This window comes from Thalassotalea sp. ND16A (assembly GCF_000764205.1).
GTDB lineage: Bacteria > Pseudomonadota > Gammaproteobacteria > Enterobacterales > Alteromonadaceae > Thalassotalea_A.
Genome location: NZ_JQDZ01000124.1, coordinates 1 through 57,671, shown reverse-complemented (window position 1 = coordinate 57,671; position 57,671 = coordinate 1). Strand labels below are relative to the sequence as shown.

The 57,671-nt window shown below is 41.0% G+C and carries 60 protein-coding genes (1 of these 60 running past the window's edge); 27 read left to right on the top strand and 33 right to left on the bottom strand.

All coding sequences use genetic code 11. The features are described 5' to 3' along the window. The 6 genes from nosR to ND16A_RS00665 all read left to right on the top strand — a co-directional run. A protein-coding gene (gene nosR / locus ND16A_RS00640; protein WP_033079404.1) for a transcriptional regulator NosR crosses the window boundary here: on the top strand, positions 1-969 show its 3' portion. The gene continues 1,164 nt to the left of window position 1, outside the view; 969 of the gene's 2,133 nt are visible here — the last part of the coding sequence; its start codon lies beyond the left edge, outside the window; it ends in the stop codon at positions 967-969. A 93-nt stretch (positions 970-1,062) separates the two neighbouring features. Continuing rightward, the gene (gene nosZ / locus ND16A_RS00645) at positions 1,063-2,952 is read left to right on the top strand and encodes a TAT-dependent nitrous-oxide reductase (protein ID WP_033079403.1); all 1,890 of its coding nucleotides are present in this window, start codon (positions 1,063-1,065) and stop codon (positions 2,950-2,952) included. Between the two features lie 74 nt (positions 2,953-3,026). Then, positions 3,027-4,388, top strand: a complete 1,362-nt coding sequence (locus tag ND16A_RS00650) for a nitrous oxide reductase family maturation protein NosD (RefSeq protein ID WP_443080405.1) — start codon at positions 3,027-3,029, stop codon at positions 4,386-4,388. 13 nt (positions 4,389-4,401) lie between these two features. Further along, complete coding sequence (locus tag ND16A_RS00655) at positions 4,402-5,328, top strand: ABC transporter ATP-binding protein (protein WP_033079402.1); 927 nt, start codon at positions 4,402-4,404, stop codon at positions 5,326-5,328. Continuing rightward, positions 5,325-6,143, top strand: coding sequence for an ABC transporter permease (locus tag ND16A_RS00660; RefSeq protein WP_033079401.1), 819 nt, complete (start codon positions 5,325-5,327; stop codon positions 6,141-6,143). Before ND16A_RS00655 ends, ND16A_RS00660 begins: the two co-directional genes overlap by 4 nt. Then, the gene (locus ND16A_RS00665) at positions 6,143-6,637 is read left to right on the top strand and encodes a nitrous oxide reductase accessory protein NosL (protein WP_033079400.1); all 495 of its coding nucleotides are present in this window, start codon (positions 6,143-6,145) and stop codon (positions 6,635-6,637) included. The genes ND16A_RS00660 and ND16A_RS00665 overlap by 1 nt, the downstream gene beginning before the upstream one ends. A 77-nt stretch (positions 6,638-6,714) precedes the next feature. Here ND16A_RS00665 and ND16A_RS00670 read toward each other — a convergent pair whose 3' ends face one another. The 3 genes from ND16A_RS00670 to cysK all read right to left on the bottom strand — a co-directional run bounded on the left by ND16A_RS00670 (position 6,715) and on the right by cysK (position 8,916). Next, positions 6,715-7,299 (bottom strand): DUF4202 domain-containing protein, encoded by a 585-nt coding sequence (locus ND16A_RS00670; protein ID WP_033079399.1) that lies wholly within the window; start codon positions 7,297-7,299, stop codon positions 6,715-6,717. Positions 7,300-7,462: 163 nt separating this feature from the next. Beyond that, positions 7,463-7,756 carry a hypothetical protein gene (locus ND16A_RS00675; protein WP_033079398.1) on the bottom strand — a complete coding sequence of 98 codons (294 nt, stop codon included), beginning with the start codon at positions 7,754-7,756 and terminating at the stop codon, positions 7,463-7,465. Between the two features lie 179 nt (positions 7,757-7,935). Further along, positions 7,936-8,916 carry a cysteine synthase A gene (cysK, locus tag ND16A_RS00680; protein ID WP_052073350.1) on the bottom strand — a complete coding sequence of 327 codons (981 nt, stop codon included), beginning with the start codon at positions 8,914-8,916 and terminating at the stop codon, positions 7,936-7,938. 158 nt (positions 8,917-9,074) lie between these two features. Here cysK and ND16A_RS00685 point away from each other — a divergent pair, with 158 nt between their 5' ends. After that, positions 9,075-9,533, top strand: a complete 459-nt coding sequence (locus ND16A_RS00685; protein WP_033079397.1) for an Lrp/AsnC family transcriptional regulator — start codon at positions 9,075-9,077, stop codon at positions 9,531-9,533. Between the two features lie 159 nt (positions 9,534-9,692). Here ND16A_RS00685 and ND16A_RS00690 read toward each other — a convergent pair whose 3' ends face one another. Further along, the gene (locus ND16A_RS00690) at positions 9,693-11,132 is read right to left on the bottom strand and encodes a Na+/H+ antiporter NhaC family protein (protein WP_033079396.1); all 1,440 of its coding nucleotides are present in this window, start codon (positions 11,130-11,132) and stop codon (positions 9,693-9,695) included. A gap of 261 nt (positions 11,133-11,393) precedes the next feature. On the opposite strand from ND16A_RS00690, the gene ND16A_RS00695 reads away from it, so the two are divergent. From ND16A_RS00695 to ND16A_RS20470, 5 genes are all read left to right on the top strand, one after another. Next, positions 11,394-12,263, top strand: coding sequence for a helix-turn-helix domain-containing protein (locus ND16A_RS00695; protein WP_033079395.1), 870 nt, complete (start codon positions 11,394-11,396; stop codon positions 12,261-12,263). Positions 12,264-12,685: 422 nt separating this feature from the next. Beyond that, a complete protein-coding gene (locus tag ND16A_RS00700; RefSeq protein WP_033079394.1) occupies positions 12,686-13,465 on the top strand; it encodes an enoyl-CoA hydratase/isomerase family protein in 780 nt (259 codons plus the stop codon). Between the two features lie 34 nt (positions 13,466-13,499). Beyond that, complete coding sequence (locus ND16A_RS00705; RefSeq protein WP_152593944.1) at positions 13,500-14,909, top strand: phenylacetate--CoA ligase family protein; 1,410 nt, start codon at positions 13,500-13,502, stop codon at positions 14,907-14,909. Positions 14,910-15,064: 155 nt separating this feature from the next. Then, positions 15,065-17,329 (top strand): TonB-dependent receptor, encoded by a 2,265-nt coding sequence (locus tag ND16A_RS00710; protein ID WP_033079392.1) that lies wholly within the window; start codon positions 15,065-15,067, stop codon positions 17,327-17,329. A gap of 87 nt (positions 17,330-17,416) precedes the next feature. Then, a complete protein-coding gene (locus tag ND16A_RS20470; RefSeq protein ID WP_052073349.1) occupies positions 17,417-19,171 on the top strand; it encodes a carboxylesterase family protein in 1,755 nt (584 codons plus the stop codon). 224 nt (positions 19,172-19,395) lie between these two features. Here the strand turns inward: ND16A_RS20470 and ND16A_RS21950 are convergent, their stop codons facing one another. From ND16A_RS21950 to ND16A_RS00755, 9 genes are all read right to left on the bottom strand, one after another. Continuing rightward, complete coding sequence (locus tag ND16A_RS21950) at positions 19,396-24,315, bottom strand: S8 family serine peptidase (RefSeq protein WP_033079391.1); 4,920 nt, start codon at positions 24,313-24,315, stop codon at positions 19,396-19,398. Positions 24,316-24,560: 245 nt separating this feature from the next. After that, a complete protein-coding gene (locus tag ND16A_RS00720; RefSeq protein WP_033079390.1) occupies positions 24,561-25,775 on the bottom strand; it encodes an ATP-binding protein in 1,215 nt (404 codons plus the stop codon). An 8-nt stretch (positions 25,776-25,783) separates the two neighbouring features. Further along, complete coding sequence (locus tag ND16A_RS00725) at positions 25,784-26,515, bottom strand: response regulator transcription factor (protein ID WP_081945740.1); 732 nt, start codon at positions 26,513-26,515, stop codon at positions 25,784-25,786. Next, positions 26,500-26,913, bottom strand: coding sequence for a DUF3019 domain-containing protein (locus tag ND16A_RS00730; RefSeq protein ID WP_033079388.1), 414 nt, complete (start codon positions 26,911-26,913; stop codon positions 26,500-26,502). Before ND16A_RS00730 ends, ND16A_RS00725 begins: the two co-directional genes overlap by 16 nt. A gap of 1 nt (position 26,914) precedes the next feature. Beyond that, on the bottom strand, positions 26,915-27,784 hold the full coding sequence (locus ND16A_RS00735) for a MipA/OmpV family protein (RefSeq protein WP_033079387.1): 870 nt from the start codon (positions 27,782-27,784) through the stop codon (positions 26,915-26,917). A gap of 172 nt (positions 27,785-27,956) precedes the next feature. Continuing rightward, complete coding sequence (locus tag ND16A_RS00740) at positions 27,957-28,211, bottom strand: hypothetical protein (protein WP_152593942.1); 255 nt, start codon at positions 28,209-28,211, stop codon at positions 27,957-27,959. Between the two features lie 431 nt (positions 28,212-28,642). Further along, entirely contained in the window at positions 28,643-30,298 is a 1,656-nt protein-coding gene (gene groL / locus ND16A_RS00745) for a chaperonin GroEL (RefSeq protein ID WP_033079385.1), read from the bottom strand. 100 nt (positions 30,299-30,398) lie between these two features. Next, positions 30,399-30,689, bottom strand: a complete 291-nt coding sequence (locus ND16A_RS00750) for a co-chaperone GroES (protein WP_033079384.1) — start codon at positions 30,687-30,689, stop codon at positions 30,399-30,401. 177 nt (positions 30,690-30,866) lie between these two features. Further along, positions 30,867-31,391, bottom strand: a complete 525-nt coding sequence (locus ND16A_RS00755) for an FxsA family protein (RefSeq protein WP_033079383.1) — start codon at positions 31,389-31,391, stop codon at positions 30,867-30,869. Positions 31,392-31,565: 174 nt separating this feature from the next. Between ND16A_RS00755 and cutA the strand changes: the two genes are divergently transcribed. The 7 genes from cutA to ND16A_RS20865 all read left to right on the top strand — a co-directional run bounded on the left by cutA (position 31,566) and on the right by ND16A_RS20865 (position 37,020). Beyond that, on the top strand, positions 31,566-31,883 hold the full coding sequence (cutA, locus tag ND16A_RS00760; RefSeq protein WP_033079382.1) for a divalent-cation tolerance protein CutA: 318 nt from the start codon (positions 31,566-31,568) through the stop codon (positions 31,881-31,883). Continuing rightward, complete coding sequence (locus ND16A_RS00765; protein ID WP_033079381.1) at positions 31,883-33,745, top strand: protein-disulfide reductase DsbD; 1,863 nt, start codon at positions 31,883-31,885, stop codon at positions 33,743-33,745. The genes cutA and ND16A_RS00765 overlap by 1 nt, the downstream gene beginning before the upstream one ends. A 247-nt stretch (positions 33,746-33,992) precedes the next feature. After that, positions 33,993-34,445, top strand: a complete 453-nt coding sequence (aroQ, locus tag ND16A_RS00770; protein WP_033079380.1) for a type II 3-dehydroquinate dehydratase — start codon at positions 33,993-33,995, stop codon at positions 34,443-34,445. Positions 34,446-34,483: 38 nt separating this feature from the next. Continuing rightward, complete coding sequence (gene accB / locus ND16A_RS00775; protein WP_033079379.1) at positions 34,484-34,933, top strand: acetyl-CoA carboxylase biotin carboxyl carrier protein; 450 nt, start codon at positions 34,484-34,486, stop codon at positions 34,931-34,933. A gap of 22 nt (positions 34,934-34,955) precedes the next feature. After that, a complete protein-coding gene (accC, locus tag ND16A_RS00780; RefSeq protein WP_033079378.1) occupies positions 34,956-36,302 on the top strand; it encodes an acetyl-CoA carboxylase biotin carboxylase subunit in 1,347 nt (448 codons plus the stop codon). A gap of 323 nt (positions 36,303-36,625) precedes the next feature. Beyond that, entirely contained in the window at positions 36,626-36,775 is a 150-nt protein-coding gene (locus ND16A_RS20870; RefSeq protein WP_081945737.1) for an oxidoreductase-like domain-containing protein, read from the top strand. Positions 36,776-36,849: 74 nt separating this feature from the next. Further along, entirely contained in the window at positions 36,850-37,020 is a 171-nt protein-coding gene (locus ND16A_RS20865) for an oxidoreductase-like domain-containing protein (RefSeq protein WP_081945735.1), read from the top strand. Between the two features lie 19 nt (positions 37,021-37,039). Here ND16A_RS20865 and ND16A_RS00785 read toward each other — a convergent pair whose 3' ends face one another. Next, entirely contained in the window at positions 37,040-38,239 is a 1,200-nt protein-coding gene (locus tag ND16A_RS00785) for a multidrug effflux MFS transporter (protein ID WP_033079377.1), read from the bottom strand. A 406-nt stretch (positions 38,240-38,645) separates the two neighbouring features. Between ND16A_RS00785 and ND16A_RS00790 the strand changes: the two genes are divergently transcribed. The 8 genes from ND16A_RS00790 to ND16A_RS00825 all read left to right on the top strand — a co-directional run bounded on the left by ND16A_RS00790 (position 38,646) and on the right by ND16A_RS00825 (position 46,557). Beyond that, positions 38,646-39,479: an MOSC domain-containing protein gene (locus ND16A_RS00790; RefSeq protein WP_052073348.1), complete on the top strand. Its 834-nt coding sequence runs from the start codon at positions 38,646-38,648 to the stop codon at positions 39,477-39,479. Positions 39,480-39,553: 74 nt separating this feature from the next. Then, entirely contained in the window at positions 39,554-40,147 is a 594-nt protein-coding gene (locus tag ND16A_RS00795) for an anthranilate synthase component II (protein ID WP_033079376.1), read from the top strand. A 115-nt stretch (positions 40,148-40,262) separates the two neighbouring features. Further along, positions 40,263-40,610 (top strand): PilZ domain-containing protein, encoded by a 348-nt coding sequence (locus ND16A_RS00800; RefSeq protein WP_033079375.1) that lies wholly within the window; start codon positions 40,263-40,265, stop codon positions 40,608-40,610. Positions 40,611-40,889: 279 nt separating this feature from the next. Continuing rightward, complete coding sequence (locus ND16A_RS00805) at positions 40,890-42,095, top strand: aspartate aminotransferase family protein (RefSeq protein ID WP_152593946.1); 1,206 nt, start codon at positions 40,890-40,892, stop codon at positions 42,093-42,095. Positions 42,096-42,134: 39 nt separating this feature from the next. Continuing rightward, the gene (gene astA, locus ND16A_RS00810; RefSeq protein ID WP_033079373.1) at positions 42,135-43,151 is read left to right on the top strand and encodes an arginine N-succinyltransferase; all 1,017 of its coding nucleotides are present in this window, start codon (positions 42,135-42,137) and stop codon (positions 43,149-43,151) included. A 26-nt stretch (positions 43,152-43,177) separates the two neighbouring features. Next, positions 43,178-44,647, top strand: a complete 1,470-nt coding sequence (gene astD / locus ND16A_RS00815) for a succinylglutamate-semialdehyde dehydrogenase (RefSeq protein WP_033079372.1) — start codon at positions 43,178-43,180, stop codon at positions 44,645-44,647. Between the two features lie 243 nt (positions 44,648-44,890). After that, entirely contained in the window at positions 44,891-45,688 is a 798-nt protein-coding gene (locus ND16A_RS00820; protein ID WP_033079371.1) for a DUF1338 domain-containing protein, read from the top strand. Positions 45,689-46,152: 464 nt separating this feature from the next. Then, positions 46,153-46,557 (top strand): OsmC family protein, encoded by a 405-nt coding sequence (locus ND16A_RS00825; RefSeq protein ID WP_033079370.1) that lies wholly within the window; start codon positions 46,153-46,155, stop codon positions 46,555-46,557. A gap of 348 nt (positions 46,558-46,905) precedes the next feature. Here the strand turns inward: ND16A_RS00825 and ND16A_RS00830 are convergent, their stop codons facing one another. The 19 genes from ND16A_RS00830 to ND16A_RS00910 form a co-directional block, all read right to left on the bottom strand. After that, positions 46,906-47,808: a phosphoribulokinase gene (locus tag ND16A_RS00830; protein WP_033079369.1), complete on the bottom strand. Its 903-nt coding sequence runs from the start codon at positions 47,806-47,808 to the stop codon at positions 46,906-46,908. A 369-nt stretch (positions 47,809-48,177) separates the two neighbouring features. After that, on the bottom strand, positions 48,178-48,585 hold the full coding sequence (gene rplQ / locus ND16A_RS00835) for a 50S ribosomal protein L17 (protein WP_033079368.1): 408 nt from the start codon (positions 48,583-48,585) through the stop codon (positions 48,178-48,180). Positions 48,586-48,625: 40 nt separating this feature from the next. Then, positions 48,626-49,615, bottom strand: coding sequence for a DNA-directed RNA polymerase subunit alpha (locus tag ND16A_RS00840; RefSeq protein WP_033079367.1), 990 nt, complete (start codon positions 49,613-49,615; stop codon positions 48,626-48,628). Between the two features lie 25 nt (positions 49,616-49,640). Next, positions 49,641-50,261 carry a 30S ribosomal protein S4 gene (gene rpsD / locus ND16A_RS00845; RefSeq protein WP_033079366.1) on the bottom strand — a complete coding sequence of 207 codons (621 nt, stop codon included), beginning with the start codon at positions 50,259-50,261 and terminating at the stop codon, positions 49,641-49,643. 21 nt (positions 50,262-50,282) lie between these two features. Beyond that, complete coding sequence (gene rpsK / locus ND16A_RS00850; RefSeq protein ID WP_033079365.1) at positions 50,283-50,672, bottom strand: 30S ribosomal protein S11; 390 nt, start codon at positions 50,670-50,672, stop codon at positions 50,283-50,285. A 16-nt stretch (positions 50,673-50,688) separates the two neighbouring features. Further along, complete coding sequence (rpsM, locus tag ND16A_RS00855; RefSeq protein WP_033079364.1) at positions 50,689-51,045, bottom strand: 30S ribosomal protein S13; 357 nt, start codon at positions 51,043-51,045, stop codon at positions 50,689-50,691. Between the two features lie 136 nt (positions 51,046-51,181). Next, a complete protein-coding gene (gene rpmJ / locus ND16A_RS20860; protein WP_081933521.1) occupies positions 51,182-51,295 on the bottom strand; it encodes a 50S ribosomal protein L36 in 114 nt (37 codons plus the stop codon). Between the two features lie 16 nt (positions 51,296-51,311). Next, a complete protein-coding gene (gene secY, locus ND16A_RS00860; RefSeq protein WP_033079363.1) occupies positions 51,312-52,637 on the bottom strand; it encodes a preprotein translocase subunit SecY in 1,326 nt (441 codons plus the stop codon). Positions 52,638-52,643: 6 nt separating this feature from the next. Beyond that, positions 52,644-53,078, bottom strand: a complete 435-nt coding sequence (gene rplO / locus ND16A_RS00865) for a 50S ribosomal protein L15 (RefSeq protein WP_033079362.1) — start codon at positions 53,076-53,078, stop codon at positions 52,644-52,646. Between the two features lie 3 nt (positions 53,079-53,081). Continuing rightward, positions 53,082-53,261 carry a 50S ribosomal protein L30 gene (rpmD, locus tag ND16A_RS20855; RefSeq protein ID WP_081945733.1) on the bottom strand — a complete coding sequence of 60 codons (180 nt, stop codon included), beginning with the start codon at positions 53,259-53,261 and terminating at the stop codon, positions 53,082-53,084. A 6-nt stretch (positions 53,262-53,267) separates the two neighbouring features. Continuing rightward, positions 53,268-53,771 carry a 30S ribosomal protein S5 gene (gene rpsE, locus ND16A_RS00870; protein ID WP_033079361.1) on the bottom strand — a complete coding sequence of 168 codons (504 nt, stop codon included), beginning with the start codon at positions 53,769-53,771 and terminating at the stop codon, positions 53,268-53,270. A gap of 9 nt (positions 53,772-53,780) precedes the next feature. Next, positions 53,781-54,134, bottom strand: coding sequence for a 50S ribosomal protein L18 (gene rplR / locus ND16A_RS00875; RefSeq protein ID WP_033079360.1), 354 nt, complete (start codon positions 54,132-54,134; stop codon positions 53,781-53,783). Positions 54,135-54,143: 9 nt separating this feature from the next. Further along, positions 54,144-54,677 (bottom strand): 50S ribosomal protein L6, encoded by a 534-nt coding sequence (gene rplF / locus ND16A_RS00880; protein WP_033079359.1) that lies wholly within the window; start codon positions 54,675-54,677, stop codon positions 54,144-54,146. Positions 54,678-54,688: 11 nt separating this feature from the next. Continuing rightward, the gene (rpsH, locus tag ND16A_RS00885; protein WP_033079358.1) at positions 54,689-55,081 is read right to left on the bottom strand and encodes a 30S ribosomal protein S8; all 393 of its coding nucleotides are present in this window, start codon (positions 55,079-55,081) and stop codon (positions 54,689-54,691) included. An 11-nt stretch (positions 55,082-55,092) separates the two neighbouring features. Then, positions 55,093-55,398 (bottom strand): 30S ribosomal protein S14, encoded by a 306-nt coding sequence (rpsN, locus tag ND16A_RS00890; RefSeq protein WP_033079357.1) that lies wholly within the window; start codon positions 55,396-55,398, stop codon positions 55,093-55,095. Positions 55,399-55,408: 10 nt separating this feature from the next. Next, positions 55,409-55,948, bottom strand: coding sequence for a 50S ribosomal protein L5 (gene rplE, locus ND16A_RS00895; protein WP_033079356.1), 540 nt, complete (start codon positions 55,946-55,948; stop codon positions 55,409-55,411). 14 nt (positions 55,949-55,962) lie between these two features. Beyond that, positions 55,963-56,277: a 50S ribosomal protein L24 gene (rplX, locus tag ND16A_RS00900; protein WP_033079355.1), complete on the bottom strand. Its 315-nt coding sequence runs from the start codon at positions 56,275-56,277 to the stop codon at positions 55,963-55,965. Between the two features lie 12 nt (positions 56,278-56,289). Further along, positions 56,290-56,658, bottom strand: a complete 369-nt coding sequence (gene rplN, locus ND16A_RS00905) for a 50S ribosomal protein L14 (RefSeq protein ID WP_033079354.1) — start codon at positions 56,656-56,658, stop codon at positions 56,290-56,292. Between the two features lie 279 nt (positions 56,659-56,937). Continuing rightward, entirely contained in the window at positions 56,938-57,621 is a 684-nt protein-coding gene (locus tag ND16A_RS00910; RefSeq protein ID WP_033079353.1) for an EAL domain-containing protein, read from the bottom strand. Between the last annotated feature and the right edge of the window lie 50 nt (positions 57,622-57,671).

Here is a 57,671-nt window from a genome sequence, read left to right as displayed (position 1 = left end):
CTGGATGGTTACGTTTATCGGCCGCCGGTTGTATTGCCAGAGCCAGAACTCACCCTTACCCAACAAGTGTGGCAAGAAAAAAACATTGAAGTCATTGCCCTGTTCATATTAATGGCCGTATTGCTGGCAACGTTATTCTTTCAGGATTTATTAGTAAGACACCCAACGTTTTTACATAATTTCCGCCATGGCTTTTTAGTGGTAACGGTTGTGTTTATTGGTTGGTCGTGGGGCGGACAGTTATCGATTGTCAATGTATTTACCTTCTTGCAAGCGTTTATGTCTGACTTTTCCTGGGACTTATTTTTACTCGACCCGGTGATTTTCATTCTTTGGGGCGCCGCGGCAGTAACAATTTTACTGTGGGGTCGTGCGGTGTATTGTGGTTGGTTATGTCCATTTGGGGCGTTGCAAGAATTAATTAATGTGGTAGCCCGCTACATCAAGATCCCGCAATACGATTTTCCTTTTGCTGTCCATGAGCGCTTATGGGCGATTAAATATCTTATTTTATTGGGCTTATTCGGTTTATCTCTCGATTCACTGGCTCTGGCCGAGCAATTTGCCGAAATTGAACCGTTTAAAACCACGTTCCTATTAAAGTTTGACCGAGAATGGCCATTCATTATTTGGGCATTATTGCTATTGCTGATCAACGTCTTTACCCGCAAGTTTTTCTGCCGTTACTTGTGTCCGCTAGGCGCGGCACTATCCACCGGCAACAGCCTAAGATTGTTTGACTGGCTAAAACGTCGTCCAGAATGCGGTCAGCCGTGTAAAACCTGTGCCAAAGAGTGTGAAATTCAGGCCATTCATCCCGATGGCACCATTAATATGCGCGAATGTCATTATTGCCTCGATTGTCAGGTGACTTACTTTAATGAACAAAAATGCCCGCCATTAAAAAAACTGGCGCGCAAAAAAAATAAATTTAAAGAGCAACAAATTCCAGCAATGGAAGTTGCTTAAGCAACACCCGTAAACACGAACATGTAACAACACTATGTGTAATAAATATAATTTTAACAAAGCTAAAAATTAACACCAAGATGGAGAATCAGAATGAGTAACGAAGACAAGCGCTCTAATGAGTTGGAGCTGGAAAACAAAGAAAGACGTAAATTTTTCGGAAAAACAGCCCTTCTCGGCGCCGGTGCTATTGCCGCTCCGATGACGGCAACAATGTTCGCAACAATGGCAAAAGCCAATGCCGCAGAAGCAGGTAACAGTGCCTTTGTTCATCCTGGTGACTTAGATGAATACTATGGTTTCTGGAGTGGTGGTCACTCTGGTGAAGTTCGTATTATGGGCTTGCCATCGATGCGCGAATTAATGCGTATCCCAGTATTTAATACCGACAGTGCTACTGGTTGGGGTTTAACCGATGAAAGTAAGCGTATTAAGGGCGATAGTGCTCATCTACATGCAGGTGACTCCCATCACCCGCACATGAGTATGCAAGACGGTCGTTACGATGGTAAATACGTCTTTATCAATGATAAAGCCAACTCACGTGTTGCTCGTATTCGTTGTGACGTCATGAAAACCGACAAAATGATCACCGTACCTAACGTGCAGGCGATCCACGGTTTACGTGTACAAAAAGCACCATACACAAAGTACGTTATTTGTAACGGTGAATTTGAAATCCCAATGAACAACGATGGCAAATCTTCTATGGAAGATGTTAGCACTTACCGTTCATTGTTCAACGTAATTAATGCCGAAACCATGGAAGTGACTTTCCAGGTTATGGTTGACGGTAACTTAGATAATACCGATGCCGATTACGATGGTAAGTACTTTGCCTCAACCTGTTACAACTCAGAAATGGGGATGAACTTAGGCGATATGATCTCAGCCGAACGTGATCACGTGGTTGTATTTAACCTTGCCCGTTGTGAAGCGGCACTTAAAGCGGGTAAGTTCAAGACTTACAATGGTAACAATGTACCAGTACTAGATGGCCGTAAAGGTTCAGATTTAACCCGTTACATTCCGGTGCCTAAATCACCACATGGTATGAACACCTCACCAAATGGTAAATACTTTGTCGCCAACGGTAAGTTATCACCAACCGTATCAATCATTGCTATTGATAAACTTGATGCGTTATTTAGCGATAAAATTAAACCACGTGATACCATTGTTGCTGAGCCAGAATTGGGTTTAGGTCCATTGCATACTGCCTTTGATAACAAAGGTAATGCTTACACTACGTTATTCCTTGATAGCCAAATTGCGAAATGGAATGTAGAAGATGCGATTAAAGCGCACAACGGTGAAAAAGTTAATTATCTTCGTCAAAAACTGGATGTCCATTATCAACCTGGCCATAACCATACTTCACAAGGTGAGACTCGTGATGCCGATGGTAAATGGTTAATCTCTCTATGTAAGTTCTCTAAAGACAGATTCTTACCGGTAGGTCCATTGCGCCCTGAAAACGATCAATTAATTGATATTTCTGGTGATGAAATGAAACTGGTACATGATGGTCCAACGTATGCTGAACCACATGACTGTATGATAGTTCACCGCAGTAAATTAAAACCGAAAAAACTTTGGACTCGTGACGATCCAATTTTCGCCGACACCATCGCCATAGCGAAAAAAGACGGCGTTAACGTGATGACCGACAACAAAGTCATTCGCGACGGTAAGAAAGTTCGGGTTTACATGACCTCGGTTGCGCCAACATTTGGTATGACTGAGTTTAAAGTGAAGCTTGGCGATGAGGTAACGGTTGTTGTGACTAACCTTGACCAGGTAGAGGATGTAACGCATGGTTTCTGTATGACAAACCATGGTGTGCAAATGGAAGTTGGTCCTCAAGCAACATCATCTATTACTTTTACTGCCAACAAGCCTGGCGTACAATGGTATTACTGTAACTGGTTCTGTCATGCACTGCACATGGAAATGCGCGGTCGTATGTTTGTAGAAGCATAGTAGATAGCAAAGGCATAATACGGCAACGTATTATGCCTTTCTCTGTTGTTTAATTAAGAAGGTATTACCATTTAATGATGAGAAATATACTGCTTTATTTAATGCTGACAATGGCTGTTATCAACACAGCTATGGCACAAGTATGGCAAGTTTCACCGCAAGACAACTTACAAAGCATTCTCGATAACACCAATGATGGCGACACGGTTATCCTAAGCAACGGCAATTATTTTGGCAACTTCACAGTCAATCAGGCAATAACATTACGCGGTTGTGATTGTGATAATAGTAGCGGCGCTATTATTGATGCCCAGGGTAAAGGCCATGCCATTCAGCTTTTCAGCTCCAACATTAGCGTTGAAAATCTCACCATCATTAACTGGGGCGATGATTTAACCGAGCAAAATTCGGCGATTTACTCCGATAAAAAAGCCGACCATATCTTAATTCAAAATAACCAACTGCACGGCAGTGGTTTTGGTATTTGGCTACAGCGCGCCGAACATATTAAAGTGTTAAACAATACCATAGTAGGTAACCCCAAATTACGCTCAGCGGATAGAGGTAATGGTATTCAATTATCGGGGGTAAAGCATGTAGAGGTGCGCGGTAATAATGTATCAAAGACCCGAGACGGCCTTTACATTATATCCAGCCAGCAAAATGTCCTCGATGGCAATACCATGCACGATTTACGTTATGGCATTCATTACATGTACTCGCACAGCAATAAAGTGCTCAATAACCTTGCCTATAATACCCGTGCTGGTTACGCCTTGATGAGCTCTAAGCATTTAACCGTAACGGCAAACACCAGTAATAATAGTGAAGATTATGGCTTTTTGATGAACTTTATTACCTCATCGACGATAAGCGATAACGTCATTGAAAACGTCTGGACCAAGCCGGAAAATAAAGTCTTAGGCCGAGATGGCAAGGGCTTGTTCGTCTACAACTCCGCTTATAACACCATTACCGGTAATGTCATTAATACTGCTGAGATCGGCATCCACTTAACTGCCGGTTCGGAAAACACCCAAGTATACGGCAACAGCTTTATCAACAACCCAACGCAAGTAAAATACGTATCCAATAAAAAACAAGAGTGGAGCAAAGACGGCAAAGGTAATTACTGGAGCAACTACCTTGGTTGGGATATGGATAATGACTTTGTCGGTGATGTAATTTTTGAACCTAACGATGGTATTGATAAACTGGTCTGGCAATACCCGGAAATGAAAATGTTAATGGACAGCCCTGCGGTGCTTATTTTGCGCTGGGTACAAAGACAATTCCCGGTACTAAAACCTCCCGGGGTTAAAGATAGCTACCCATTAATGCAATCACCACACCATAATCTTGAAGAAATGACTGTGGCAACCATCAGTTCGTCTGCCGGCATTTCTTCCAGTACTAAACCTGATGCTCAGCATTAAGGATGAATAACAGATGAATACTTCCCTTATCTCGTTGCAAAATGTTTGCAAACAATACCAAAAACTTTCTGCCCTGGATTCGGTCAGTATGACCTTAAATCAAGGCGAAGTGCTTGGTTTATTCGGTCATAATGGCGCCGGTAAAACTACCATGATGAAACTTATCCTCGGGGTAATTTCTCCAAGCAGCGGCAGCGTCGAAGTCATGGGCATGGCTCCCGATTCAAAAGCGGCGTGGCATACTCGGGCAAAAGTTGGTTACCTTCCGGAAAATGTCAGTTTTTATGACCAGCTCACTGGTTTGGAAGTGCTTACTTACTTCGCAAAGTTGAAAGGCTTCAATAAGAAAACGGCGGTTGATCTATTAGAGCAAGTTGGCATTAGCCACGCGATGAAACGGCAAGTAAAAACGTACTCAAAAGGCATGCGCCAACGTTTAGGGCTGGCGCAAGCGTTTATCGGCAAACCAAAACTCTTGTTGTTAGATGAGCCCACGGTTGGCTTAGACCCGATTGCGACCAGAGATTTTTACCAAACGGTCGACCAGTTAAAGACCCAGGGCTCCAGTGTTATTTTATGTTCGCACGTGCTTCCTGGCGTAGAGCAACATATCGATAGGGCGATGATCTTATCTGCCGGTAAATTATTGGCAAGCGGCACCCTGGCGCAACTTCGCCAACAGGCAGATTTACCGGTACGAATTAAACCGACAGGATTAAATGGCTCGGTGAGTACAGATCCTAAATTGAGTCAATTCTTAAGCAGCGGCAGTGATAGACAAACATTACTGGTGCCAGAACAAGAAAAACTGGCGACCTTAAAACAATTATTATCTTATGAAATGGTACAAGATATTCAGGTTGAGCCGGCAAATCTGGAGCAACTATATCAACATTACCTTTCTCAACCAGTCTCCTTGCCAGGAGGAAACAAATCATGATGCAAGTATTAACCGTTGCCAATAAAGAATTTCAGGACGGCTTGAGAAACCGTTGGCTAGTGTCTATCACCCTAATCTTTACCGTACTGTCACTAGGATTAACTTATTTTGGCGCAGCTGCTTCTGGCAGCATAGGGATCACGTCTCTGTCAACGACAATAGCAAGCCTGGCAAGCCTGGCGGTATTTCTGATCCCATTGATCGCCCTGCTGTTAAGTTATGACAGCTTTGTCGGTGAGCAAGAAAGCGGCACCCTATTATTACTGCTAACTTACCCATTAAGTAAGTCACAACTGCTACTGGGCAAATTTATTGGACAAGGTGCCATTATCGCCCTGGCAATATTTTTAGGCTTTGGCAGTTCGGCCTTATTGTTGTATTTTCAAATGGACAATAGTCAGGTTATCGCCAGCTTTTCTTTGTTTATTTTCAGTGCGGTACTGTTGGGCTTAAGCTTTACTGCCATTGCCTATTTGATCAGTTTATCGGTAAGCGAGAAATCAAAAGCCGCAGGCTTTGCCTTGATCACCTGGTTTGTCTTTGCCCTTGCCTTTGATTTGGCCCTATTAGCGCTATTAGTCGGCGTTGATAGTGAGCTTGGCCAACAAGGTTTAACTCAGCTGATGATGTTAAACCCTGCCGATATTTTCCGCTTAGTCAACCTTGCAGGTTTGGACAGCAGTGATGTCAACGGCGCCGTCGCGATTGCGATTAACGCCAGTATGTCACAATCACAGTTGATTTTGTCCTTACTGGCTTGGGTAGCAATCCCGCTAAGCCTTGCCATTTTCATTCTAAAAAAGAAGACCTTGTAATGACCAAACTCGTTAAACTGCTATTACCATTAATTTCGCTGACATTTTTGATTTCATGTTCAGAGCAACAGCAACAACAAGTCGTGCTGCAAGCACAAGCCATAGAAAGCTCAGACGAATGCCATTTATGTGGCATGTTGATCAGTAACTTTTCCGGACCTAAAGGTGAATTATACCGAAAAGACCGAGCTGAAAAAATACATAAGTTTTGCTCCACCAGAGACATGTTCAGCTTTTATCTTGACCCGGAGAATAAGCGTAACGTCACCTCAATCTACGTGCATGACATGAGTAAAATGCCCTGGGATGAGCCCAATGATGGTTACTTTATAGATGCCAGAGTTGCCTGGTTTGTAACCGGTTCAAGCAAAACCGGAGCGATGGGCAAAACCTTGGCCAGTTTTAGTAAAGAAAGTGATGCAAACGCCTTTGCCGAAGAATTTGGTGGTGATGTGCTAGCGTTTGATAACGTTGATATGTCGAAACTAATGTAAACCGAAAATTAAATAAGGCTTGCGCAAATGCTTAAGCCTTATGTCGTCGGATTACATTTATTTATCCCGAACTAAGGTTAACTTAACGCTTTTGCCACTAGCGCATTCGCCGCCGCAGATAACGATAAGCCTAAAGCTGCCTGATGTCCTTGCTCAGACATTTTTGCCCAGGTTTTTTGCAATACTGAAATCAGCTTTTCTTCACTGTGCTTGGCAATAAAATCATCAAAATAATATTGTAAAAATACCAAACAGATAACGTCTTCTAAAATTTGGGTTTGTGGATTTCGCTTTAATTGTTTTTTCAACACTAAAAACTCCACTTGCTCAATGATCTCAGCCTTACAACCAACAGAGACAAGAATTTCCGCCGCCTTCTTAGCATGAAATTTTTTCAACTCCTGACGCCATAATAAATACCCCTGCCGATTCATTTCATAATTGCTGCGCGGGTATTGCCAGCGGCAAATATGCTGACAGCGAGCAGCAATCTGCAATGCTTGTTCAGCTTCAGGAGCAAAGCTGGCCAAGGCTTCGCTCATGCGCATCGAATATAATACTTCTTTCGAGTATTCATCGCCCTGCCACGTTTCTTTATTGGGATCGGCAGCATTGGCTTGGTCGATTAATTGGATGGCTTGATTAAATGTTTCGGTATCCATGGGAGAATATTTTACCTTATGATGAGAATTAGAGAACAGTAGCGAATTGGCTGCTCACATTCAAGGTCGAATGTAATTAGAAATAAGCAAGTCATATACCTTTAAGTAATAATAGGCCGAGTATAGAAATATTCCAATTATTCAGGGCGCACTTACCAAGCATTCAAAAATACCATTGCAGTGTTAACCCCAAATGATCGTCATTGGTCAAATAATACAATAGGTCCTGTGGGTCACTGCTTTGGAATACCCTGACATCGAGACTGGCCTTGAAATTTTCACCCACTCGTCGGCTGGCTTCGACAATAAAGGTGGTAGCACTGTGTTCCAGATCTGTGCCTATGCCCACTATTACCTCTGTGCTTTGCACATCATTGAGGGCAAGGCGGCTGCCGAAAAACAAGTTCGCATAGGCTAAATGAATCAGTAGGAAACGAAATGCTTCTATTTCTCTCACTCTACTATAAAAACAAAAGATGCATCTATTCTAAAGGCGCACCTTAAAAGTTTGTATTCTTTGATTATACAAGCAAGTACCATTTTTGGATTACTTCAGGAATCATATATTACCTCTTTGATTAATAATCAATATCTACAAACAACAGCCAATAGCCTGATGCTTTTTCAAGAATAATATTATTGAGTAAATAATTCAGTACTAAAATAACGCTCAGCATTATCGGCTAGAATAGTCACAACATTTTTCCCTAAAAACTGTTCTCTTTCACCAATAATACTTGCAGCTTTTAACGCAGCACCGGAAGATATTCCAACAGGCAAACTTTCACTTATAGCAATTTGTTGGGCAAATAAAATCGCGTCATCATTGCTTACAGTGACTATTTCATCAATCAAATCTGTACGTAAAATATCTGGGATGTGCCCAGAGCTTAACCCCTGTATTTTATGAACACCTGCACGGCCTTCTGATAAAACTGGGCATGACGCAGGCTCAACCGCAATAACAATAAGTTTTGGGTTCTTTTCTTTTAAGATTTGAGCAATTCCAGATAAAGTGCCTCCCGTACCAATACCGGCAACTAAAACATCAACCTTTCCTTGGGTATCAGTCCAAATTTCTTCTGCTGTTGTGTTAGCGTGCGTAGCCAAATTGGCAGGATTACCAAATTGATCAAGCATAATTGCATGCTCTTTCTCATCCAAAAGAGCTTTGGCTTTATCAATTGCTCCTTTGGTACCTAATTCTTTTGGCGTTAACACTAAATTAGCTCCATAGTGCTTAATTAATTTTCTTCGTTCTATCGACATATGTTCAGGCATAACAATAGTAAGGGGAATTTTTTTCATTGCACAAACCCATGCACAAGCAACACCGTTATTACCGGATGTCGCTTCAACAATTTCTGTTTGGCTATTAATAAGTCCTTTAGCTATAGCGTCTTCAATCATTGCAAAAGCTGGTCGGTCTTTGATCGAACCTGCAGGGTTAAAAAATTCAATTTTTGCCAATATGTTTGCAGAGATGTTATTGATTTTTCCAAAGTTATGTAATTTAACTAGCGGCGTGTTACCTATAGTTTCCATGATATTATTGTAAATAACACCACGCCCTTGGCTTGATATAGATGGTATCTCTATTCGAGTAATATCGTTCATTATAAATCCTATGAATAAGTTTTTAATGCGAAAATTATCCTCCATTCCTTGTAGTTAAACTTTGCTATTTACAATAAAGATACGCGATATTTTAGAATGGTATGCTACAATAGAGTAGAAATAGGAAATACTTTTCCTTTATTTGACAGGGCACTAAAATGGACAAGTTTGATAAGCATATTCTTCAATTATTACAATCAGATTGTACCTTGTCTGTTAGTTCTATCGCTGAGCGAGTAGGTTTATCCTCAACCCCTTGCTGGCGAAGAATTCAGCGCCTTGAAGAAAAAGGTATCATCACAGACAGAGTGGTACTGACAGATCCAACTAAACTCAATGTTGGCTTAACAGTATTCGTCATGATTAAAACTAGTTTTCATGAACAAGAATGGTTAGATCAATTTTCGACATTTGCTGACGATATTGATGAGATAGTTGAATTTTATCGTTTAAGTGGAGAACATGATTATCTTTTGAGAGTTGTAATACCCGATATGCAGGCCTACGATAGATTTTACAAAAAAATGATCCAAAAGGTCAAATTGTCAGATGTAAGTTCTAGTTTCTCTATGGAAAAAATAAAATACACCACAGCCTTACCAGTTGATTATGTTTAATTCGTCTCAGCAGCAAAGCTAATAACCGCGTGACAAGGCATCATTAAGGTTTATTCTAAAATAAAATAGCGTAGCTTTAGTGCAATTTCCTTAAGACTAAAGAATTATTCTCCAATACCTGCTCTTATTGATTTTACTTCCTTAACGATAAGGTACGGTTTAGTTTGCTTCCTTTTCAAATTTACGACCAAAGCCAGATATGATTGAGATTAGCATCACAAGCCAGATCACCAGCGGATAGAATGTGGCAGTAAAAAAATCTATTGGTGCAGGCACGCTCAAATATGGGTAAATTTCCACCAAAGGATTTATTGTCATAATCATAATTAAGGGCCAAATATGCCAAGGAACAACAAAACTAAAACTATTGGCGACACCATCAAGAATATTGGCGCGTCTCGTAGGATGAATATTATGAGATTGACCTAGTTCATTAAAGATAGGGCCCGCTACTACAGTGATTCGTGCTACAAGGCCAATAAGTAAAAAATTGAGCAACCAACCAATCCCAAACATAGTCAATTCAGTATTTCTAGGGGTATTCCCCCAGGAACCTTTTAAACTTGATATCAAACTGTCCAAAAGCCCATACTCTCTCAACACCCCATAGGCCCCCATCATCAACACTATCATGACAATAGTATCCAAGTTGCTAGTCGCTCCTTCAACTATGATTCCTTTGACATTTGTGTTTTCAATATAAACGAGTTGTTCAAGAGTGATTAGCCCAGATACAATACCTATAAGCAATCCCGCCAGAATTCCGTAAGTTAGCGCTTCAAAAACTGTGCGACCATAAATAGCCGTTATCACAACGATAAACATTGGGATAATCATAATAAGTCCAAGAGGATTGGCGTCGCCCATAATGCCTGCAACATCTTGTATAGGAGCCTGTGCAGTCAAGCCACCAGCAAACAGGTAAAGTAAGCAAGCTACAGCGAAAGCTGGAATGGTGTAGATCATTCTGGCTCGTACAACTTCGCCAATTCCAGCACTGCCAGTTTTAAATTTGTAGCGCTGGGTCGAGCTGGAAATAATGGTAGTATCAGACACAGGAGCGAAGTGATCACCGGTGGCTGCGCCACTTAAAATAGCTCCAGCAGCAAGAACAGGATGTACACCAACCGCCACTGCGGCTGGAAATAAAACAGGGGTCATAATAACAACAATACCCAAAGAAGTTCCCATGGCAGTTCCAAGTACAGAACAGACCACATAGATGAACAGGGCAAAAAGTGCAGGGCCAACATCAATAAGACTTGATAGCCAGATTATACCTTCCGCTAAGTGGGCTGCGGTTAAAAGTTTTCCATAAATGCCAACTATCAAAAACAAACCAAAAACCAATAGCCCGGTAGGATCGCAAAGAGATCGTATTACTACATCCCAATACTCCTTCTTTTGTCTTGCAAAAAGGGAGCCTATCAAAAGGCCAATAACACCTCCCGCAATCATGATATCTTGAGATAAGACGCCTTTAAAACTCATCACTATGACTGGAACAATCATAAACAATAAAGGTAAAACAGCCATCCACCGAGAAAAATAAAAATATTTTAGAAGTCTTTCCTGTTTTTCAATTTGTACCTGTTTCATATTTCCTCTTTCTCTCATTGCTTACAAACGATTAGGGGGGAAGCTTGAACCGGTCGTAATACCAGTAAAACAAAGGTATTAAGTGAAAGCTGACTTCCCCCTAATTGAAAAGGACATGGGTATATGCAGTCAACCATTTTAACGATAAGTTCAGGCTAAGCTTTATGCATTGTTTATAACAAATGGAGAAGTTACAATGACTTTCTAAGTCCGGTTTACTTTATCAGGCTCAGCGCCCAAACAAACCATTGAGAACTTGATATGAACGAAAACACTAAGCTTAAAGATGCTTTCAAAGACCATGAAGGAGTGCACTTTGGTCGGATGCTAAAGTATTGGCGTAGCGTTTACAAAGTTAGCCAAGAAGAACTAGCCTTTCGCATCGACTCAGCTAGTCGTCATATTGGCCGCCTAGAAAATGGCGGCGCCCAACCGAGCAAAGAAATGGTCATCCGTATTGCGAAAGCCATACCTTTGAGTCAACGTGATACTATAAATTTACTATTCTCTGCAGGGTACACCGATCTCTCAGGCCACTTAGACATATCACATTCTAATTTTAAACACCGTAAAGAGGAGGTAATACTCGGCTTAAAGGTTTTGGATCCCAACCCTGCTGTAGTGATTGATATGACTGGCCATTTACTTATGGTAAACCGAGCTTGGGCCGGTTTTCAAAAGCAACTTGATCCTAAAGGTGAATTAAGTGGTGTATCAAATATTTTTGATTTTTTTCTCGGTTATGCGGAACTACATTCGCCTACTCAGGACTGGGAAGGAACATTCTCTGTTGCTATGTTATGGTTACAACAGTCCTTATCTTTATATGGTAATAACAACAGTAAGATTGCCGCCTTGCTCAAGCGATTTGAAGCATCCCCTTATTTGCCAGATAATTGGCAGCGACGAGCGGCTGCCCGAAAAGGAGGACAAGTATTTAGAATGAATGTAATGTTTAATGAAAAAATGCAGAGTTTTCTATTACACACCTATATTGAGAACCTGTTTGGTCCATTAGCGTTTTCTGCTGTGCCTGATATGTTTGTAATGACCTTTTGCGCCGAAGATGAAAGCTTGGATCTTTCATCACTTTTAAAACCCAGAATAGAACACCCTCTTTTATTTTATTGATGTTTTGCTGAGCATATTCAAATCAATTTTTAAACACTTTCTTTTAGGGGGGGTGATCTTCTAAATTAAATTTATTGTATTTAAAAACACATGTCTTAAAAAAGTAAATTAAAAATATTCCCAAAGCCCTATTACCTCATTACAAACCATACTTCTCATTAGTACCATTGGTACAAAGAGTTCAACCGTAAGCCCACAAATTTTCGTTTCACTTTGTTAAATATAGAATAATTTCCTGAGATTTTTTGTTAATAACTGAATTACAAAATAACAGCAGCCTCATAAAATTCACATTCAAATTTTCCTTAAGCCTTAAAACAGGACTTGTTGAGTCGTGGTGCTCATTAATAAGCAATGCATAATAAATTTACAATTGATGAAACAATGCAACGAATAAGCGTTGTCTGTTAGAGGAAATATAAATGACCGTTGTTAACTACGAGCTTAAAGGTAATGTTGCAGTTATTACACTTAATCGCCCCGATGCTATGAACACCTTTAATCCAGATATGTATCGAGAATTTAATGCTGCTACAACACGCTTTCGCGATGAAGACTCGGCTTGGGTAGCAGTCATTTGCGCAGCTGGAGACAAAGCATTTTCTGCGGGTGTAGATATTAAAGCAATCAGTAAAGCGACAAGCCAATCTGAAAATATCGAAGAATTAGCAGCTGCCTTTGACATCGAACTAGAATGTGAATATTTCTGTGACAAACCAATTATTGCTGCTATTCATGGCTTTTGTATTGGCGAAGGCCTGAGCATGGCTCTGGGCTGTGACCTCCGCATCGCTAGCAGGAGTGCTAGCTTTGCGTTACCGGAAAGCAAAATTGGTATTCCTACCATCAATGCCGCCATGCATGGTGCTCGCATAATGGGCGCTTCTAACGCCTTAGAAATGTTGTTGATGGGAGAACAGCGTGATTCCGCTTGGGCTTACCGTACAGGCCTTATCAACAAAGTGGTAGATGACGACCAATTAATGAATATTGCCATGGAATGGGCACAAAAAATAGCGTCTTTGAGTCCTCTGGCCAACCGTATTACAAAAGAGATGACCGTTAAAAGCTCAAGCAGGAGCTTCGACGAGAATGCAGCTATTGGTGTACAAAAGCGTAAGAAAATTTTAGTAAGCCAAGATTTTAAAGAAGGTCAACGTGCCTTTATCGAAAAACGTACGCCAAAATTTATCGGCGCATGAGTAAGAGTTTAATTTAACATTTACGGAGTTTTCGGTGATTGAAGAAATAGTCACGGTGAATCTTTTAGTAGGAAATATGAACATGAACGATAGTTCCTGGAAAAATACAGAGCGCTTAGATTTGAACAGTCTTGAGCTCAAAAAAATGCAATTCAAAATGCTAAAAAAGCAACTGACTAGAGTTTACGACGAATCGCCTTATTATAAGGAGAAGTTTGATCTGGCAGGAGTGAACCCACACGAATTTAGTTCTCTCGAACAATATAAAGACTACCCAATGTTTGATAAATATGAAGAACGGGAAAGTCAGGCGTTGTCTTTAAAAGAGCAGGGCCATCCATTAGGGATGCACCTAACTTGTAATATCCGTGACGTTAATCGCATGAGTGCTTCTTCTGGAACAACAGGTACCCCCAGCTTTCAGGGACATACGGCTAATGACCGTAAAATAATCGAAAGAAATTTCACACGTATGGCCAAAATGACCGGTTTGAGAGCTGGCGATAAAGTATTGATGGCAGGCGTAATGAGCATGTGGGTAGCGGGACTTCCTACTGTTGATGCCTTGCTATCTTATGGCGCAAACGTAATACCTATCGGTGGCTTAGTCGGTAGTGCCAAAGTAATTGAAATGATTCAACTTACCCGGCCAGAAGTGATTATTTGTACTCCATCATTTGCTCGCCAGCTTTTGAAAAAGTCCAAAACAGAACTGAATATAGATCTCAGTCAATTCTGTGTACGTAAGCTGGTCGTTTATGGAGAGCCTGGTGGCAGCGTGCCAGAAATTGTAAAAGAGTTGTCGGAAGGCTTTGGTGGCGCAGAAATTTTTGACATGAGTGGTGGTACCGGCTGCCTAAACCCCATTTTTGCACAATGCTCCGAGCATGACGGCATGCACTTTATCGCTCCCGATAGTGCTTACATAGAGCTGTACGACCGCAATGCCGGCAAAGTTATCCCTTTTGAAGACGGCGCAGTGGGCGAATTTGTCTATACCGACTTTGATCGCGAATGTGGCCCGTTAATCCGTTTTATGGATGGTGACAAGATGCGGGTGAATATGAAGCCATGCAAGTGTGGGCTTGCAGGTATGCGCTTTGAAATACTAGGTAGAGTTGACGACATGTTATTGATAAAAGGCGTTAATGTTTTTCCTTCTGCTGTACGTGATCTGGTCATGAGTTTTCAAGGCGAAGTGACTGGTAATGTACGTATTGTTAAAGGATCAGATTCACCAGTAATCGAGCCTCCGATGATTGTGAAAGTTGAATGTGTAGGGGAGCCTGACTCTAAAGCCCTAGCAGAATTAAAACAACGACTGGAGACCATTATTCAGCGTCAATTGCGCTTTAAAGCAAATATTGTCCTGTTTTACGAAGGTGAACTTCCCATGGAGTATGGTGCTACTGGAAAAATTAAGTTGTTGGAAACCTCTAGTTAAGCCAGTGGGCCATCTCTGATGGAATTGGATAGCGCCATAAAGCATAAAATATTTTGAAGCGGTGAACGGAGCTATCTATTTATAAATGAAATTCCGTCCATTAATTAAAAGACATAATAAAAAATAAAAATATATTACTAACTGGAGATTTTACTATGAAACATCACCCCATTTATACTGCAATGGCAATTTGCTTTGCTGCACTCTCAGCCAGTCAGGTTATTGCAGAAGAGAAGACTGAAAGCCTTGCACTTGAAGTAATAGAGGTCACCGCACAAAAAACATCCGAAAACTTAAATGAAGTACCCATTTCAATGAATGTCGTTGGTGGCGAGTTTGTTGATGCTATGGGAGTGACACAGCTAGACGATCTCTCTTCCTATATCCCTAACTTCAACATAACAGAAAGTACTAGTGGGATGAATATCTCCATGCGAGGTATTGGCTCTGGTACGAATAAAGGCTTTGAACAATCTGTAGGCATGTTTATCGATGGCATATACAGCAGTAGACAGAAGCAGTTTGCCGTACCTTTCTTTGATGTTGACCGTATTGAAATATTAAGGGGCCCTCAGGGGGTTCTCTTTGGTAAAAACACCACCGCCGGTGCAGTAAGTGTTATTTCAGCTAGGCCAGACGATTTTTTCAATGGAAAAATTAGTACGGAGTATGATTTTGAGTACGAAGATGTGACAGTCACAGGTGTGATTAATGGGCCTATTTCTGATACTTTAAATGCTCGCTTTGCTGCTCGCATAAGCCAACAAGATGAAGGCTATATAGAGAATACATTAAGCGGAGTAAATGAACGCCTTAGAGATGAAGAACTTTTTCGTTTGTCGATTGATTGGAGTCCTATAGATAACTTGGATGTGTACTCCAAGTTGGAATATTCAAAGCAAGATATACAGGGTGGCATATACCAGTTATTAGATTTTGGTAGTTACGAAGGTTTACTCAAAGCGTTCGATCCAGAGGTAGAAACTGATATAAATTTACGAACTTCTACTGGAGCCAAAAATCTTGAGCACCATATTACCACAGACGCATTAAATGGCGTTATTGAAGCGACTTATGAGATTAACAACATGCGAATAGTTTCCGTTACCGGGTATTCGCAATATGACAGCTTAATTGAAAATGAAGATAGTGACTTTACCTCGGTGCCATTAATTTGGTTTGATTCAGGTGATGAATTTGAGCAATTCAGTCAAGAACTCCGCTTTGAGTCAGTTACCCCTGGAGTACTTGAATACGTTGGTGGCCTTTATTATCAATCTAACGAGTTCTTCGCTACACCTAGATTAGCTGCACAGTTGAGTGTAGTTGGTATGCCCGATACTGAGAACGAACGTGTTTTTGACCAAGAAAGTACAACTTGGAGCGCTTTTGGGCAAGTAACCTGGAATATTTCAGATGCCTTAAATCTTAAAGCTGGATTACGTTATAATGATGAAAAGAAAAATGTATCGCGCGCGCTTGAAATTCAAGAGTATGGTACAGACATTCCTGAAACCGACCCTACTACCTTATACATAAATGCTATGGGCTTAGGGATTATTAACTATTCAAATAATGATAGCCGTACTGAAAGTCACTGGTCACCAGCGTTGGCGTTACAATATACAATTAATGACGATGCGATGACTTACGCTAAATATAGTCGTGGCTACAAGGGTGGCGGCTTTGATGCTTCCGATCTAAATGGTACTTCAGAGCAATATGATGAAGAGCAAGTAGATGGTTTTGAAGTAGGGACTAAGCTTACACTGTGGGATGGGCGTATGGATGTCAATGCTGCTCTATTTTATACTGATTATCAGAATTTACAGGTATATTCTATGTCAGGGGTTAGATTCATTACTACAAATGCTGCAGAGGCCACTTCACAAGGACTTGAAGTAGATAGCAGAGTTCAGTTAACTGAATCCTTAATGCTAAATGCCTCTTTTGCCTTTCTTGATGCGAGCTATGACAAATTTGAAACCGGTAGTTGTACCTATGAACAACTGCAAGAGCACAATGCATCTGGAGCGACAGGTCCTTGTATACAAGATTTAGGTGGCCGAACATTCGTCCGTGCACCTGAACTACAGGCAAACTTAGGGTTAAATCATGTATTAGACTTCGAAAGTGGTGCATTTATTATATCGAGCCTGAATGTCAGCTATACTGACGAACAGTATGTACAGGCTTCGCTTCCAGAACACTCATTGGTATCAAGCAATACAATCGTTGATGCAAACATAACCTACACTTCCCCTAATGAAAACTGGATATTTAAACTTGTTGCTCGAAATATTACCGACGAGCGTGTAATAACAGGTACGAACGCTCCCGTTTTCTTTGATGATACAGTCGTTGCCAGCATCAACAGTCCTAGAACTATTATGCTTGGCGTTGAGTATAGATTTGAATAGATTATTTAAAATAATCATCTTCGCTAGCTTAGTACCTGTTTATGCTGGCTGCTAAGTTAGATTTAAAGTTCTTTCAGAGATTATATAATGAAACACGAAAATAACTTCTTATTCGCTTTTTTGATGAGTTTTCATCATCAAAATAAGCGTCATTTGTTAACTGTTTTTGTTTGTATTAATAGCATTCTTTTTACAAATATTTTATATGCCGACCAGAGTGAACCGGCTTCTGAAAGTATTAAAATTCGCACTACAACCAGCGGTAAAATAGCAGGGAAATTAGTTCATCAGGGTAACGTTATTGAGTGGTTAGGAGTCGCTTATGCACAACCTCCTGTGGATGATTTACGTTGGAAAGCGACTCGTCCTGCCCTTGCATGGGATGGTATTCGACAAGCAACTATGCAGCCACAACCTTGCCCTCAACAGAAAAGTAATGGGGATGAAAAAGTTTATATAGGTGATGAAGACTGTTTATATCTAAATATCTGGCGTCCTAATTCTGATCATGAAAATTTACCTGTGCATGTATATTTTCATGGTGGTGCAAACGAGCAAGGCAGTATTAGTCGAGGTGCTCATCAGGGTGAACTGCTTGCTCAGAAAGGTAATATGATTGTCGTAACAGTGCAATACCGACTGGGTTTCCTTGGCTGGCTTTACACAAATGAGAAAAAATCTTCAAATGCTATGGATAACTCTGGAAATTACGGCTTACTTGACTCTATTCAGAGCCTGAAGTGGATAAAACAAAATATAAGCGCTTTTGGCGGAGATCCAAATAATGTTACCTTAGGAGGATTATCCGCAGGTGCTCAAAATATTTTTAACCTCTTATCTTCAAAAATGGCAACAGGCTTGTTTCATAAGGCTTATCTTCAATCTGGAATTCCCATTGATTACTCTTTAACAGAAGCTCAAATTGCTAGTTCTCAATTAAAAAAGGCATTGATTGGTGAGTCTGTTGCCAAAATGAATGCTGAAGAAATTGATGTTTATTTAGCATCCGTCTCAGCAAAGGACATTATAAAATTTGGATCTCAACTGAATCCTGATTTTAATGGAGTACGGGATGGCTTTGTTATGCCATTGGAACCAACATTAGAACAAATTTCAAATGGAAGCATTGCCAATAAAGTACCCTTGCTCATCGGGTTAACAAAAGATGAAGTAAAATTTTGGACATGTGACAAGCTTGATAATATATTTTATTGGCTCAAGCCAAGCAATGCAGCCTTAGTTGGTGATTATATAAATGAATTGTTTACAGCTATGGTTGTGCCTGCTTTTCGTAAGGGTGCTAGATTAAGCTCATCACAACAGTGGGATATTTACTTTTACCAAATGCGCTGGGGAACGCCAGATGAAAATGGCAACTCTCCTTTGCCAAATAATCTGGGATTGTGTGCAGGTGCTTTTCATGCCATTGATACATCATTTCACTTTGGCCACTGGGACAGAACTATTTTTAAACCTTCTTTGCAATCACTCATATTTACAGAGGCTAATAGGGAAGGAAGAAAAAACTTGTCCGCCGAGATAATGACTAGATTTACCTCTTTCGTTCATAACGGCAATCCCAATTTTGATTCAGCTATACCTTGGCCATTAATAACAGAAGGCCTTGATGTAACGAGGTTGGCTTTTGACGTTGATTTAGAGAAAGATTCGGCTAAAGTACAAGTGCTAAAAGGTATCAAAAGTGTGAATGATATAAAGCAAAAGGCGGATAAAACCTTTACGAACGATCAAAAAAAGACCCTATATCCACTGATAAATAGTTTTCTCTTAAAGTTTCAAGCACCAGAACACTTATTGTTGCGAGACGAAAGTGTAGAATAGATTTATAAAGTTATTTATATTGCTTTCAAGAGTTCGAATCTTTCCGTCACCGACATCTTCTGCCATATCATTCGTAGTTACAGACTTCTTTCGGTCTGCCGGGTTTGCCAGCTTCGCTGGGCAAACAAAAAAAAGGCTAACACAACTTGTGTTAGCCTTTTATCCATCAACTAGAAATTCACACCATATTCGTTATGAACAACTCGATCAATAACATCAGTACTTTAGTGCAATTCATTCTTACGACGCAATGATACTAGCGGCAATAAACCGAACATCAACCAACCAAAAGAACCACCTGAAGATTTTTTCTTCTCAGGTTCAACCGGTGCCTGACAGCTACCATCGTCACTATTTGCATTGGCGTCAAAGTTAGTTGCGCTTGAATCAGTACAACCTAATTCAACTCCATCTGACTCAACCGTTAAGTTGAATACAGTCACTGCAGAATCGGTCATATTAACATTGTCGCTTACTTTAACCATTACCTCAGTTTCACCGTGGTAATGTGCGTTTGGTATTAACGTCACGCTACTACCAGAATCATGACCACTTACCTCCGAGGTAAAGTTATCACCGCTCACTTCGATCATATTGCTAACGCTGTTTTCATCGGCATAGCGTACTTCAAAGCTTACCGTGTCATTTTCCATGATTGTCATATCAGCAATGTCGACCAATTGAATGTTACCGGTTACGGCTAAATCAATGGTGATTTGTTCGTTATCAGACCCGATTAAACCGTTATCTAGAGTAATGATATGGTTTTGACCGGCTGCTGCCTCTGAAACATAAGCCTTGAACTTAACATTAAACTGAGATTGCTCTGGCCCGGTGTAGTCCATACAGATAATTAACTGCTCTTCAACGACGTCATCCACATTGTTGTAAGCAATACCGTCACCAACATTAACTGCCAACGGCATATCGCCTCCAACCAAGATCATGCCATCGGCTGCTTTAAACCCTATGCTTCCTTGGCTATCAGCTAACTGTAGGTTTTCATAAGCAAATAACATTTCAAATTCGCCGGGCTCATAGTTGATGTTCATACGTAAAAACATTTCAAAATCAACCAATTGACCATCTGCCCTTGAACGTTCTACGTTATCCCATTCCAACGCTAGCCAATCACGCTGCCAAGTATAGGTAGGAGTAATACCGGCATTTAAATGATGGTTAGGGTGAATAGAGTCAACTTGCTCAGGTATTATATTGTCGCCTGCCCAGAACGGCGCGATAATATATGGTGCTGCTGGTGGAAAGCTTATTGCTTCTGGAAGTTCAACATGGAAAGCTGTAGTTCGCCCAGTGTCACCAAAAGTTACTAATCCTGCCGGGTTTAATTTAATGTTTTCAAAATGAAACTTGTTAAAGAACGGGAAGCTAATATTTTGCTCCGTATTCATCAAGTCTTTCAGCTTGTATTCGTACTCATTGCGATAACTGCCTTGAACATCTGCCAAAGTGCGCCATCCTAATGGTCTTAAATCCAAGTACCCTGGGAAACTCCAGCCCGCGGAAGATAGATTACACATTTGGTCATTATTGCTGTTCGTCACCTTGTAATTACGAGGTACATCACGGGTTGTTTCCTGAATACCAGCAAGTGATAAGATATTATCAGTCAGAACAGGCGTTACGGGTGTTGCATTTGACGGCATAATACTTTCTGGAACGATCTGAATTGAGGCAGGCATAGCTACATCTAAAACAAAATCACGAGCTTCTGCTTCATTATTGGCGATAACGCTGATTTCAAACTCAACAAGATCTCCCGGCTTCGCTGCCGACATATTTGAGGTGAAAGTCACATCGTCATCTACTTGGCTAATCGTTACCGGTACAAAGCCTAAGTTACCGGCATCATTGGCGTTACTGCCAAGATCAAAACCACCAAAGTAAACATCACCAATTTCCATGTCGGGCAAGTTGTAAGCCAATTCAACATTGTACTCTTCATAACCGTTTATCGTTCCCGGCCCTGAAACTGTTAAGCCACCATTATTGTCTGTTACCACACCGGTAACAAGACTAACCGTATGGCCTTCGTCCGTTTCACCCCAATCAGGGCGATCTATGTTCATTACAATAGTCCAGTAGTTGCCTGCATTGGGCTCAGTAATGTTACAGAAATTGGCAAAGTCGTAGCTGGTTGACAAACAATGCAGTTCATCGCCCGTTGCCATACCGTCGCCGTTCAAATCTTGCCCCATGAACATTAACATATCGGTAGTTTTGTCGCCCACTATCTGAGCGGCGATAGACCGAGCCCCCTCAGGAACCGTTACCCACTCAATATGGTTAATATTACTTTCATTACCTTCTTCATCAATAGTCAGATCAAAGGGATCGTTGCCGGTTGTATCGTACATGATATGAGCAGACGTTTTATCTCCCTTAACCATGCCGTAGCTACGTGCAGTAAATTCAGTGATCTCGCTGGTATTTAAGGGTCCAACCTGTGTCATTGCTGAGGTGCGATGTGCATTGATTTTGACATACTCAGGTAAACCACTATTATCAGAATATGTCCAAAGAGGTAATTCAAGTATCGGCGAGTTGACATTGTCAGACGTCAAAACTATCTGCCCTTGATTTCCTGTCATATTTCGATAGCTGATTGCTCCAGATTCATGTTTTGAGTTGGCTGTGACTACGATTGATTGGGTCTCTCCAGCTTTAATACTAAAACTTGCTGGCTCAACAGTTACGTCCCAATTACCCAACCATTTATCAATGGCGATAGTCCAAGTTGCGTCTTCTGTTGCCGTAAACGTACGGACAAATGAACATTCAGATGGACACTCAGTATCAACCATATAAGCGGTATTTAAACGTTTTTCATGGCCACCTAAATTAGGGTTCGCCGCGTCCATATTTTCAACCGACTCGTTCATGAACAAGCCAGTTTTATCGGCCAAATCAACACGCATACGACCTGACCCCATATCCTGAAGTGAAGAGTCAAAACCATCATCAACATAGTTATTGAAGAAACGCGCGTTTTTCAAACCATTGGTTGCGGTTAACATTAACGCCGATTGGACCGCCATAGGTGACCAATCAGGGTGTGATTGGCGTAAAATAGCAGCAGCACCAGCCACATGCGGACTGGCCATTGACGTGCCTGACATGCTCATCCAGTCAGACGTTCTTGGATTATTATTAAAGGGTTGATCATCTGACGCTGGCGCATATGTGTCTACGCCTGGCGCGGCGATATCAACAAACAGTGTATCCAAACCAAAATACGATGGACCACGGCCTGAAAAATACGCCACACGTTCCTGATCAACTTCTTCAAGTAGCACTTCAGTGCCGGTAATCGTACCCATATGGCCTGAGCCACTGTTTAACCAAGACGTCAAATCACTACCATCACCTGCCTTAATTAACGTGGTTGGAATAGCATACGGAACAACAGGCTTATTATTATCTTGATAAGCGCTTTGGTTATAAATAACTAAACCTTCCGCACCACCGGCGGCAATATTATCGGCCTTATAAATTAATGGTGAATAACTACGTTTACAGACAACAATAACGTCTTGTTCACTTTCGTCAATATCTGCTGTTGCTGGATCGTCAGCCAGGTCAAAGGTACCTTCCGGAAAAGGTTTATCACAGTTTTTAACGTTTCTTGAATAACTTTCGTTAGCATTTTCAAAATTCTCGGCATTCACTATAATGCCGGTCAGAGAATCAAATGTGCCTGATGCACCAATGATATCAGCGGGTGCGGGAGTATCACCCCCCGACATTTGCTCTAAGCTATTATCTTTATATTCTACCGTATGGGATGGCGTATGAGCGGCAACCGTAGTAACCCACGGAGAAGAATGGTCGGCCGTATATAAATCTGGACCCGAGTTACCCGCAGCGACCGCCACAAACACACCTGACTTGGCCGTATTCATAAATGCTTGTTCAATCGGATCACTCCAGGGATCTTGCTCTAAGGATCCTAATGAAGCATTAATAACGTCAACATTATCAATGGCTGATTGTTCTATAGCAGCTAAAATAGCTGAAGATGGACAGCCAGCGTAATGATCACCGCCACCACCAGGCCAACAAACCTGATAAGAAATAATATTTGCATGTGGCGCCATGCCTGAGACTTGTGGCAAGACTAAACCAGTTTCTGTACCTGAACCTTGCGCGGTTAACTCAGTTTCTTTGTAGGGAACATTTTTCAATATGTTACCGGCAGCAGTACCCGCAACGTGGGAGCCATGACTATGGTAATCTTCACCTATCGCTGGACGTGACTCGTCAAACACTGGATCGCTATATGCCTGGGTAATTTCAGGATAAGAATAAACACCAATAAGTTTATCGTTACAATACTCAGGTGAATCCGCACAATCACCTAAATAGTTTCCACCTAACGGGTTGATATGGGTATATCCGTCATCACCAACGGCAGCGAAAGATGGATGATCAGTATTGATACCGGTATCAATAATACCAACAATAGTCCCTTCCCCCATATTTGAAGAATTGGCAGTACTTTCAGTCCAGACCTTGTTAGCACCAGTTTGCTCCGGTGTACCAAAGGTATTAAGTTGATAAATTCGTTCACGGCTAATATATTTAACCCCTGGAACCTTCGCCAATCGGCTTGCTTGGTCTTGAGTAAGCTCAGTCACAAAACCATTTAGGCTAACAGAAAATTCACGTCCAACTTTAACATCTAATCCTTGTATTGCTTTAGCTTGGGCAACAAAGTTAGTTTGTTTACTGAATAAGTAATCTTGGTAAGTGGCAATTTTAGCTTGCTTTAAGTTTAGCGGCGATTTTGTTGCTACTCTGCTACTGGCAACTAACTCACGCGTTGACGCCAACCCTTTAATGCCACCGTCATAGGCAGAAATAGGTGCGTCTTCAAGCTGAACTATATACTTATGTATGCCTGAAATACCCTCTTCGGCGATAAATACTTTATGTTGTTTTTTAATGGTTTGGTTTGATAAACCACTCCAATCATATTGTTCTCTTTCAACGGGTTTAGGTGCATATTCTGCAGGTGCATTTATCCACTTTTGCTCGGCTGGAACGTCGGTAGTTGTAGCCGCACCAACAGCACCAACATACAGTGCCGATACAACCATCACTGATACTTTATTTAGATTAAACATAATATCCCTTAGATATAATTAGTATTTGAATGATGAATCTAGCAATCACTATCTACCTAAACATTGCAGATGGTTTGTGAAAGTAATTTGATCATTCATTTTTTCGTCGAATGAATAGTTAAATTTATCCCTCAGACAGTCAATTAAACCGTAAGAATTGGTACAGTTGTGCACACTTTGATACAAAGCACAGGGGCAATACTTAGCTTATATTTGTTGGCGAGCAGGAAATTGGAGCGAAGTTATTATTGAAAAATAATGGTTATCTTAGCGCCAGATAATGCTTCACTACGGCTAAAACTGAGCTGAGCATCCTGCCAGGCACAAAGCTGTTTAACAATAGCCAGGCCCAGCCCGACACCTTGATAACGTTGTTCACTAATCTGTTGTTTTTTAGCAAATGGTTTAAGTAACGCTGGTAATAACTCAGCAGAAATCCCAGGTCCATCATCCTCAATGGCAAGAATGAGGCCTTGATTTAAGGCTTTAAGACTGACATTAACCTGGCTATTGGCAAAACGAATGGCATTGCCGAGTAAATTTTGTATGATGCGAATAAAACTACGTTTATCTATCTTTATTTGCCGACAATGGCAATCCAAGTGAATCACAATTGGTGAATAAGCAGCAAATTTGTGGGCGCAAATTTCAAGCAATTCCAGAGCGTTTTCTTGTCGCGGTATAAAATGGGGTTGACATTGACTAAGCTCGGCGTAGGTAAGGAATTCATCAACCAGTAACTCAAGTTCAATAGTGTCTTGTAATACGCTGTCTCTTAGCAGCATAACATCGGTGCGCTCATTTGCAGTCTCTAGCGCAAATTTTGCCCGAGAAATAGGCGTTAAAAAGTCGTGGGAGACTGCGTTGATCAGTTCTCTTTGCGTATTGGTTCGCTGATTTAACTTATGTGACATCTGATCGAAAGCATCTCCAATACTTTTTATCATGCTAAAACGGGTGAATTGGGTTTGTTGGTTAAAGTCACCTTGACTTATTTTTTCACTTGCTCTGCGTAGCTTATGAAGATCGTTAAATAAGGGCCAACTACAAATAAAAACCGCAAAAGCCGTCGCGGTATAAAACAGCAACGAAATGAACGAATCGTCATTAGTCGGTGAATGTTGGGGAAATGGTCCAAGTGTAAGTACATGTTGCTTATCATTGGCTAGCTTGTAAAAATAAATACTATTTTGATCATCATGTAACATGATAATTTCTTTGTTTTTCATTCGGCTCAATAAGTCTTGCGACCAATGAAATTGTTGCAATAAATTTTTCGTTAATGAAAAGCTAGCCTGAGTGTCAGCTGTATTTTCTGCCGGTCCAAATAAACGACTTATGGTAGAATACTCTAGTGCCGATAAGGACTGATTACTTTGAACTTTCGTTTCCAATAGCCAGGCGCTCACTCCTAAACAAACGGCCAAGGCAAAATATAATGAAAAATACAAGCGAAACATCTGCTATCTTACAGCCAAGCTTCCGGGACCAGAATATATCCTTTACCCCAAACTGTTTTTATTTTTGTCGGTGGTGATTCATCATCACCTAATTTTTTACGTAGTCGACTAATACGACCATCTACCGTACGATTTAAACCATCATATTCACGGCCAATAGCGGTATCGAACAGTTGTTCTCTAGAGATCATATTACCGGCATCTGACGCCAATTGAACCAGCAGGTCAAACTCCGCTGTGGTTAACTCCAATGCTACACCGTCAAGATAGGCATCTCGTTGTATTTTATTTATTGTTAACGCGCCAAAGAGCAAATTTTGAGGAGAATAGAGTGGTGTTTTTTTATTTTTCACCGGTGTTCTACGCAGGCAAGTATTGATCCTAGCGATTAAAATTGAAGGTGAAACAGGCTTAGTTAAATAGTCATCGGCGCCCAGATTTAACCCTTTGACATGATCCAGCTGATTTTGCCTAGCCGTCATAAAAATAATCGGAGTATTTTGATTAGCTTTTATTTCTTTAAAAACACTGAAACCGTCAGTATCAGGCAAACCAATATCTAACAAAATGAGATCATACTGATTGGTTTGTGCGTCATAACTGGCCAGGCAACCTGAATCGGCATGTTTGATATTAAAGCCGCTCTTTTGCAAAAAGTCACTAACCAATTTTGCTAATTTAAGATCATCTTCTACATACAAGATATTTTTTTTATTACCGTTCATTAAAAAATACTCCAAGCAACTTTTCGACGACGTTGCTTCTTCTTTAATTTATAAATGGCAACAATAGCGGTCGAAACAACCACCAAACTCCCCTGACGAAGCAACTCAATTTTTACATTTTTAGGGCTATTTATAGGTATCGATAAATTAAACATCTCATTAGGTAGGTCACACATTAACCGGGTATCAATATCAATAACCCGCAAACAAAATTTACCTTGTGTCCCAACTTGCCAAGAGACCATGATATTCATCTGACATTCACTTGCGGTAGTAACGCACTTATTAGGGATAATTTGCATTGGCTCTACACTCTCAACAGCAAAACTTAACTTTGACACTGTTGCGGTTGGCAGTGTCAAAGTTAACAACAACAGTGTTATGAGTGAGTTTCGCCCGGAAAATTTAAACATATTAATGATTCCAGGCGATTCCTGCGTAGAAAGAGAAAACATTGCTTTGGTCTACGAAAGGACTTTCACTGATCACCGGATCCAACGTTTGATACTTAAGGTCGGTGATTAACTGCCATTTATTATCAAACCTATACTGATATTTTAGTTGCAGACTAAAATTATAGGCTTGTTCCCCTTTATACTGGCTAAATCCTGCCCCTAAATCCGAATAATGACTGCCATAATAATAATCGATTAAGTCAGCACTTTGTTGTTGAACTTCGGCACCCAATACAACTAAATGTTTATCAAGCAACCAATGACGCTCTACCGCCAAAAATTTTTCTCCGCCATAATGGCGTTGAGTTATTTCCTGTAACCAACTCGCACTCAGGCGCCAGTATTGCCAGTCGTATATCCATTCAACTCCAGACATCAAGGATAAATGCCGTCTCTGTATTAAAGACATATCCCCACGCCGCTTAGTCGGCACAGTACCTTTTGGTGGTATTTGCCCTGGTGACGGACTGCCCATCATTGGCGAACGAAAAGTCGCAGCTGCCAATGATGTCGAAAAATTTTGTTCGAGAAAATATAAACCATCATTATTAAAGCGAGTAAGAAAGGAAAATTGAAAATTCTCACCATAAAAAGGCGTATATGTAAGCTGTGTATTGCTAAAAGCAAAATCGCCGTAAAAATACTCAATTCTTGGAATAAGAATAAGGGGGATGTCATCCATATGATAAACAGGATTGCCCATACGGCCATAACCTGCACCTATCCCTAAATGGAGACCTTCGTCCTCCTGATAGATATCATTGTCTGAGTTAGCGGCCAGAGAAAAACTAAAAAATAAACTGACTAGAACAAATGAAATAAAACTCAAAAATCGTCTTGGCAAATATAAAATAATCAAATACATCGCGATAAATTAATTATAACAATAAGACAATCATATTTGATTCTTTTATATATGAAGTCAAAAGAACAAATGTAGCAATTTGTATCAACGATGCTGACTACTTTTATGTAAACGTATGAAGATCGATTAGGCACCACTAAAGAAATTTTGTTAAACGAGCAACTCCTTGAGACAAGTCTTCAATAAGATCATCGACATCCTCCAAACCAATGTGTAATAGTATCCAGACCGTAACGCCCACAAGCTCTGCAACGTTAGCTTTCCCTTCACTATAAGCATGTATCGCTTTGGCTAAATTCAATTTTGCATCATCCTTGTTTTCAGCAGAGCTCAATTTTCTGGTCCACATAGGTTCACTGCGTTCATAATTCGATTGAACAATATCTAACACCGATTCAGCCTTATTTTGCGCCGCGAGCAAGTGCTGTAAAGTGCCTGCTTTGCGGTAATAGATTTGCGAGTTCTTTGGCCAATGATACTTCGTTTCGTTTGTGCTTGTGGTATTGAAAGAAACTTAACCATTATCGATAAATCCAACTAACTCCTCTATTTTTAACACGACGCACCGTGGGAGCTTCTTATTTAAAAAGTAAACCACGTTTTTGTTAAGAGTCATGGAACGATGCAATCGACAAGCAAGGTCATTACCTTATCCCCTCCCCGCTGCCCCTTAAAGAATGCATTAAGGAAGCTATAATAAAAAAGGCACACCATAAGGCATGCCATTTTCTAACAATCATAGCTAACTAAGGTTCCCACATTAGTGACAACGCTTACCAGATAACCAATTGATTTACCTATACATTATCGACCTAACGGCATTTACATCATGCCGCCCATACCACCCATACCGCCCATGCCGCCCATATCAGGCATTGCAGGAGCTGCAGCAGCAGCATCTTGTGGCGCTTCAGTAATCATAGCTTCTGTAGTAAGCATTAGGCCAGCAACAGATGCTGCAAACTGTAATGCACTACGAGTAACTTTGGTTGGATCTAAGATACCCATTTCTAACATGTCACCGTAAACGCTGGTGCCAGCATTGTAACCGTAGTTGCCTTTGCCGTTGCGTACTTCATTAAGCACTACTGATGATTCATCACCACAGTTAGCAACGATTTGACGAAGTGGTGCTTCCATCGCACGAACTGCTACGTTGATACCATGTGTTTGGTCTTCGTTAATGCCTTCAAGGTTTTTGATTGCTGTCGCAGCGCGTACCAAGGCAACACCACCACCAGCAACAACACCTTCTTCAACAGCAGCACGTGTTGCATGTAAAGCATCTTCAACACGAGCTTTCTTCTCTTTCATTTCAACTTCGGTTGCTGCGCCAACTTTAATTACCGCAACACCGCCAGCCAGTTTGGCTAAACGCTCTTGTAATTTCTCTTTGTCGTAATCTGAAGAAGAATCTTCAATTTGGCCACGAATTTGTGCTACACGACCAGCAATTTCCGCTTCTTCACCAATACCATCGATAATAGTGGTATTGTCTTTAGAAATAACCACACGTTTTGCCTGACCTAAATCTTCAAGCGTTGCTTTTTCAAGTTCCATGCCGATCTCTTCAGAGATAACGGTACCGGCAGTTAATGTTGCGATGTCTTGTAACATCGCTTTACGACGGTCACCAAACCCTGGGGCTTTAACAGCAGCAACTTTCACAATACCGCGCATGTTGTTTACGACTAGTGTTGCAAGCGCTTCACCTTCTACATCTTCAGCAATGATTAACAATGGACGGCTAGCTTTCGCAACGCCTTCAAGGGTAGTTAATAGCTCACGAATGTTAGATATTTTTTTATCGACAAGAAGAATGAACGGGTTTTCTAATTCAACACTACCGCTTTCCTGGTTGTTGATGAAATATGGTGATAAGTAACCGCGATCGAACTGCATACCTTCAACAACGTCCAGCTCATCGTGAAGAGCTTGACCTTCTTCAACAGTAATAACGCCTTCGGTGCCCACTTTTTCCATTGCGGTTGCAATAATTTGACCAACCGTAGTGTCTGAGTTCGCTGAAATGGTACCAACTTGCTCAATCGCTTTGTTGTCAGTACATTTTTGCGATAAACCTTTAAGCTCTTCAACCGCAGCAATAACTGCCTGATCGATACCGCGCTTAAGATCCATAGGGTTCATACCAGCAGCGATAGATTTTAAGCCTTCGTTTACGATAGCTTGTGCTAAAACGGTTGCTGTAGTGGTGCCGTCGCCGGCTTCATCGTTGGCTTTCGACGCAACTTCTTTCACCATTTGTGCGCCCATGTTTTCAAAGTTATCGGCTAATTCGATTTCTTTTGCCACACTAACACCATCTTTGGTGATAGTTGGACCACCAAAGCTTTTGTCTAAGACTACGTTACGGCCTTTTGGCCCAAGAGTTACTTTTACTGCATCGGCTAGAATATTTACGCCTTTAAGCATTTTTACGCGGGCGTCATTACCAAATAATACGTCTTTAGCTGCCATTATTTTTTCCTCAATTTTTTATTCATCAGGCAAAAGCCTGATCTACAATAACTTTTTTTAAATTACCACGAAGTGGTCTAAATAGAGATGCGCAGCAGCTCTATTCAACAATCGCCAAAATATCGGCTTCACTTAAAATAAGCACTTCTTCGCCGTCAATTTTTTCAGTCTTGGCACCATAGCCTTCACTGAAAATCACCTGGTCGCCAACTTTTACATCTAAAGGACGAACTTCGCCAGATTCAAGGATACGGCCATTACCTACCGCAACGACTTCACCGCGAGTAGATTTTTCAGCTGCGCTCCCGGTTAATACGATACCGCCAGCAGATTTTGACTCTACTTCTTTACGTTTGATAATCACACGATCGTGTAAAGGACGAATGCTCATTTATATCTCCTGATATGAATTTTTTAATAAGTTAAATTGTTTAATCAATTTGCTGATAGTAAACAGATGGGGGTTATTTTTAGACTCTCAAGTTATTATGCAAAAAATATCTAAAAAAATAGCGCTATTTAAGCAAATGCCGCGATTAAGACAGTACTATGTCGTTATTTAGCAAAGTTAATCTTTACGTTCAAACTCACCATCTATGGTTTTGCTGCTATTATCAACATCTATATTTCGGTTTTCAGAATCTTGTTGTGAATTAAATTGCTCGGTAAATGGTGAATGCTCACCGCTTTGCTGTTGATGAAACTGGCCATGAAAAAAGCTTGCTTTATGTTGTTGTGAAACCACTAAGTGTTTTTGCACCGCTTTTACAATGGCGGCCCGCGACACCGGCCACAATAATAACAAGCCAAAACCGTCGGTAATAAAACCAGGTGTTAATAACAATACGCCCGCCACTAACAATAATAACGCCGCAATAATTTCCTCAGAAGGCATTTGCCCTTGCGCTAATTTATATTGCACCGACTGATAAGTGGCCAGCCCTTGTTGACGCACCATGGCAGCACCAACCCAGGCCGTTAAAATAACAATAGCAATGGTTGGCAACACGCCAATAACACCACCAACATTCATCAATACCATAATTTCAACAATCGGCATGACAATAAATAATAAGAACAAAACTTTAAACATACGGGTCCAAAATATATTAGTTATGAAACTAATATTGGGGTAAACGGGTCTATTTCAAGCGAAGTTAGTCTATTAGCCTTACTATTGATTTTAACTTAGAATATTCAATCATATTTGTTGAATTAACTGATTGATAAATGGCAATTAAGCAATGATTAACGAAAGCGAGTAATTATGCATCAAATTGTATTATGCAATTGTCCTGACGAAAGTGTGGCAAAAATGATAGCCGAAAAATTAATTACGGATCAGTTAGCCGCCTGTGTTAATATTTTGCCGAAAATGACCTCTGTTTACCGTTGGCAGGGGAAGGTAGCTTGCGATGAGGAAGTAATGTTGATGATCAAATCAAAGCAGCAACTATTTTCTCAACTTGAACAAGCAATAATTAAGCTTCACCCCTATGAAGTCGTCGAAATCATTGCCCTGAATATCCAGCAGGGTAATGAGCTGTATTTAAACTGGATAACTGACTCGGTGAAAAATAACTAATGCGTTCAATTTTAGCTTTATGCCTCCTTACCATTGCCATGCTTGCTGCACCATCACAGGCTCAGGACTCTATTTTTGATACTTCCCTGGATTCATTATTCAGCAATGATCAAGAATTTTTACCCGTAGATCAGGCTTTTCAATTTGACTTTAACCAGCAGCAAGACAAGCTGGAAGTTTACTTTGCGATAGCCGATGGGTACTACCTATATAAAGGCAAACTTAAATTTAAAGCCGTAGATGCCGAGTTCACTTTACCGGTATTGCCGCGAGGCGAAGATCATGAAGACGAATATTTTGGCGTTCAAGAGGTTTACTACAAACAAGTTAAATTTACGCTGCCTTTAAGTAATGTTGGCCCTAACGGTGAGTTAACAATCACTTACCAAGGTTGTGCGGATAAAGGCTTGTGTTACCCGCCAACGAAACAAACAGTACCGTTAAGTGGCCTAGTTTATGCAAAAGGAAAATCAGCAGAAAATCCTACAAACTCCAGCGCTAACGCAATTTTAGATGCCATTGGCGCAGCACCGGTTGATGTAACGAAAATCAACGGCGGCACAGAACCAACGAACAATGGCGAAACCATTAGCCAACAAGATGAATTGGCATCAATGCTCGCCGGAAATAGTTTACTGTTCACCTTAATCAGCTTTTTCGGTCTGGGAATATTACTTTCCTTCACCCCTTGTGTTTTCCCGATGTACCCTATTTTAACCGGTATTATTGTTGGTCAGGGACAACACTTAACCACTCGTAAAGCGTTCACTTTATCAATGGCTTACGTGCAAGGCATGGCAATTACTTATACCGCTTTAGGCATAGTTGTTGCCTTAGCGGGTGCACAGTTTCAAGCCGCATTTCAGCACCCAGCCATTTTAATTGGTTTAAGCATATTGTTCGTGTTGTTAGCACTTTCGATGTTTGGCGTGTTCAATTTAGCCTTACCGACAAGTTGGCAAAACAAGTTGAACAATATAAGCAGAAGCCAAAAAGGCGGCTCGATGATATCGGTCTTAGTGATGGGCGCCATTTCTGGTTTGGTTGCCTCACCTTGCACCACGGCACCACTCACTGGCGCATTGATTTATATTGCGCAAACAGGGGATGTTGTCATCGGTGCTTCGGCCTTATATGCCCTGAGCTTAGGCATGGGCTTACCGTTACTGGTATTAGGCAGCTCAGGCGGTAAATTGTTACCAAAAGCAGGCAATTGGATGACGGTAATTAAGAATGTTTTCGGCTTCTTATTATTAGCAGTGCCAATATTCCTGCTAGAGCGCTTCATAGCTGAAATGGTGTCTAATTTATTATGGGCGTTATTATTGTTAGTGACCGCCACCTATTTTTACGTAGTAAACAATGATAATCGTAAATCGCCAGCCAGTATCTGGTATGGCCTTCGAGCTTTAGTAATATTTGTTATGCTGTTCTTTGGCGCCAACTTGGCTTATAACACTTTATTTACTGCCGGTGTTGCACAGCAGCAAACTCACAAAGAATTTATCCACGTGGCAAGCTTAGAGCAATTAACTGTCGAGGTTGCCAAGGCGAATAGCAAGGGCCAATCAGTAATGGTCGACTTATATGCCGATTGGTGTATCGCCTGTAAAGAGTTTGAAAAATACACCTTTCCCAAGCCAGAAGTGCAGCAAGCATTGCATAACACTGTGCTGATACAAATCGATTTAACCGCAACTGGTGAGCCACAAAATATTGACATCATGTCGAATTTTGATGTGTTCGGTTTGCCATCAATTTTGTTTTTTGATGTTAATGGCAACGAATTAAGCCAGCAACGAGTCACTGGTTTTATGGGCGCAAAGGAGTTTGCCAACCATATTAATAAAATATTTAACTAAACCTGCAAATTATCCACTAAACAAAGGGGCTGCCGCCCCTTTCTGTTATTTTTACCTCTCAATAGCCCTTTTCAAGATCAAAACACCACTGATTAGACCAGTATTTTGCTGCTAATTTCTGCGAAAATGTCTATAATGTGCAGATATTTGAAAAAAACGTGCATTTTCAACGTATAAACTGAGTAGCAGGTATGCTTTAATACGTTAAATAGTTCAAAAATAATAATTTCAATGGATTTAGCTGCAGATGACTACAAAGTTTAATGTTTTACTGTTAAATGGCCCAAATTTAAATATGTTGGGCAAACGTGAACCGGAAATCTATGGCTCACAAACATTAGCAGACATTATTGCTATTTTAGAAATACAGGCTAAATCTTTAGATATCAATTTAATGCACCTGCAAAGTAATGCAGAGCATGAATTAATCGACGCCCTTCACCAGGCACACCAAAAGGTAGATTTTATTATCATCAATCCGGCGGCATTTACTCATACCAGCGTAGCTCTTCGAGATGCGTTATTAACTGTATCGATCCCGTTTATTGAAGTTCATCTGTCTAATGTGCATAAACGTGAAGCGTTTCGTCATCATTCTTACCTTTCAGACGTCGCTGAAGGGGTTATTTGTGGTTTGGCTGCAAAAGGGTACGAATACGCTCTTGATGCTGCTCATCGCACATTAAACAAATTAAATTAAATTAAGTTAAGTAAAATAAACATTATTAAGGTGTACTAATGGATATTCGTAAAATCAAAAAACTAATCGAACTTGTTGAAGAGTCAGGGATCAATGAATTAGAGATCTCTGAAGGCGAAGAGTCGGTACGCATCAGCCGTGGTCAAGTTGTAGCTGCAGCACCCGTTGCTATGGCAGCTCCAGCTCCTGTTGCTGCGGCTCCTGTTGCGGCGGCTCCGGTTGCTGTTGAATCGCCTGCAAGTGCCGAACTAACGGGTCATATTGTTCGTTCACCTATGGTTGGTACTTTCTACGCTTCAGCATCGCCTGATGCACCTGCATTTGCAGAAGTTGGTCAACATGTAAATGCTGGCGATACCTTATGTATTGTTGAAGCAATGAAAATGATGAACCAAATTGAAGCTGACAAGTCTGGTGTAATTAAACAAATTCTTGCTGAAAATGAAGACACCATTGAATTTGACCAACCGCTTTTCGTAATCGAATAAGCAACAACGTAAGGTTAATTCCATGTTAAAGAAAGTAGTTATCGCCAACAGAGGCGAAATTGCATTACGTATTTTACGTGCATGTAAAGAGCTAGGTATTAAAACCGTAGCTGTACACTCTACTGCTGACAAAAACCTTAAACACGTTTTATTGGCAGACGAGACGATTTGTATTGGTAAACCATCAGCGTTAGACAGTTACTTAAACATCCCTCGTTTAATTACTGCCGCCGAAGTTACTGATGCCGATGCGATTCATCCAGGTTACGGATTTTTAGCGGAAAACGCCGATTTTGCCGAACAAGTTGAGCAATCAGGTTTTGCCTTTATTGGTCCAAAAGCTGACAGTATTCGCTTAATGGGTGATAAAGTTTCCGCGATTAAAGCAATGAAAGCCGCCGGTGTTCCTTGTGTTCCTGGATCCGATGGTCCACTGACCGACGATGAAGCGGCAAATATCGCTCATGGTCGCCGTATTGGTTACCCGGTAATCATCAAAGCATCTGGTGGTGGTGGTGGTCGCGGTATGCGTGTTGTACGCAGCGAAGCCGACTTAATTGAATCGATTCAGTTAACCAAAACCGAAGCGAGAAACACCTTCAACAACGATATGGTTTACATGGAGAAATTCCTTGAAAATCCACGTCATGTTGAAATTCAAATTCTTGCCGATGGCCAAGGCAGTGCTATTCACCTTGCCGAACGTGACTGTTCAATGCAACGTCGTCATCAAAAAGTTGTAGAAGAAGCGCCAGCACCAGGCATTACACCTGAACTTCGTGCTGAAATTGGTGCTCGTTGTTGTAACGCTTGTAATGAGATCAACTACCGCGGCGCCGGTACCTTCGAGTTCTTATTCGAAAATGGCGAGTTCTACTTCATTGAAATGAACACCCGTATTCAGGTTGAGCATCCGGTTACCGAAATGATCACCGGTGTTGATTTGATTAAAGAACAATTACGTGTTGCTGCTGGTCAGAAATTAACCATCAAGCAGGAAGATATTAAAGTTAATGGCCATGCCATTGAGTGTCGTATCAATGCGGAAGACCCGCGTACTTTTATTCCTTCACCGGGTAAGATCACGCGTTTCCATCCTCCAGGGGGCATGGGCGTACGCTGGGATTCACATGTATATACCGATTACTCTGTACCACCTCATTACGATTCGATGATTGGTAAACTGATCACTTACGGTGAAACTCGTGACGTAGCAATTGCTCGCATGAAAAACGCTCTGGATGAATTAGTGATCGATGGTATTAAAACCAATATCGCCTTACAAGAAGACATCATGTCAGATGTTGGTTTTGCACGCGGTGGCGCTAATATTCACTATCTAGAGAAAAAACTCGCCGATATTGAGTAATAGGCACTAGGTACAAGGTACAAGGTACAAGGTACATTATCAGTTTAAATATAAACCCTGCAAATCGCAGGGTTTTTTAATTCAGGGATGAATTAACTTAGAATTGTCATGGATGATATAAATTCTGTTAATTCTGGGATGAATTAACTTAGAATTACCATGGATGGTTTAAATTCTGATATTGACTATAGACTGGGCTTTTACCTATACCAATTTGCTTAACCATTAAATATCTGTTCAACTTTACTGGTTAAGCAAATTGGTATTCATTCACCATTGAGGTAAAATAGCAGCAATCGAAATATTAACTGTACAAAATTGCCATGTCCGAATTATTAGAAAAGCCTTACCCACCAGCCGATGACGATTGTTGTGGCGGTGGCTCTTGTTGTCCATGCGTTTGGGATCACTACTACGCAGAGCTACAAAAGTGGCGGATTCAACAAGATAAAATTAACTCACAAAATAACTAAGCCATTGGCAATGGTAAATAGAGGGCTTCAGTTAAGAATGTTCAACTGGAAATACTCGTCAGGATGAGTTGCAAATGTCCAATTTAATTGAAAAGCCTACCCCTCCGGCAGCTAACGAATGCTGTGAAAGCGGCTCATGTAACCCATGCGTGTGGGATACATATACTGCTGAAATGCAAAAATGGCGCATCCAACAAAGCGAATTAAAAGCCAAAAAAGAAGTGCAGAGTAAACCAGCGCCTTAATACCAAGTTGATTAAATATTTACTCATTTTTAATGGTTAAATTTGAAAGTTGACTGAAACCGACAAGAATTATTGACGTTAACATCAACACCGTAAATGGTAATGCGGTGTCGTTATGATAAATTGCCAATATCGGCCCGGCTAACGCCCCAATACCAAACCTTAAGGTGCCGATAACCGCTGTCGCCGTGCCCGTTTGATTTTCAAAAGTAATTAAAATTAACGAATCGGAATTCACTGCAATTAAAGAGATACTGCCCATTAATGGCATTACCGTAATCACCGTCCAAAATAACGATAACTCAAGGATATTCACCGAAACCAAACAAAGAGAACAAAATAGCGCCATATAAAACGCTAAAATTAACATCCTTTGTGAGCCAATCTTGCCGACAAACCTGGTATTAATCAATTGTGCCAACATTAATGCAACAACATTGATGCCAAACAAGAAACTGAATACAAACGCCCCCGTTTGGTATACCTCAAGGTAGACAAAAGGAATTGCCGTTAAATAGGCGAAAAACGCTAAAGAGACTAACATCGAAGTTAATATATATTTACGTGCTGCCCGCTCGAAAAGTACAATTTTATAATTGCCAAAAAAAGATATATTTTCAATGTTCGACTGTTTTTTTCGCTCCATTTCGGGCAATTTTAATATCGTTGCCACTAAAATAACCAAGCCATAGCATCCCAAGAAATAAAACATCGCTTGCCAGTTGGCCAGGTACATTATTGCACTGCCAATGGTCGGTGCCAGCATCGGGGCAAACATCATTATCATGCTGACATAAGACATGCCTTTGGCGGTATCTTTACCATAAAACTGACGAATGATACCGGGCACAACTACGGTTGCGGCACTGCCACAAAATGCCTGAATAAAACGCAACGTAATAAACTGATCAATGGTTTCAGCTAACGGCAAATACAAAGACGTTAATGAAAAAAAAGTTAGCCCGAAAATAGCTAACTTTCGTCGCCCTAATTTATCCGCTAAAGGTCCAAAAAGCAACAACCCGCAGGCATAGCCGGCCAGATAAACACTTAATGAATTTTGCACATCGGCAATGGAAGTTGAAAAGTGTTGAGCAATGATTGGCATAGCGGGTAAATATAAATCTACTGCCAACGGGGTAATAGCAACTATTGATGCTAACAAGGGTAATAAGACCGTGATCGAAATTATTTTGGAGTTAACCGAGTTATCGCTCATTAGTTTCCTGTAGGGTGAATTTATGGCATCTGTGCAAACGCAATTATAGCCGAATTATTTATTAAATTTCTTATATACTCGTCACCATTCAAAGTGCGGGATTTCAGTGGGAGTTAAAAGTGATTTAGGCAAGGCATTAAATTTAGGGAATGGTTGTTCCATTGTTAAATTTCATAACGCTGCATAAATCACTTTTAAACCCATCGAAGAAGCGTTTGAGCAATCCCACTTCTTCGTTCCATCTATTTGTAAGGGAATAACCATTACTGTATAGATGCGCCTTGAATTGGCATCGCTCAAACACTCAAAACGTATTTTAAACCTGCATCTTGAATGGTGACGAGTATACAAATACTCTTGAGTCTTTTAAGATAAATTATTGCCGAGATATTTTTCAAGAGAAATAATGAGTTATACCCAATTAAGCAGCATTTATAGTTATCCGATAAAATCAACAAAGGGGCTGGCATTGACGAGCTCTTTAGTTACAGACACTGGCTTAGAGCATGATCGCCACTTTGTCATCACGGATTTAAACGGCAAGTTTATTACCGGCAGAACCAAATCCAAGCTGGTTTTAGTTACCTGCAGTATTACCACCGACGGATTAATGGTAAAAGCCCCCGGCATGGCTATTTTACATATCGACAGGACAAAACTTTCTGCACGCTACCAGCTCATCTCAGTCTGGAATGACAAGATACTCTCGCAACATTGTGATGATGAAATAGACCTGTGGTTTTCTACGTACATCAACTCACCGTGCAAAGTCTATTTTTTAGGAGATAAATCCGAGCGTAAAGTGGAAGGTTATAACAAAAACTTAAGTTTTGCCGATGGTTATCCATTATTACTGCTCAGTGAGGCATCGTTATCCTGGTTAAATCATAAATTACCATCTGAGATAAATATCGAACAGTTTCGGCCAAACCTGGTGGTTAGCAATTGCTCAGCATTTGCTGAAGATGGCTGGCAAAAGATACGAATTGGAGAAGTTGAATTTGTGATAAGCAAACCGTGCAGTCGCTGTGTATTTACCACGGTGAATGAACAAACAGGAATACGCAGCTCAGATAAAGAACCCATGGCAACGTTGCAAAATTTTAGAAGAGCAGATGACAGGCAAGTCTATTTTGGTCAAAATCTGGTGGCGTTGAATCAGGGAATAATAAACATAGGCGATAAAGTAGAAGTAATTGCTACTCAAACACCAGCACTATATAACCTGAACTCGACATAAGCATCCTTGCTCAATACTTAACTTTATAGGGTATAATATGTTTTTATTTCTTTGGCTTAACTTTTGGAACCTGAATGCTGTTAATGATCGACAACTATGACTCCTTTACCTTTAATTTGGTGCACTACTTTCAACATTTAGGTGAAGAAGTATTAGTGAAAAGAAATGATGAGTTAACCATCGACTCGATAAAACAGTTAAAGCCCGATCGTATCGTTATTTCCCCAGGCCCTTGCGATCCCGGCAGTGCCGGTTTATCACTTGCAATTATTAAGCATTTCTCTGGGACAGTTCCGATTTTAGGAGTTTGTCTTGGCCATCAATGTATTGCCCAGCACTTTGGCGGCGTAGTCGAAAAAGCCAGACAAGTGATGCATGGTAAAACTTCATTAATTAAGCATAGTAATAGCAATGTGTTCGCTGAGCTGAATAATCCTTTGCAGGTCACTCGCTACCATTCTTTAATCGTCAATAAAAACAAACTGCCCGCTGAATTAACAGTTACCGCCTGGACCGAAGACGATAAAGGAGAAGTCGATGAAATTATGGGTATTTGCCATAAACATTTGCCCGTTATGGGGGTACAGTTTCATCCTGAATCGATTTTAACCGAACAAGGGCATCAATTACTGCAAAATTTTTTAACGATAGCGACCAAAACGGGTTGAGCTTTCAACGCACAAAATCATTATTGAATAAATTATGCTAGAGTAGATGTACTCGTCACCATCCAAGATGCAGGTTTCGACGAGTATATAATAAATAATAAAAATAGAGGTTAGCATGTTAAACGAGAGGAGGTATCATCTTAGACTAGATGTAGATTTTAATGTTTCTATCATTTTATCTGAGGCTAACGCAACTCTTGAAGCTAAAGCTGTAAATCTTTCACTTTCTGGGATACAGCTGAATGTTGATAAGCAATGTATCGACAATATATTGGCACACTGTAGTCATCCGCCACAGTTTCAAATCAAATTTATCGATCAACCTTTATTAGAGCCTGCGGTGGTACGATTAATCGTAAATCGCCGCGTTTCGCAAAACCGCTACTTACTCGGTATGAAATTTATCGCTATGACAAACTGTCAACAATCCGCATTAAAAGCCATTTACCACTTACCTAATTGATCATCACAAAAGTAGCATAACGGTTACTTTAAATTAATCCCGCAGTTAATTAGTAAAGCTAAAATCAACAAATATAGTTATGCATAAATATTGAATAAAACCTACAGACCCCTTATTTTTATTGGGCTGCAAGCTATCCAGGCAAAGACAACTGCATAATTTTCTGGCATAATATTGACTCAATTTTGGTTGAGAGCATACGCTATTAGACAAACAACCATATACGGCGTGTGCTACATTTAGCATTTATTAAAGAGGATTTCGGGTATGACTGAACAGATTGCAGCAAATCGTGAATTATTTGATCAAGTAATGGTGCCTAACTATTCACCTTCAGCGGTGATTCCAGTTAGAGGTAAAGGTTCAAGAGTTTGGGATCAAAATAATAATGAATTAATCGATTTTGCTGGTGGTATTGCCGTTAATTGTTTAGGTCATTGTCATCCGGCATTAGTTGATGCATTAAAAACCCAAGGTGAAAAACTTTGGCATTTATCAAATGTAATGACCAATGAGCCAGCGTTACGACTGGCCAAAAAATTAGTCGATAATACCTTCGCTGAAAAAGTATATTTTGCCAACTCTGGTGCAGAGTCTAATGAAGCGGCGTTAAAGCTTGCTCGTCGCTGGGCTTTAGATGTTCACGGTAGCGACAAAACACAAATCATTGCTTTTAAACAAGGTTTTCATGGTCGTACATTCTTTACCGTTACGGTAGGCGGACAAGCGGCATATTCAGACGGTTTTGGCCCCAAACCAGGTGACGTTGTGCATGCTGAATATAACAACCTGGATTCGGTAAAAGAACTTATTAGTGATAAAACTTGTGCGATAGTGATGGAGCCATTACAAGGTGAAGGCGGCATTATTTCTCCAACTAACGAGTTTATTCAAGGTGTTCGCCAGTTATGTGATCAACACAATGCATTATTAGTGTTTGATGAAGTGCAAACAGGTGTTGGCCGTACTGGTGAACTTTACGCATATATGGGCCTTGATGTGACTCCTGATATTTTAACAACGGCCAAAGCACTAGGCGGCGGTTTCCCAATTGGCGCAATGTTAACCACAACGGCTATCGCTACACACCTTAAAATAGGTACTCACGGTAGTACTTATGGCGGTAACCCATTAGCTTGTGCCGTTGCTGAAGCGGCATTTGATACGGTTAATGATGTGTCCGTGTTAAATGGCGTGAAAACAAAAGAACAATTATACCGAGACGGTATTAATAAAATTAATGCCAAATATAATGTCTTTAAAGAAATTCGCGGCAAAGGTTTGTTAATTGGCGCGGTATTGAGTGATGATTATCAAGGTAGAGCCAAAGACTTCTTGGTTGCTGCTATGGCGGAAGGATTAATGACTCTTGTTGCAGGTGCTAACATAATTCGTTTTGCACCTTCGTTAGTTATCCCAGATGCAGATATTGCGGAAGGTTTACTACGCTTTGAAAAAGCCGTAGCAAAAGTTGTTAACGGTTAAGGCTTAGGCCTTAACTCTTATTATCTTAGAGAAAATACTATGGTTATTATCCGCCCTATCCGCAGTAGCGATTATGATGTTTTGCATCAAATTGCCGTGGAATCTGGTCATGGCTTTACTTCGTTACCCGTTAATGAAGAATTGTTGGTAAGCCGAATTAATCGCGCAACCAAATCATTTCATACACCTGTAGAAACTTGCGGTGATGAAGGTTATTTGTTTGTAATGGAAGATCTTGAAACTGGTGAAGTGGTTGGAACTAGTGGCATAGAAGCCGCGGTTGGCCTTAATGATGCTTTTTATCATTACCATATCGGTAAAGTTGTCCATTCTTCGCGCGAACTCAACATTTATAATAACGTTGAAATTCTTTCGCTAAATAACGATTACACCGGTACCTCAGAATTGTGCACATTATATTTACGCGATAATTATCGGGTAAATAATAATGGTCGCTTCTTATCGAAATGCCGTCTTTTATTTATGGCTGAACACCAACATCGCTTCAATCAAACGGTAATTGCAGAAATGCGTGGTGTATCTGATGACAATGGTAACTCGCCATTTTGGCAGTGGCTGGAAGAACACTTCTTTTCAATGGATTTTCCTACCGCCGATTATCTAACCGGCATAGGAAGAAAAGAATTCATTGCCGAATTGATGCCTAAATACCCAATTTATGTGAGCTTGTTAAGTAAAGAAGCGCAAAAAGTCATTGGTAAGGTCCATCAGCAAACCGTGCCGGCACTACGTTTATTAGAAAATGAAGGTTTTAATCATCGTGGTTATGTTGACATCTTTGATGCTGGCCCGACGGTAGAAGCGCAACTAAAATCAATAAAAACGGTTAGAAATTCAAACCGTTTAACAATCAACATTGGCGGCGTAACTACCACCAATAAACAAATGATATGTAACACTAAAGTACGTGAATTTAGAGCAGTATTGATGCCAGTAGATATCGACTTAGACAATAAGTGCGCGACCATCGACCAGCAAACTGCCGATGCCTTACAAGTTGCCAATGGTGACATGGTAAGAATTGCATCAACTTAAGTTCGTAGTGTTAGTAAGAGGTAAAAATGACAAATTCAGTACAATTTATTAATGGTCAATGGCTACCAGGCATGGGTAACACTATGTCTTCATTAAACCCGGCAATGAACGAAGTAATTTGGCAGGGTGAATCTGCCAGTGCAGAACAAGTAAACGAAGCCATAGATAGTGCTCGTATCGCTTTTGAAGCATGGGGCTTTGCCAGTGTCGACGAACGTCTTGTAGTAATTAAACGCTACATGGAGGTTTTAACGGAACACAAAGAAAAAATAGCCCTGGCTATCGCACAAGAAACGGGTAAGCCTATCTGGGAAACTCGTACTGAAGCTGGCGCCATGATAGGTAAAGTAAACTTATCAATTAAAGCGTATAACGATAGAACCGGTACTGTAGAAAACCCTATCCCTGGTGCTAAAGCGTTTATTCGTCATAAACCACATGGCGTAGTTGCAGTATTTGGTCCATACAATTTCCCGGGGCATTTACCTAATGGTCATATTGTACCGGCCTTAATTGCTGGCAATACTGTCGTATTCAAGCCTTCGGAATTAACCCCTATGGTGGCAGAGTTAATGCTAAAACTATGGGAGCAAGCAGGTTTGCCGGCCGGCGTAATTAACCTGGTACAAGGTGAAGTTGAAACCGGTAAAGCGCTAGCCAGCCACCCTGGCATTGATGGTCTATTCTTTACCGGTAGCTCAACCACAGGCAAGTTATTGCACCAACAATTTGCCGATAAACCAGGAAAGATTTTAGCATTGGAAATGGGCGGTAATAACCCGTTGATCGTTAAAGATGTTACTGATATTGATGCCACGGTACACGATATTATTCAATCCGCATTTATTACCACAGGACAACGTTGTACTTGTGCGCGCAGATTATTTATTGAGAACAATGCTACTGGCGATGCAATTTTAGAAAAGTTAATTAGTGCCACGAAAGCAATTAAGATTGGTTACTTTAATGATGAAGAGCAACCATTTATCGGCTCGATGATCTCGGAGCGTGCCGCTTTAGGTTTAGTTGCAGCGCACGACCAACTGGTTGAACTGGGTGGGACATCTTTAGTCGCTCTGACTCACAAAAAACCAGGCACAGGTTTTGTTACTCCAGGTATTGTCGATGTCACAGCTATTGCAGACATGCCGGATGAAGAGCACTTTGGCCCATTATTAAAAGTGTATCGTTACGATGACTTTGATAGCGCCATTGTCGAAGCTAACAATACCAGCTTTGGTTTGTCTGCGGGTTTATTAAGTGACAGCGAAGAACACTACAATCATTTCTTTAAGCGAATTCGTGCCGGCATTGTAAACTGGAACAAACCAATTACCGGTGCCAGCGGTGCTGCGCCATTTGGTGGTATAGGGGACAGTGGTAACCACAGAGCAAGTGCTTATTATGCCGCTGATTACTGTGCATTCCCAGTTGCCTCAGTAGAAGCCGAAAAAGTACAACTTCCTGCTCAATTGAGCCCTGGCTTAAGTATCTAATGCTTAGCTTGTCGTATTCATTGCAAATTGCAGGGCTCCGCCCCTGCTTTTACAAAGCAATCGATAATATTTAAATTTTCCGACGAAGATGGGTTTGCTTCGTCGGAAAGTTACCACTATCCAGACTTTCCGTACGCAATTGTCCTATTTCTTAGTCGAACACTCCAATTTGTAGTATAAATACTATTATACTTGTAAGCATCATTAAAACTCTTTATATTGTTCATTTTCAAAGGGGACACCATGAACACCAAAATCACAGCACTATTTGACAACATCTGGCAGCAATACCTGGCGGTTACACCGTCTGCGGCTAAAGTTCATCAACTTTTAAGTACCGGTAGAGATCTTGTTAATGATCATGTTGCCTACCGTACCTTTAACTTAGACAACGTTGGCATTGATAAACTGGCCAGGCATTTACTAAACCTTGGCTATAAACAGTGTGGTGAGTATCACTTTGAAGCGAAAAAACTGTACGCTAAGCACTTTGAACATCCCGATAATACCTTACCAAAGGTCTTTATCAGCGAATTGTTAGTGGAAAAATTATCGAAACCAGCCCAACAAATCATTAACCGCATCGTTGCCGAGGTGGACGCTGGTAAAGTTGATGACCAGTCATTTTTATACTCAGGAACTCATTGGCAAGTCAGTTATGAAGAATACCAAACTTTGCTCAAAGAAAGCGAGTACGCTGCCTGGCTAGCGGCATGGGGATACCGAGCAAACCACTTTACTGTGAGTATCAATCACCTTGAAGATTTCGACTGCATCATTGAACTTAACCAAGCGGTTAAAGATGGTGGTTTTACCTTAAATGCAGCCGGTGGTGAAATTAAAGGTGATGCTGAAGTGTTACTCGAGCAATCTTCAACCATGGCAGATAAGATAAGTGTTAAGTTTTCAGACCAAGTAGCACAAATACCAAGCTGCTTCTACGAATTTGCCAAACGCTACCCGAAACACTGCGGTGATTTATATAGTGGCTTTGTAGCGGCATCAGCCGATAAAATCTTTGAGAGTACTAACGTCCAATAATCTAATTCATCTGAGTCAGGGCTAATTCCCCCTGGCTCAGATGAATGAATGGCTAAGTTGATAATTTATTTCTCAACTTCCGGTTTATTAGATAAAACCTTACTAACAGGCTAATCAGCGCAGCACTAACCAAGCCAATTGTTATCGATAATTTAAATCCCAGAACGGCAATTGCCAATAAGCATAAGAATACCGGTAAAGTTTTTAGCAATAACAACACACACGAATTCCTCTTCATTATCTGACTTTTCTCTGGCTATTTGATTCTTAATAAAATGATTCTACTCATTTATGCATTTAATTTCTGTTGCCTTTTGTAATTGAAATATATTTTTTTGCACAAAATTAAAACGATCAGTGATTTAAATAATTTTTTAGATCGTTTTGTTATTTTTTAGAACAAATAACAGGAAACAGTAAGGTTGATATAGTAAAATAATGCAAAAATTATCTAGGAATTAATCATGAAAGCAAAAGTACAATGGGTTAGCGATGAAATGTTTATGGGCACCTCGGAAAGTGGTCACAGCATTCTAATGGATGCTAATGGTGGCAAGAATGCGGTCAGCCCGCTAGAAAATGTGCTGTTGTCGTTAGGCTGCTGTTCGTCGGTGGATGTTGTCAGTATATTAGAAAAAGCCCGTCAAAATATCAGCGACTGTATTGTTGAAATTAACAGCACCCGAGTTGATAGCGTACCGCGCCTGTTCTCTGATATTCATTTGCACTTTGTCATCAAAGGCACAGGAGTAAGTGCTAAGCACGTAAAAAGAGCCGTGGCTTTATCTGCAGACAAGTATTGTTCGGTGGCATTGATGTTAAATAAAGCGGTTAATATTACGCATGACTTTGAGATAATCGAGAAATAGGTACAAGGTACAAGGTACAAGGTACAAGGTACAAGGTACAAGGTACAAGCAGGATTGTTGAGACCCCATGTTTGTTTACAACACTAACTTTGGGCTATTTTCTCACTATCAGAGCAAATAGTTAAATTACAAGCGCTCACTGTCAACTTGGGAGGTTCCAAAACAAGTTTGGAATGACGGAGTATTTTTTCTAGAGTTTCGATATCACGATAGGGAAACCGATTGTGAATTCATTGCAGTCTGCTCGTAGCCCGAAGCGAAGCGAGCTCGAAGCTAGTCGCTAATATTTTCTGCTTGTACCTTGTACCCCGTACCAAGATTTTTCTTTTCTAACGCAGTTCACTGCGTTCACTTATACGTCTGCATCCAGTCAATTTGTTGACTCGCCGCTTGCTTTTTTTCAATGATGTCAACTATCAGTGGTTTCAGTATCAATTCCATGGCAAAACTCATTTTACCACCTGGTACCACGAGAGTATTAACCCGAGACATAAAAGAACCATCAATCATCCGCAAATAAAACGGAAAATCTACGTTTTTCATTTCACGAAAGCGAATTACCACAAAACTTTCATCGGCACTGGGGATCACCTTTGCGCTAAATGGGTTTGACGTATCGACCGTAGGCACACGTTGAAAATTTATGTTGGTGCGAGAGAACTGTGGGGTAATAAAATTGAAGTAATCTTCCATACTTCTGACAATGCTTTCATTAACCGCCTCTCTCGAATGTCCTCTTTTGTTGGTATCTCGTATGATTTTTTGGATCCACTCCAAATTTACGATAGGCACCATACCGATTAACAGGTCTACGTGCTTGGCAACATCATTTTTTTCAGTAACCACACCACCATGCAACCCTTCATAAAATAATAGGTCAGAATCTCCGCCTAATGGCTCCCACGGGGTGAAAGTACCAGGCATTTGATTATAGGGCACGGCTTCATCAAAAGTGTGCAGATAACGGCGCATCTTGCCTTCTCCACGTTCGCCGAAATCTTTAAACAACTTTTCCAGGGCGTCAAAATCATTTGCCACATCGCCAAAGTAGCTGACTTTAGTACCTTCGGCTTGTGCTTTTCTTTTTTCAAGATCCATTTCTGGTCGGGTAAACCGGTGAAAACTGTCACCTTCGACTATAGCGGCTTTAATATCAAGTGAGCGAAAGATGTGCTCAAAAGCACTCATCGTGGTCGATGTGCCTGCTCCGGATGAACCGGTAACGGCAATTATTGGATTTCGATCTGACATTTTGTCCACTGTTAAAAGTTATACAGTGTATCAGAGTACGGATTATAACTGTTAACGTCAAGTTAAGTGGTGATAAGAGGGACTAATCAATGCACGCTGCCAATTAAGGAGGTTCCGGCCTTCGCCGGAATGACGTGGCGCAAGTAAACTATTTATGTGTGGAAATATTACCATTAAAGTACTTCATTATTCTTAAACATTTAAGAGATAAAGTTCACCTAATATAAAATAGAACCAATAAATTACTCCGTCATTCCGGCGCAGGCCGGAACCCCCATGCTTCAAAACGTGCATTTATTAACATGCTGATTTTCAGGCAAAAAAAAGAGCCCCGAAGGGCTCTTTTTGTACGAATTATACTAATCCGATTTATGCTTCTTCTGAAACTTCTTCAACGTCTTCAACAATTTCTTCAACTGCTGGACGGTCTACAAGTTCAATATAAGCCATAGGTGCTTTATCACCAGTACGGTAACCGCATTTTAAAATGCGAGTGTAACCACCTGGACGATCTTGGTAACGAGGACCAAGTTCGCTGAATAAAGTACCTACTACTTCTTGATCGCGTGTGCGAGCAAATGCCAACCGACGATTTGCAACGCTGTCTGTTTTAGCCAATGTAATTAGTGGCTCAACAACGCGACGTAGTTCTTTAGCTTTAGCAACAGTAGTTTTAATAACACCGTGCTTAACTAAAGAGCTTGCCATATTGCGGAACATCGCCTGGCGATGACTGCTATTACGGTTTAACTGGCGACCGCTTTTACGATGGCGCATAAGTTAATCCTTCTCTCTTAACTATTAAATTCTGATCGACTTAGTCGTTATCAGCTATGCTTTCAGGTGGCCAGTTTTCTAGGCGCATGCCTAGAGATAAGCCACGAGACGCTAACACGTCTTTGATTTCAGTGAGAGACTTCTTACCTAAATTAGGTGTTTTAAGAAGTTCTACTTCTGCACGCTGTACTAAATCACCAATATACTGAATCGCTTCTGCTTTCAAACAGTTGGCTGAACGAACTGTTAGCTCTAGGTCATCAACTGGACGAAGTAAGATTGGATCGAAAGCAGGTTTAACTTCTTCCGGTTCAACTTCTTTAACATCGCGTAAGTCAACAAACGCATCAAGCTGTTCAGCTAAAATGGTTGATGCACGACGAATCGCCTCTTCTGGATCTAACGTACCGTTAGTTTCCATATCGATTACTAGTTTATCTAAGTCAGTACGTTGTTCAACACGAGCCGAGTCAACGTCATAAGCAATTCGTTCAACAGGACTGAAAGATGCGTCAACTAGTAAACGACCAATTGCGCGATCTTCTTCCTCGGCGTTGCGACGGATAGATGCAGGAACGTAACCACGACCCATTTCTACCTTGATACGCATGCTGATAGAGCCGTCACCTGTTAAATTACAGATAACGTGCGCAGGATTAGCGATTTCTACATCACCATCATGCTGAATATCAGCGGCCGTTACAGGGCCTTCACCCGACTTAGTTAAAGTTAAAACTGCTTCAGTTTTGCCTTCTAAACCAACAGCCAAACCTTTAAGGTTTAACAGAATTTCGATGATGTCTTCTTGAACACCTTCTTTACTACTGTATTCATGCAATACGCCATCGATCTCTACTTCAGTCACTGCACAACCTGGCATTGACGAAAGTAGGATGCGGCGTAACGCATTACCTAAAGTATGACCAAAACCACGTTCAAGTGGTTCCAAAGTTACCTTAGCTCGAGTGTCGCTAACATTTTCAATGCCAACTAGTTTCGGCTTAAGGAATTCGGTTACAGAACCCTGCATTATTGTCCTCTCTTAAAGTTCAGCTTTATTTCGAGTAAAGCTCGACAATCAACTGTTCGTTAATTTCTGCTGATAAATCAGAACGATCTGGGTAACGTTTAAACGTACCTTCCATTTTCTTATTATCAACTTCAACCCAGACTGGCTTCTCACGTTGATCAGCTAATTCTAAAGCAGCTTTAATGCGCGCTTGAGTTTTAGACTTCTCACGAATTGAAACAGTATCTTCTGGCTTAACAGCGAAAGATGGAATATTAACAACGATACCGTTAACTACGATAGCTTTATGGCTAACTAGTTGACGAGCTTCTGCACGTGTTGATGCATAACCCATACGGTAAACAACGTTGTCTAAGCGCACTTCTAAAAGGTTTAACAAGTTTTCACCTGTGTTGCCTTTAAGACGAGCAGCTTGTTTGTAGTAATTACGGAACTGTTTCTCAAGAACACCGTAAATACGACGAACTTTTTGCTTCTCACGAAGCATCACACCATAATCAGATAAACGACCGCGACGGGCGCCGTGCTGACCTGGAATAGTTTCGATCTTACATTTAGTATCAATTGCCCTAACACCACTTTTTAGGAACAAATCTGTTCCTTCGCGGCGGCTAAGTTTTAGCTTAGGACCTAAATATCTTGCCATGTTATTTCTCCAACAGACCTATTAAACGCGACGTTTCTTAGGTGGACGACAACCATTATGAGGAATCGGAGTAACGTCAGTAATGTTGGTGATTTTAAAACCAGCAGCATTTAAGGCACGGATTGCAGATTCACGACCTGGACCTGGACCTTTAACGAAAACTTCAATATTCTTCAAACCAAACTCTTGTGCTACTTTACCAGCACGATCAGCAGCAACCTGTGCAGCGAATGGAGTAGATTTACGTGAACCACGAAAACCTGAACCACCTGCAGTTGCCCAAGATAAAGCATTACCTTGTCTGTCGGTAAGAGTTACGATTGTGTTGTTGAAAGAAGCATGGATATGAGCCATGCCATCAGCAACTTGTTTTTTTACGCGTCTTTTCGTACGCGTTGGTGTTTTAGCCATGTCTAATTACCTCGATCTACTTTTTAATCGGCTTACGAGGACCTTTACGGGTACGCGCATTCGTTTTGGTGCGCTGACCACGTAGAGGGAGACTGCGACGATGGCGCAAACCACGATAACAGCCAAGGTCCATCAGACGCTTGATATTCATTGAAACTTCACGACGTAAGTCACCTTCTACGGTAAATTTCGCCACTTCTGTACGAAGCAAATCTATTTGCGCTTCGTCTAATTCACTGATCTTAGTATCTTCAGCGATACCAGCGCCTGAACAAATTGCCTTTGCTCGAGTTGCACCGATACCGTAGATAGCAGTAATGGCAATTACTGCATGCTTACGATCAGGGATGTTAATGCCAGCTATACGGGCCACTAACACATCTCCTATTTTATAGGGTTAAAAGAAAACCGGTTGAAAAGCCCGTAAGGATACTCAACCAGCAACATTTTTGCAATATAAAGTATTACTAATTACAAATAATTACAACTAGTAATACTTTAGTAAAAGATTAGCCTTGACGTTGCTTGTGCTTTGGTTCAACGCAAATTACGCGAACTACACCTGCACGTTTAACTATTTTACAGTTACGACAAATCTTTTTAACGGATGCACGAACTTTCATTTTATACTCCGCTGGCCTAACGGCCATAGCCTTTAAGATTGGCTTTCTTAAGTACATTGTCATATTGATGAGACATCAAATGAGTTTGTACTTGTGCCATAAAATCCATGATAACGACTACAATAATTAGTAGGGATGTTCCACCGAAGTAGAATTGTACATCCATAAATATCATCATGAACTCAGGAACCAAACAAACAAAAGTAATGTATAAAGCCCCGGCTAAAGTTAAGCGGGTCATTACTTTATCGATATATCTAGATGTTTGCTCACCCGGGCGAATGCCTGGAATGAACGCACCAGATTTCTTCAAATTATCTGCTGTTTCACGCGGATTGAAAACAAGAGCCGTGTAGAAAAAACAGAAAAAGATTATTGCTGCAGCATATAGCATTACATACAAAGGTTGTCCTGGCGACAATGCAAGAGAAATCTCTTGTAAAAAGTCAGCCACCATACCGTCACCTTGACCGAACCAACTTGCGATGGTACCCGGAAACAAGATAATACTTGAAGCAAAGATAGGTGGGATAACACCCGCCATGTTTACTTTAAGTGGTAAATGAGTACTTTGAGCGGCAAATACTTTGCGACCTTGTTGGCGCTTGGCATAGTTTACCACAATGCGGCGTTGACCGCGCTCTACCCATACAACCATAAAGGTAACCGCAAAAACGATTACCGCAATGATTAATAATGCTAATAAGTGCAATTCACCTTGACGCGCCATCTCTGCTGTTTGACCAACAGCTGATGGCATGCCAGCAACAATACCTGCGAAAATTAAGATTGAAATACCGTTACCAATACCACGTTCGGTAATCTGTTCACCTAACCACATTAAAAACATGGTACCGGTTACTAAAGATACTACCGCGGTAAAGTAGAAACCAAAGCCAGCGTTAACCACTAGGCCAGGCATCATACCAGGTAAGCTATTTGCAATCGCAATCGCTTGCACTGTTGCCAGAAGCAGTGTGCCGTAGCGTGTGTATTGACTGATCTTACGACGTCCAGCTTCACCTTCTTTTTTCAACTCTTGCATATGCGGCACAATGTGTGTGCTGATTTGCGTGATAATCGAAGCTGAGATGTACGGCATAATTCCAAGAGCCAATACAGAGGCTCGCTCAAGTGCACCACCAGAGAACATGTTAAACATTTCTACAATGGTGCCCTTTTGTTGTTCAAACAACTGAGCTAGTACAGCGGCGTCAATACCAGGGATTGGTACAAATGAACCTAAACGAAACACAATAAGTGCTCCGAGTACGAACAACAATCTTTGTTTAAGCTCAGACAAACCGCCTTGAGCTTTGTTTTCCATTCCTGGTGTAGCCATTGTGTACTATTCCTCTATTGTACCACCGGCAGCTTCAATAGCTGCACGTGCACCCTTAGTTACTGCTAGGCCACGAACCGTAATTTTACGGCTGATTTCACCAGACAACATGATCTTTGCAGATACGATGTTACGAGTGATAATGCCTGCGTCTTTAAGCGCGTGAATATCAACAACATCACCATTGATGTGGTTTAATTCGTGTAAACGAACTTCAGCGCGAACTAAAGATTTACGCGAGGTAAAACCAAATTTAGGTAAACGTTGCTTAAGTGGCATCTGTCCACCTTCAAAACCTGGACGAATGCCGCCGCCTGAGCGAGACTTCTGACCTTTGTGACCACGGCCACCAGTTTTTCCGATACCAGAACCAATACCACGACCACAGCGCTTTTTGTCTTTCTTAGCGCCAGGTGCAGGGGATAATGTATTTAAATGCATTGTTTAATCCTCCACCTTAATCATGTAATGAACCAGGTTGATCATACCACGTACTGATGGAGTATCTTCTAACTCTACAGTATGATTAATACGACGTAAACCTAATCCTTTCAATGTAGCTCTATGTGACGGTAAACGTCCGATAGAACTTTTTAATTGTGTTACTTTAACAGTCTTAGCCATGTCTAGTTACCCCAGGATGTCAGTAACGTTTAAGCCACGCTTAGCTGCAACAGACTCAGGCGATTTCATATCCGCAAGAGCACTGATAGTAGCGCGTACAACGTTAATTGGGTTAGTAGAACCGTATACTTTTGACAGTACGTTCTGTACGCCAGCAACTTCAAGTACTGCACGCATCGCGCCACCGGCGATGATACCTGTACCTTCAGAAGCAGGTTGCATGTAAACTTTAGAACCTGAGTGCTTACCTTTAACAGCGTGCTGTAAAGTAGTACCTTTAAGATCAATGTTTACGATATTACGACGAGCCTTTTCCATTGCTTTTTGGATTGCAGCAGGCACTTCACGTGCTTTACCGTAACCAAAACCAACACGACCGTTGCCGTCACCAACTACTGTTAGTGCAGTGAAACTGAATATACGACCACCTTTAACCACTTTTGATACGCGGTTAACGGCGATTAATTTTTCAGCAAATTCACTTTGTTGTGTGTTTTCTACATTAGCCATTATCTACTCCTAGAACTTAAGGCCAGCTTCACGAGCCGCTTCAGCTAATACTTGAACTCGACCGTGGTATAAGAAACCTGAACGATCGAATGCAACGTTAGTGATGCCTTTGGCGGCAGCGCGTTCTGCGATAGCTTTACCAACAGCAGCTGCTGCTTCTTTATTGCCAGTAGCTTTAACTTGCTCGCGAACTTCTTTATCTAAAGTAGATGCTTGTGCAATTACTTCAGAACCAGTTGGCGCGATAAGCTGAGCATAAATGTGACGAGGAGTACGGTGAACGACTAAACGATTCGCACCCAACTCGCTGATTTTAGCGCGCGTACGTTTTGCACGGCGTAAACGAGATGTTTTCTTATCCATAGTATTACCCTACTTCTTCTTAGCTTCTTTACGACGAACGTTTTCATCGCTATAACGAATCCCTTTACCTTTATAAGGCTCAGGTTTACGGTATGCACGAATGTTCGCAGCTACTTGACCAATCTCCTGCTTATCAGCACCGGTAAGTACGATTTCAGTTTGACTAGGAGTTACAACTTTAACACCGGCTGGAACAGCGTGGTCTACAGGGTGAGAGAAACCTAAAGAAAGGTTTAAATTCTGACCTGCAGCTTTCGCACGGTAACCAACACCGTTTAAAATTAGGCGTTTTTCAAAACCAGTACTCACACCAAAAACCATGTTATTGATTAATGCGCGAGTAGTACCGGCTTGTGCCCAAGCGCCTTTAACGTCGCTAACGATACCAGTGATGATGTTGTTTTCTTCTTGAGAAACAGCAACGTCGCTGTGGATCGTACGAGTTAATTCGCCTTTAGGGCCTTTAACTGTGATTTCTTGACCAGATAACGTAACAGTAACGCCAGCAGGTACTGCCACAGGTGCTTTTGCAACACGAGACATATTCTTGCTCCTTACGCTACGGTACCAATGAGCTCACCGCCAAGACCCGCATTGCGAGCGGCACGGTCAGTCATTAGGCCTTTAGAAGTAGATACAATGGTAATACCTAAGCCAGCTAATACCTGAGGGATCTCAGTGCTGCCTTTGTATACACGAAGACCAGGACGTGAAACACGCTTGATCGTTTCGATTACTTCTTTACCTTCGAAATATTTTAAAGTTACTTCTAGCTGAGGCTTAGCGTCAGTAGATACTTCAAAACCGTTTATATAGCCTTCTTCTTTAAGCAAGTTAGCAATTGCTACTTTTAGCTTGGAAGATGGCATAGATACTGCAACTTTAGCTGCAGATTGACCGTTACGGATGCGTGTAAACATATCCGCGATAGGATCAGTCATCATAATTAATTACTCCCTTACCAACTTGCTTTTTTAAGACCAGGAACTTCACCACGCATGGTTGCTTCACGTAACTTGATACGGCTTAAGCCGAACTTACGCAGGTAACCATGTGGACGACCAGTAATCACACAACGGTTACGTTGGCGGCTGCTGCTTGAATCACGCGGTAAAGCTTGAAGTTTTAATACTGCATCCCAACGCTCTTCTTCAGAAGAATTTACGCTAGAGATAATTTCTTTTAGTGCTGCACGCTTTTCAGCATATTGAGCAACTAATTTTGCACGTTTTGCTTCACGTGCTTTCATTGATGTTTTAGCCATAACTCTACACCTATTTCTTAAACGGGAAGTTAAAGGCAGTCAGCAAAGCATGACCTTCCGCATCGTTCTTCGCAGTCGTAGTGATAGTGATATCCATACCGCGAATCTTATCGATTTTATCGTAATCGATCTCTGGGAAAATAATTTGCTCACGCACGCCCATGCTGTAATTACCACGGCCATCGAACGACTTAGGGTTCAAGCCACGGAAATCACGGATACGAGGAACTGAGATCGCGATTAAGCGTTCTAAGAAATCCCACATGCGTTCACCGCGTAAAGTTACTTTTGCACCAATAGGGTAGCCTTCACGAATCTTAAAACCAGCAACAGATTTGCGGGCTTTAGTTATCATCGGCTTTTGACCCGAGATTGCAGTAAGATCATTTGTGGCGTTGTCTAATACTTTTTTATCAGCAATAGCTTCACCAACACCCATGTTCAGGGTGATCTTTTCAATCCGAGGGACTTGCATGACACTTTTGTAACCAAACTCTTTTACAAGAGTTGACACAACCGTATCTTTATATAAATCATGCAGTTTCGCCATCGTTTACTCCAATATTATACTAATTCGTTATTAGACTTGAAGAAGCGAACTTTTTTGCCGTCTTCAATTCTAAAACCTACACGATCAGCCTTGCCAGTAGCAGGGTTTTTGATCGCAACGTTTGATACGTTGATAGACGCTTCTTTCTCAACAATGCCACCAGGCTGCTGTAACTGAGGTACAGGTTTTTGGTGTTTCTTGATTAAGTTGATGCCTTCAACGAAAACTTTTCCTTCAGCTGTAAGAACTTTAGTGATCTTGCCACTTTTGCCCTTATCTTTACCAGCTAGGATTACTACTTCGTCATTTAGACGAATTTTAGAGGCCATTTTCGTGACTCCTTAAAGTACTTCTGGAGCTAGAGATACGATCTTCATGAACTTTTCAGTTCTTAATTCACGTGTCACTGGTCCGAAAATACGTGTGCCAATTGGCTGTAAGTTAGCATTTAACATTACTGCCGCGTTTCCATCAAATCGAATGGCTGAGCCATCTGAACGACGAACGCCTTTTCTAGTGCGCACCACTACCGCATTTAGTACATCACCTTTCTTCACTTTACCGCGAGGAATAGCTTCTTTTACAGAAACCTTAATGATGTCACCAATGCCTGCATAGCGACGGTGCGAGCCACCTAGAACCTTGATACATTGCACGCGTCGAGCGCCGCTGTTGTCAGCAACGTCTAGCTGTGATTGCATTTGGATCATATTATATGTGCTCCGCTGTGTTTAAATTCAAGGCCAAAAATTTGACCCGTCACTGCCTTTATCCACCTACCCAAACCATAGCCTGAGGTAAGCGGGCGCGAGATTATAACACTACCAAATGAAAAGTGGTACTTTATTTGAACAAAAAATAATAGGGGGGTTGGAGCGGTAAATAAATGTTTACAACTGAATGTCCTAGCGGCCAGTTATTATAGCAACTTAACGCTAAATGAGAGCTATCACACGTCATGTTAAGATTGATGCTTTTATCATCAAAATTTATTGTTGTTCAAGCATGGCTTTAAAGGCATCAGATTCTAGTGCATGCGACCATAAAAAACCCTGCGCAGAATTACAGCCCAATTGTTTTAACAAGGCCTCGGTTTCTGCTGTTTCAACTCCTTTAGCTACACTGTTCATGTCCAAGCGCTTGGCAATATCAATTATTGTTGTCGCGATGGCCTTGCTTTCGTCGTTCACAGCCATATTTTTTACAAATTCATAATCAATTTTAATGGCATGCAGATTGAGTTTTTTAATGTAGGCCAAATTTGAATAGCCTTTGCCAAAATCATCTATTGATAACTTAATACCGGCTGCGGCCAGCATGTTTATATTCTTTTTCTGTACATCGTTTTGTTCGATTAATACATTTTCGGTAATTTCTAACTCCAGATAAGATTCAGCAAGTCCATATTGACCCAAAAGCTGTAACACTGACTTGGTAAATTCCGGAGAATTAAATTGCACTGGTGACAAGTTCACCGCAATAACTAATTGCTTATAGCCACTTTTATGCCAGTAAATGCATTCTCTGATCGATTGTTCTAATACCCAAAAGCCTAATTCATTTATCAGCCCTGACTTTTCTGCTAAGGGAATAAATGTGAGCTTACGAGAGCATAGCTCAACTTCTATTTTTCGATCTGATTTAATGACTGCGACTAATTCATCAGGACGCAAACATGTCGAACCAAGATCAACTTATCAACGTTGTTGCTGCATTTGAGCAA

Coding starts and splice junctions, on each gene's coding strand:
- nosZ (WP_033079403.1), top strand. CDS start 1,063: ATGAGTAACGAAGACAAGCGCTCTAATGAGTTGGAGCTGGAAAACAAA.
- ND16A_RS00650 (WP_443080405.1), top strand. CDS start 3,027: ATGATGAGAAATATACTGCTTTATTTAATGCTGACAATGGCTGTTATC.
- ND16A_RS00655 (WP_033079402.1), top strand. CDS start 4,402: ATGAATACTTCCCTTATCTCGTTGCAAAATGTTTGCAAACAATACCAA.
- ND16A_RS00660 (WP_033079401.1), top strand. CDS start 5,325: ATGATGCAAGTATTAACCGTTGCCAATAAAGAATTTCAGGACGGCTTG.
- ND16A_RS00665 (WP_033079400.1), top strand. CDS start 6,143: ATGACCAAACTCGTTAAACTGCTATTACCATTAATTTCGCTGACATTT.
- ND16A_RS00670 (WP_033079399.1), bottom strand. CDS start 7,299: ATGGATACCGAAACATTTAATCAAGCCATCCAATTAATCGACCAAGCC.
- cysK (WP_052073350.1), bottom strand. CDS start 8,916: ATGAACGATATTACTCGAATAGAGATACCATCTATATCAAGCCAAGGG.
- ND16A_RS00685 (WP_033079397.1), top strand. CDS start 9,075: ATGGACAAGTTTGATAAGCATATTCTTCAATTATTACAATCAGATTGT.
- ND16A_RS00690 (WP_033079396.1), bottom strand. CDS start 11,132: ATGAAACAGGTACAAATTGAAAAACAGGAAAGACTTCTAAAATATTTT.
- ND16A_RS00695 (WP_033079395.1), top strand. CDS start 11,394: ATGAACGAAAACACTAAGCTTAAAGATGCTTTCAAAGACCATGAAGGA.
- ND16A_RS00700 (WP_033079394.1), top strand. CDS start 12,686: ATGACCGTTGTTAACTACGAGCTTAAAGGTAATGTTGCAGTTATTACA.
- ND16A_RS00710 (WP_033079392.1), top strand. CDS start 15,065: ATGAAACATCACCCCATTTATACTGCAATGGCAATTTGCTTTGCTGCA.
- ND16A_RS20470 (WP_052073349.1), top strand. CDS start 17,417: ATGAAACACGAAAATAACTTCTTATTCGCTTTTTTGATGAGTTTTCAT.
- ND16A_RS21950 (WP_033079391.1), bottom strand. CDS start 24,315: ATGTTTAATCTAAATAAAGTATCAGTGATGGTTGTATCGGCACTGTAT.
- ND16A_RS00720 (WP_033079390.1), bottom strand. CDS start 25,775: ATGTTTCGCTTGTATTTTTCATTATATTTTGCCTTGGCCGTTTGTTTA.
- ND16A_RS00730 (WP_033079388.1), bottom strand. CDS start 26,913: ATGTTTAAATTTTCCGGGCGAAACTCACTCATAACACTGTTGTTGTTA.
- groL (WP_033079385.1), bottom strand. CDS start 30,298: ATGGCAGCTAAAGACGTATTATTTGGTAATGACGCCCGCGTAAAAATG.
- ND16A_RS00750 (WP_033079384.1), bottom strand. CDS start 30,689: ATGAGCATTCGTCCTTTACACGATCGTGTGATTATCAAACGTAAAGAA.
- ND16A_RS00755 (WP_033079383.1), bottom strand. CDS start 31,391: ATGTTTAAAGTTTTGTTCTTATTATTTATTGTCATGCCGATTGTTGAA.
- cutA (WP_033079382.1), top strand. CDS start 31,566: ATGCATCAAATTGTATTATGCAATTGTCCTGACGAAAGTGTGGCAAAA.
- ND16A_RS00765 (WP_033079381.1), top strand. CDS start 31,883: ATGCGTTCAATTTTAGCTTTATGCCTCCTTACCATTGCCATGCTTGCT.
- aroQ (WP_033079380.1), top strand. CDS start 33,993: ATGACTACAAAGTTTAATGTTTTACTGTTAAATGGCCCAAATTTAAAT.
- accB (WP_033079379.1), top strand. CDS start 34,484: ATGGATATTCGTAAAATCAAAAAACTAATCGAACTTGTTGAAGAGTCA.
- accC (WP_033079378.1), top strand. CDS start 34,956: ATGTTAAAGAAAGTAGTTATCGCCAACAGAGGCGAAATTGCATTACGT.
- ND16A_RS20870 (WP_081945737.1), top strand. CDS start 36,626: ATGTCCGAATTATTAGAAAAGCCTTACCCACCAGCCGATGACGATTGT.
- ND16A_RS20865 (WP_081945735.1), top strand. CDS start 36,850: ATGTCCAATTTAATTGAAAAGCCTACCCCTCCGGCAGCTAACGAATGC.
- ND16A_RS00785 (WP_033079377.1), bottom strand. CDS start 38,239: ATGAGCGATAACTCGGTTAACTCCAAAATAATTTCGATCACGGTCTTA.
- ND16A_RS00790 (WP_052073348.1), top strand. CDS start 38,646: ATGAGTTATACCCAATTAAGCAGCATTTATAGTTATCCGATAAAATCA.
- ND16A_RS00795 (WP_033079376.1), top strand. CDS start 39,554: ATGCTGTTAATGATCGACAACTATGACTCCTTTACCTTTAATTTGGTG.
- ND16A_RS00800 (WP_033079375.1), top strand. CDS start 40,263: ATGTTAAACGAGAGGAGGTATCATCTTAGACTAGATGTAGATTTTAAT.
- astA (WP_033079373.1), top strand. CDS start 42,135: ATGGTTATTATCCGCCCTATCCGCAGTAGCGATTATGATGTTTTGCAT.
- astD (WP_033079372.1), top strand. CDS start 43,178: ATGACAAATTCAGTACAATTTATTAATGGTCAATGGCTACCAGGCATG.
- ND16A_RS00820 (WP_033079371.1), top strand. CDS start 44,891: ATGAACACCAAAATCACAGCACTATTTGACAACATCTGGCAGCAATAC.
- ND16A_RS00825 (WP_033079370.1), top strand. CDS start 46,153: ATGAAAGCAAAAGTACAATGGGTTAGCGATGAAATGTTTATGGGCACC.
- ND16A_RS00830 (WP_033079369.1), bottom strand. CDS start 47,808: ATGTCAGATCGAAATCCAATAATTGCCGTTACCGGTTCATCCGGAGCA.
- rplQ (WP_033079368.1), bottom strand. CDS start 48,585: ATGCGCCATCGTAAAAGCGGTCGCCAGTTAAACCGTAATAGCAGTCAT.
- ND16A_RS00840 (WP_033079367.1), bottom strand. CDS start 49,615: ATGCAGGGTTCTGTAACCGAATTCCTTAAGCCGAAACTAGTTGGCATT.
- rpsD (WP_033079366.1), bottom strand. CDS start 50,261: ATGGCAAGATATTTAGGTCCTAAGCTAAAACTTAGCCGCCGCGAAGGA.
- rpsK (WP_033079365.1), bottom strand. CDS start 50,672: ATGGCTAAAACACCAACGCGTACGAAAAGACGCGTAAAAAAACAAGTT.
- rpmJ (WP_081933521.1), bottom strand. CDS start 51,295: ATGAAAGTTCGTGCATCCGTTAAAAAGATTTGTCGTAACTGTAAAATA.
- secY (WP_033079363.1), bottom strand. CDS start 52,637: ATGGCTACACCAGGAATGGAAAACAAAGCTCAAGGCGGTTTGTCTGAG.
- rplO (WP_033079362.1), bottom strand. CDS start 53,078: ATGCATTTAAATACATTATCCCCTGCACCTGGCGCTAAGAAAGACAAA.
- rpmD (WP_081945733.1), bottom strand. CDS start 53,261: ATGGCTAAGACTGTTAAAGTAACACAATTAAAAAGTTCTATCGGACGT.
- rpsE (WP_033079361.1), bottom strand. CDS start 53,771: ATGGCTAATGTAGAAAACACACAACAAAGTGAATTTGCTGAAAAATTA.
- rplR (WP_033079360.1), bottom strand. CDS start 54,134: ATGGATAAGAAAACATCTCGTTTACGCCGTGCAAAACGTACGCGCGCT.
- rplF (WP_033079359.1), bottom strand. CDS start 54,677: ATGTCTCGTGTTGCAAAAGCACCTGTGGCAGTACCTGCTGGCGTTACT.
- rpsN (WP_033079357.1), bottom strand. CDS start 55,398: ATGGCTAAAACATCAATGAAAGCACGTGAAGCAAAACGTGCAAAATTA.
- rplE (WP_033079356.1), bottom strand. CDS start 55,948: ATGGCGAAACTGCATGATTTATATAAAGATACGGTTGTGTCAACTCTT.
- rplX (WP_033079355.1), bottom strand. CDS start 56,277: ATGGCCTCTAAAATTCGTCTAAATGACGAAGTAGTAATCCTAGCTGGT.
- rplN (WP_033079354.1), bottom strand. CDS start 56,658: ATGATCCAAATGCAATCACAGCTAGACGTTGCTGACAACAGCGGCGCT.